Genomic DNA, 57,671 nt, shown 5'->3' with positions numbered 1-57,671 from the left:
CATACCGGATTGATCTGGCACAATTTGCACATGCACAAATTCCTTCTGACATCACAGATATCACTCCCGATCTTTTAGAGGAATATGTTGCAGGTCTTCACGAACAATATAAACCAAGAACGGTAAAACGGAAAATTGCTTCATTAAAAGCCTTTTTTCATTACCTGTTATATAAGGATTTTCTGCCTCAAAATCCATTCGATAAGCTTCAACTGCGTTTTCGCGAACCTATTATTTTACCAAAAACAATCCCATTAGCTACTGTCGAAACGCTTCTGTCTGTAGCACACAGACAGCAAACACTGGCTCCAACAGAATATCAACGAAAAAATGCATTAAGAGATACTGCCGTACTGGAACTACTCTTTGCAACGGGTATTCGAATCTCCGAGCTTTGCTCTCTTCACAATGATTCCATTGATCTGCAAGACGGAACAATTCTAATCTATGGAAAGGGATCAAAGGAACGCCGCATCCAGATTGGAAATGAATCTGTGCTTTGTATTTTGAAAAAATATAAGATAACTTTTCAAAAAGAAATACTCGCCTGCGATTCTTTCTTTGTTAATCAGGCTGCAAACCCCTTATCCGATCAGGCTGTGCGGCGTATGATAAATAAATACACAGAACTTGCATCTATTGATATGCATATTACACCACATATGTTTCGGCATACATTTGCAACCAGCCTTTTGGATGCAGATGTGGATATTCGATATATACAAGAAATGCTTGGTCACAGTTCGATCACAATAACCGAAATATATACTCATGTAGCTGTCGCCAAACAACGTAATATTCTGGCAACCAGACATCCTAGAAATCAGTTCATACTATAAGCCATATAGTATATATCAAAAAAATGATGCAGAATATATCAAACTTCAATATTAGATTTTCAAATCTAACTTTTGAAGCTGGTATATTCCACACCATCTTTTTACCTTTCTTCCAGATTATCTCTACAAGATAAATTTTTAACTTAAAATCCTATATAATTTGACCATCTGAAATTTCAATTATTCTATGACATTTTTCCGCTAATTCTTTATCATGCGTAACAATAATAATTGTTTTACCTTGTTTATTTAGAGAAAAGAAAAGATCCATTATCGCTTCAGTATTGGCTGAATCCAACGAACCAGTAGGTTCATCTGCCAGAATTAAGCTAGGATTATTAATAATAGCACGCGCAATTGCAATTCGCTGTTTTTCCCCGCCTGATAGATTTCTAACTTTTTCTTTTGCAAAGTTTTCCATATTTACTTGCTTTAATACTTCTTTTGCTAACTCTTTTGCGTTTGGACGCTTATTTTTTGCAAAGTCAAGCGGAATCATTATATTTTCCAAAACTGTGAAATCCTCAACCAATGAAAAATCCTGCATTACAATTCCGATTTTCTCATTTCTTATATTCGCTAATTTTTTTTCACTCATATTTTTAATAAGAAGATCATCAATATAATATTCACCACTGTCATAGCTATCTATACAGGCTATTATGTGTAACAGCGTAGATTTACCTGCCCCTGACTTTCCCACAATAGCAACAAGTTCTCCATCCTTTACTTCTGTTGATATTCCCTTTAAAACATGAAGTTCATTTGACTTACCCGGGTTAAAGCTTTTCTCAATACCAATTAATTTAATCACTTTCTTACATCCTTTCAAATGAATTATTCATTATTCCTTAATATTTCCTTTATACTTGTTCCATTAATGATAAGTGATGGCAACAAAGCTGATATAATACAATAAATTAAAGCAACACCTACACATACCGCCAATTGTACGATTCCCAAATTTATTGTTGTCACTTTATTAATAGTTGTTATTATAAAAATACACACTATACTTATAATAAATGAAATTATTGCCAAAATACTGGTAGCAATAACGGATATACTGGCAGATCGCTGCCAAGGCATTCCACATATACTGTATATTGCATAATTTTTCATTTGTTTTTTAACTGAAACAGCGCCTGAACACAAGGAACTAATAATTGTAAGAACAAAAACTCCAATAAAAATAGGAAATATAGCAATCAGTTTTTCTCGAAGTCTGACCTGACTTTTTATAGCAATCTCCTCTAAATCTTCTTTAGTTATAATTTGTGCATAATTTCCTAATATTTTTTCATTTTGTATTATTTGAGTTTCTGTTATATTATCTGAAAATGTTACAAAGACCCAACCTTTTACAAACGCTTCTACCTCATATTGCTCATGGTAACATTTTATACTTTCTTCACTCATTATCAACATTGGAATTTCTTCATTATCCAAACTATAATCACAATATATATCACTATAATCCCGACTATTTCTATATGTATTTTTTGTATATCCTACAATTCTTGCATTATCCTCTAAAACACCAACAATCTTTATTTTTATTAGTTTTTCAGGATATTCATAAAAAATATTATTCATAAAGATTGTATCTCCAACCTTTATATTATAGTTATTTTGCGAAATAACAGCCTCAATGTAGTCAGCATCTTCAGAAATTGAATTCAACCATATTCCTTCCGATAACTCAGGCGTATGACGGTCAATTATTTCCCTATCATACGCCATAGATACAAATTCAAGTCTGTCCCCGTTATTATCATAATAATTAACCACGGGTTCATAACTTGCAACTACATCAGCATTGGATAACAATTTCTCTATATCTTTCGAATCTGTGGCTATAAGATTATTGTCATTCAGATAAAAAGAATCCAGATTATACAAATATCCATCTGATTCAAAATAATCCCTGAAATTATTATAATATTTGTAATGGTAAACAATAATTGAAGAAGTTGCTATGGCAAGAACAAAAACGATAACCAATTGTATACATATCAATATATTAATCCATATATTATTTTTTAGTTCATAAAAACCGATTTTTAACATTTGCCCCTACCCCCTGTCCTTTATTAATTCAAGAATTCTTTTTCTGCTCATTACCAATAGCATGATACCAATAACAATAAGCGAAACACTAATAAATATTACAAACAAAAGGAAATAAACAAACGGGGTATATGCATCCTGCATATATACAAAATAGGTATGTAAACGTGGCAAAAATACTGTCTGGTACAACACCATACCTAAAATAAAAAACGGAACAATTAGAATTATACACTCGCTCATATTCATAAAATTCAATTTAGCAGGGGTCAATCCCAAAATTCTAAAAATTGCAGTTGTCCTTTTTCTTGTTGACATAATATATCTATATAAAATCATAAAGTTTATTGCGGCTATTAATGCGATAAATACCGATATCAAAATAACTGTTTTATAAGTATAATATGTATCTTTATCAATAGTTCTAATTTCTTCAAAAACTGCTTTATCCCCCATATAATTATTGAAAACATCTCTTATTTGATTATAGGTCTTTACTGAAACCGCAGAATTAAAAGAAATTAATGTACTTGTCAGAAGCTGTTCATCTGCTACCGTTGAGAAAGGAAACATAGCCCCTTTTTCATTCCAAGCCTGTTTACCAATTATGTCATATATTTTTCCACCAATTTTAAGCTGGTTGACATACTTAATCGAATCCAATGCTGAAATCTCTCCAAATACAGCCGGATCAGAAATAAGAGCAACGCATATGCCATTTGCTTCCTCATAATCAGACCAGTAAGTTCCTTCTGTCAAATTATCATATTTTTTAAGATTTTCCTTAAATTCCTCTGCTACTTTAAATTTTCCATCACAGTATAAAAACTTAAATTCATAGGAATTATTATCAATTATTCCTTCTACATCATATTGTATAATCTGTTCCCGCAATTCATTACTTATATCATCAATTTCAGACAGGCAGTTTAATAAGTCCCTTTTTGTAACATATTCAGAACCGGTATTTACATAGTTAATCCCTATATAATCATCAGACAAGTCATCTTCCTTATAACTTAATATAGTATTATAATTCTGATATACGCCATACGAGAAAAAAATGACAATAGCTGATGTAATTGTACTGATTACAAGCAATATAAAAATTATAAAATTGTTTATAAAAAAGGATTTTATATTTTTCAGTGTATACTTAAAATACATTAAACCACCTACCCATTTTTTAATTCTGTACAATTTTAATTAATAGTTATAGTCACTGATTCCAACTGCCCAGATGATACACTAGGGCCTCTATATACAGATCCTGTCGCTTTAACCTTATAAGAACGATTTGTCTGAATAAGATCGGTTTGTAACTGTCCTTTACTTGATAATACACGGCTATAGTATTTGCTATCCTGTAGTTTTCCTTTTGTATCATACATTCTTACACTTAAAGTTGTATATACCTTACCTGCATATAAATTTTTGACACTTGCTAGCCCAGATATCTTTGAACTATTTGAACTGCTCTGGGAAAAAGCTCCTGCAACCTGACAATAAGTTCCTGATTTAGCTGCAGAACCAGCTCCACTTGCATAAGATATACTACTAAATAAACAAGTAAATACTAATGCCAGCACTAAAATTGAAATATTTCTTCTTCGTTTTAAACTACTCTTTTTCATAAAAACACCTCCCAATAATACAATTTCTGATCTGCTACATCTTCTTAGGTCTTTTCGGCTGGTGGAAAAATCCAAAACACCAGGCTGTAGTATCATTATTCTTTTTTACCTCAGCATTTACGATTTTTTCTGCAACTTTCAGAATGTTTTTCTTTACATCATGCTTCATCCTTCTTCACCTCCTGTTTCAATAATTTTGCCAGTATCATGAGAAAGCCGCACAGTATGACTGCAAGCATCATACAATATACATAAGAATCATCTATACGGAGATACCATGCTATACATAAAATTCCACATTCTATCAGCAATACATATCGGGCTGATTTCTGCGATATCTGCATTTCTTCTGCATCCAGATCAAGATTTGGATGATTTACTGTGCCTATAACGCTGATAACCACAACTGATATTCCGAGCAGAATCCATATCAAACAGGACACTTCCTGCACATGATGACACAAATACATAACTGTCATGTACACAATTATTGTCATAATATAACATTGCCAATAATGCTTTGCATGATATCCTCCAGTTCTTTTTCGTAAGGAAAAAAAGAAGATCATAAAGAGAACTGTTAAATCCACATTTTTATGAATAAATCCCAGACATATTATGGATCCCACCGTCAAAAAACGTTCAATTATTGAGACCACTGCATAAATGTAATGTTCTCTCATCGTATGATCCATTAATTTCTCTTTTTCAAACTGATCTACCAGATGCTCTGCAAACCTTGCAACCACACTCTACACCTCCTCCACCCTCAATATATAATTTTCCCATACTGCCCACAACCCATATTGCAGAAAACGACCAAATATTGCAGAAAACGGAAAAATCCGATATAGTTACCACTCTATATGCGATAACCATATCGGATTATATTCATTCATTACAGTATGATCGATATGTAAAATTCACCAGTATCATGTTGAATAACATAGGAACCGTTGTACTTCTCAACAACCTTAATTATATTCTTCACACCTACACCATGTTCCTCCGGCTGATCCTTTTTACTGGTTTTCAATTCATCCTGTTGAAATACAAGAGGTCTGCTATATGTATTTCTTACAGATAGAATAGTAGTGCCATCCTTTTCTCTGGTGAAACGGAATTTAATCTGTCGTTTCTCTTTACAGCTTTCACACGCCTCAATTGCATTATTCAGCAAATTTGCCAGCAAAACAACCAGATCATCATTTTGAATCTGAAGCTTTGACAGGTCATTTACCCGCAAAATAAAAAGAATATTCTTCTTTATTGCCTCATTATATTTTGCATTCAATATCGCATTTACAATGATATGATTTGTATCGATCTGTCTGTCACCATCTACAATCTGTTCACTTATCTGATTCAAATACTTTACCAGTTCATCATATTGTTTCTCTCTCGCAAGCGTCTCCATGCACAAGATATGATTTTTGAACTCGTGTGACCTTCGTTTTTGTTGTTCATAATGCTCCAGCATAGAATGATACAACTCAACTTGATTTTTTTCCTGCATTTCAAGTATTTCTTTTTCATGCAGCTTTGCTTCATGCTCCATAATATCACTGATCAGATAATACACAAATATATTCATAACGACCATTCCGAACGCAATCAGATACATCACCCTTTCCTGCATCTGATTCTTAACTCCAGAAGATACTGCAATCATTCCAGATACAGTTAAAATTGTAAATATTGGGAACGCTAGAAATTTGACCCATTCTGCATCATTTAATATATCAGATGATTTATTCTGAAACCGTCTGCGAATCAGTATAATAAATACAAACAATATAAGTTTTGCGCATATAACCAATAGGTTTCCTTTAAGTGCATATCCAGACTGTACCTCCCCATCCCGTGAAAACATAATGCTATTTCCGGCGTATACCAGATAATCTGCTCCCCAGACCAAACTTGTGTATAATACAGATAATATACCGGACTTCGGTATGCTGATTCCAAAATAGACACACATATTTATGACTATCATAAGCACACCTACAATCTGTTTTATAATGATCCACTGTGATAAAAACATTCCACATGCAAAAAACTCCGCTGTCTGTATTCCTATCAGTACATATTTATGCCATTTTTTCCAATTCCCCTGTTCTTTACAAAAGCTTTCAAAAAACATCACGCAGCAGATCACTTCAAATATAACAAGAGCCAGACTACTTATCCATTCAAACATATTATATTTCTCCTTTATATGCTACAAATACTGCCTGAACCTCTTTATATCGGACTTTTGGTATTGAAAGTGTCTCATCATCATAAAGTGTAACTTTATATCTTGCCACCTGTCTGATATATTGTAAATTTACAAGATAGCTTTGATGAACTCGGACAAAATGATATAATTCCAGCTCTTCTTCCAGCTCATTCATTGTTCCATACATAGTATAAATCCGTATTTTTTCATTTTCCAGAATATGAAATTCCAATCTATGTAATTTGCTTTCAACATAAAGGATTTGAGCAAAAAGAACCTCTGTCTGTCCTTCCTTAAATGGGAACTTTTTTCTGGCATTGTTCTCTCTTTTTTTCTCCAGAATGGCATCCAGACACTCTTCCATTGCTGCCTGCAGATTATATCCGTTTTTTAAAAGGTAACGAACAGCACCAACCTTATATCCCTCCAGAGAATAATCTATATATGCCGTCACAAATACAATATAACTGTTAATTCCCCTCTCACGGATTTTCTTTGCTGTTGTAATACCATCCATGCCTTCCATATTTATATCAAGGAATATAATAGAATACTCAGAAGGGGATGTCTCACTCAGAAACTTCTCCCCGGAAATGAATGTATCGATTGTATATAGAATATCCTTTATATTCAGATAGTCTTCTATATATACCCGTATCAGATCACGGAATTCTTTTTCATCATCACATATGGCAATCTTCATCATATGCCCCCTCTTTTTCGCATAATGCATTATGTCTGTAAACAATATAATATAAGATTTTCACCCATAAATCAATCGTCTGGCCTTTTTATTCGACAAAAAACAACATCAACATGCCAGCCATAAGACTACCTTCTGATAATCTTATTTTTAACATATTGATGTTGCTTTTATATGTCCTCTATTCGATTATTTATTACTTATTCTTCACCCAGATATTTGTCGATGCTGACCAGCTTTACGCAAAGAACAAAGATCTTTGAAGCTGCTTCCATCTCCTCAACAGATGGGAAGGATGGTGCGATACGGATATTGCTGTCTTTTGGATCTTTACCATATGGATATGTTGCACCTGCGCCTGTCAGAACAACTCCTGCATCCTTACACATTGCTACGATCTTCTTTGCACAGCCCTCTAATGCATCAAATGAAATGAAATATCCACCAACCGGTCTAACCCATGAACCGATCTCAAGTCCTGCAAGCTCCTTATCGAATTCATTCAGAACTGCTTCAAACTTTGGTCTTAAGATATCTGCATGCTTCTCCATATGAGCCTTCATGCCATCGATATTCTTGAAGAATCTTGTATGACGAAGCTGGTTGATCTTATCATGTCCGATTGTCTGAACGGTAAGCTGCTTCTTGATAAATTCAACATTTCTTGGAGATGTTGCAATTGCTGCTACACCGGAGCCAGGGAATGTGATCTTGGAAGTAGAACCAAACATGTATACCATATCCGGATTTCCGGCTTTCTCACACTCATCTATAATATTTAAGATCTCTGCCTGCTTGTCCTTATATAAATGATGGATGCAGTATGCGTTATCCCAGAAGATTCTGAAGTCTTCTGCTGCAGGCTTCAATGCTGCAAAGCGTCTTACAACTTCATCTGAATAAACAATTCCGGTCGGATTTGAATACTTTGGTACACACCAGATTCCCTTTACCGCAGGATCGTTATTTACATATTTCTCTACGAGATCCATGTCCGGACCATCCTCTAATAAAGGAATATTGATCATTTCGATTCCGAAGAATTCTGTAATCTTGAAATGTCTGTCATATCCCGGTACAGGACAAAGGAACTTCACCTTGTCCAGCTTACACCATGGAGTAGAACCATTTACACCATGTGTCATGGAACGTGATACTGTATCATACATTACATTTAAGCTGGAGTTACCATATACGATGATATTCTCCTTCTTAACTTCCATCATATCTGCCATAAGCTGACGGCACTCACCGATACCATCCAGATCACCATAGTTTCTGGTATCGTTTCCTAACAAAGTTCTCATATCCGAAGAACTATTGATCTCATCCAACATTCCCATCGACAATGCAAGCTGTGAGAATCCAGGCTTACCTCTTGCCATGTTCAGACTCAGACCTTTTGCCTGTTCTTCCTTATACTCCTCCAAAAGAGCGGCTTTTAAAGTCAATAATTCATCTTTACTCATATCTTTGTATTTCTTCATTCTACATACCTGTGCCTTTCACTTATTCTATTCCGGTTAAATCAGTTATGTCCTGTAAAATTCCTATTAGCTATTTTAAAACATTTTTCAAAAAAGGCAAGCCTATAATTGAAAGTTCTTGTCTATTTCGTTTCAAATATCAACTATTTTATTGAATTTTCTTTATTTTATTCTGTTTTTTCTGCAAAAATCGTATTTTTCTCCATTATTTTCATGTATGACTTGTTTTCATTAAGTAATATGCAAACAAAATAACACCGGTCAGACTCTCTCTCCAACCGGTGCCATCTTATATGTATTTACGAATTGATACTTTTACAAGCTTTCATCTTAGTATATGGAACTAAAATCCAGATACCACTTTCCAGCTCGCTTATATACATACATTGTGATATCTTCTTCGACATCATCATCTTTGCCTTTTACCTTAATGGTAGCTTCTACACGTGCAACCTGGCTGACCTTGATATCGTATTCATCTTCATAATCTTCCTGTTTATCTTCCAGCTTGCTGCCCTTTAACTTCTTAATCTTCTTGAACTTAACCTTGATACTCTTTACTTTACCAACCTGATTCTCCAGAGCCTCGCCTGAATATTCCATAACGTCGTCTAACTGTTCGATCATATCTTCTTTGTCGATATCATTTTCATCCTTAATATATTTAATGATTTTCTTATCGATCAGCTTATACATCTTCTTACCGCTCTGCTTTTCTACTGCATTTACATAAGCCTTAATAACTGCCTTTGGACTCTGTTTGCCGTGGCTGGCAATTCCACCGATAATGTTAAAGATCAGAATCAATGCAACAACTGCTGCCGCCGCAATAATAACGATCTTCTTATTATTCACAATCGCATTCTTTACTTTATCAAATCCGCTGCCTGCCGGCTTATTACCCTGTGGCTGCTGTCCATACTGTCCACCATATGCCTGCTGGTTTGGATCATAATACTGCTGTCCGCCGTATGCCTGCTGGTTCGGATTATAATACTGCTGTCCGCCGTATGCCTGCTGGTTCGGATCATAATACTGCTGTCCGCCGTATGCCTGCTGGTTCGGATCATAATACTGCTGTCCGCCATATGCCTGCTGGTTCGGATCATAATACTGCTGTCCGCCGTATGCCTGCTGATTTGGATTCATATTCTGAGCTGCTCCATCCGGCTGTCCGGCATTCATGCCATTTTGCTGATTTCCATTCATATTCTCGTCCATGTTACTCTCCTTTATAATTCAGACTAAATTTCATCTGACAGCCTCATCTGCCAGATAGCCCATCGATAACACAATATATTCATTATCGACAAAATTTATTCTACCATCTAAAATCTCAACAGACAATATATTTCTAAAATTTTTGCTAAGGAAATGCCACACTTGTATATGCTCCAACCCCAAAATTCAGATACAACATTTCTGCTCTGTCTGGATTTCCACGAAAAAAAAGAGATAACATAACTGCTATCTCTCTTTTCTTCGGCAATCTCCTACCAGTCATTCAGGCTCTCCATCTTGTCGAGCTGGTTCTGGATCAGTGAAACTACCATATCTCTTATCTCATAGGTCTTCATATCTGCAAATGTCTCATATGGGATCGGTGGCAGAAAATGAAGCTGTGTAATAACCTTTCGGAAAGATTTTCCTTCGAATGGTTTAAATGAATCATATAATACAACCGGCACGATCGGGCATTTTGCCTTCTGTGCGATCTTGAAGCTTCCCGGCAGGAAACCTCTCAGAGAATTATGGTTATGGTCATATCCGCCTTCCGGGAAAAGAATATATCGTCTTCCCGCTTTGATCTCTGTCGCAACGTCATTAATTACCTGAACCTGCTGCCTGAGATCGGTTTTATCCAGACGCTTTGCCTTTAACAGCTCACACAACTGCGTGACGATAAACAAATGTGATCGCTTCGCATCCATTACATATGTGCATGGCTTTTCATGTACGCTTATAACACCAAGTGCATCGTACTTGCCCTGATGATTTGCAAACATGATATATCCGCCTTCCGTCGGCAGATTCTCCATGCCGGATGCAACCGTCTCGATACGCCCTCTTTTCTTTACATGCTCGATCATAACCTGTGCCATTCTGTAGCATGTCTCCTCATCATATTTCTCACCATGTCTGGCATAATATGACATCTTCGGAACATAATACAAAATCAGAAAAAAACAGGAAATGATCACTATAAAAAATCTAACCATCTACCTAAATCCCCTGAATTTACAACTCTCTGTCCAAAAGTACTGCAATATCCAACAACTGTTTTTTTGATCCGGTGCGATCCGCACCGGATCCGGCCATTTATAAATCTCTACCCGTTACCTTTAATCGCATTAACGCTCTGGAAAGAGATGCTTCTGTCTGTTTGTACTCTTTCAGACTTTCCTTCTGTCTCAAACGCTCTTTCGCACGTTCAAGTGCCTGTTCAGCACGGACTCTGTCGATATCCTCCGGATGCTCTGCAGAATCCACCAGCATCGTTACACGGTTATTTACGATCTGGGCAAACCCTTCCCCGACAACACCAAGGATCTTCTTTCCATCCGGTGTATCAATTCGGATCTCCCCGATACTGGTTGCAATGATCATATTCTCATGGTGAGGAAGGACTGCCATCTCACCATCTTCCAAAGGCAATACAAACTTCGTAACCTTATCATCAAAAAATACTTTATTACTTGATATGACTCTCAGGTAAAATGTATTCATGTCTGTCTGCCTCCTTTATCCTACTGTCCCTTTGCGGCTTTTTCTTTGACTTCTTCGATTCCGCCTACGTTAAAGAATGCCCACTCAGGATATTCATCCATCTCACCGTCTAAGATAGCCTTAAAGCCCTTTACTGTTTCTTTAAGAGGTACATATTTTCCCGGAACACCTGTAAAGTTCTCTGCTACATGGAATGGCTGTGATAAGAACTTCTGCACCTTACGTGCTCTTGTAACCGTAATCTTATCTTCCTCTGATAATTCTTCCATACCAAGAATTGCGATGATATCCTGTAATTCTCTGTATTTCTGAAGAATCTCCTGTACGCCTCTGGCTACATTATAATGTTCTTCACCGACAACGTCCACCTCCAGAATACGGGAATTGGATTCCAGAGGATCAACAGCAGGATAGATACCCTGTTCTACGATCTTTCTGGAAAGAACGGTTGTCGCATCCAGATGCGCAAATGTAGTTGCCGGAGCCGGGTCTGTTAAGTCATCGGCAGGCACATAAACTGCCTGTACGGATGTAACGGATCCTGACTTTGTAGAAGCGATTCGCTCCTGCAACTCACCAAGCTCATTTGCCAGAGTTGGCTGATAACCAACTGCGGATGGCATACGTCCAAGCAGGGAAGAAACCTCTGATCCTGCCTGTACAAAACGAAAGATATTATCTATAAATAATAACACATCCTGATGATTTACGTCACGGAAATATTCTGCCATCGTAAGTCCTGTTTCCGCAACACGCATTCTTGCTCCAGGTGGCTCGTTCATCTGTCCAAACACTAAGGCTGTCTTGGACAATACCCCTGACTCTTTCATCTCTGTCCAGAGGTCATTACCCTCTCTGGAACGCTCACCGACACCGGTGAAGATAGAATATCCGCCATGCTCTGTTGCTACATTCTGGATCAGCTCCTGGATCAGAACGGTCTTACCTACACCGGCACCACCGAACAGACCGATCTTACCACCTTTGGCATATGGGGCAAGAAGATCGATAACCTTGATACCTGTTTCGAGAATCTCAACAACAGGGCTCTGATCCTCAAATGACGGAGGATCTCTGTGGATGACCCAGTGCTCTGTATCTGCCAGATTCGGTCCACCGTCCAGAGTGTCACCGGTTACATTAAATAATCTGCCAAGGGTATCTGTACCAACCGGAACCTTGATTCCTGATCCTGTCGGAACAACCTCCATATCTCTGGATAAGCCCTCGCTTGCTGCCAGCATGATGCATCTGACGGTATTATTTCCGATGTGCTGTGCAGCTTCCATTATGCATTTCTTTCCATGATTATCAACTTCCAGAGCATCCTTGATGTTTGGTAAATCATTATCCGGAAATTCTACGTCTACAACAGGTCCCATGACCTGTACTATTTTACCGTTTTTCAAAACATCAGACCTCCTATTTCTTATTCTGCAGAGCCTTCGCACCACCAACTACCTCGGTGATCTCCTGCGTGATCGCAGCCTGTCTGGCTCTGTTGTATTTAATACTGAGATCAGCTAACATATCTTTCGCACTTCTGGTTGCAGAATCCATTGCCATCATTCGGGAATTCTGTTCACTACAGAAGGATTCAACCAGTGCTCCATATATGAAACCTGTAATATAATTCGGAACAATTCGATCCATGACCGCTCTCGGAGAAGGTTCAATGATGATCTCCTCATGATAGACATCCGCCTGCGAGATTTTGAAATCCATCTTTCTGAACGGAAGAAGCTGGATCATCTCCGGCTCTGCCGTTACACTGTTTATCATCTTCGTATAGATGATATAGACTTCATCGATCTTACCGCTTTCGTAATTCTCCAGCATCTTATCCGCAATAACCCTCGCTCTGTGAAGACTTGGGTTCTGGGCTGTATACTGGAAATGGATATCAACCGGCACATTCTTCCTTGCAAAATAATGTCTTCCCACCTGTCCGACAACGTATAATTCGCTGTCCGGGTGATTTGCCAGTTCTTCTTCTGCGATCTTAATGATATTATGGTTATATGCACCTGCCATGCCCTTATCGGCTGTAACTACAATATAACCTCTTTTCGGATTTTCCTTCTTTTCATCGTCTTCATTTTCGAAATAAAGATGATCCATATCAGGAAGATGTCGTAACAGTCGTGCCAGAGAAACCTGTAAAGTATAGAAATACGGTTCCGTATTCTCCAGATCCTTCTTCGCTTTTTTCAGTTTGGAAGAAGAGATCATGTACATGGCATTTGTGATCTTCATTGTATCCTTAATGCTTTTTATTCTGTTTTGGATTTCTTTGGTACTTGCCAATTACTCCACCCTCTTCATAAACTCTTTTCCTGCTTCAAGAATATGCTCTTTCAGATCATCTGTCAGAACCTTTCCTTCTTCAATCTCTTTGATAACATCCGGTTCTGCATCCTTGAAATATGCAAGCATATCCATCTGTGTCTGCTTTACTTTCTTGATATCTACATTTAAGAACAGCTTATTTGTTGCTGCAACCAGTGTAATAACCTGCTCTGCCATACTAAGCGGATGACATAACGGCTGCTTTAACAGCTCCATCAGTCCCTTACCATAAGTAAGCTGCTCCTTTGTATTCTCATCCAGATCGGAACTGAACTGGGTGAATACTTCCATCTCACGGAACTGTGCAAGATCGATACGGACGGTACCGGTTGCTTTCTTCATAGCCTTGGTCTGCGCTGCACCACCGACACGGGATACGGACAATCCTACATTTACCGCAGGACGCATACCTGAGAAGAACAGATCACTCTCAAGGAAGATCTGACCATCCGTGATGGAGATAACATTTGTTGGGATGTATGCAGATACATCACCTGCCTGTGTCTCTATAATAGGAAGGGCTGTGATCGAACCACCGCCTAATGAATCCTTTAACTTACTGGAACGCTCAAGCAGTCTGGAATGCAGATAGAATACATCACCGGGATATGCCTCACGTCCAGGGGAACGTCCAAGTAACAAGGACAGTGTTCTGTATGCTACTGCATGCTTTGACAGATCATCGTATACGATGAGCACGTCTTTTCCCTTATGCATAAAATATTCTGCCATCGATGTTCCTGCATATGGTGCTATATACTGAAGCGGTGCAGGATCACTGGCTGTTGATGCTACAATGATCGTATAGTCCATTGCATCATTCTTCTCAAGTGTGGAAACAATCTTTGCAACGGTGGATGCTTTCTGACCGATCGCTACATAGATGCAGACAACATCCTTTCCACGCTGGTTGATGATCGTATCAAGTGCGATCGAAGTCTTACCGGTCTGACGATCACCGATGATCAGCTCACGCTGTCCTTTACCGATTGGGAACATGGAATCGATCGACAGAATACCGGTCTGAAGTGGTTCATTGACCGACTGTCTGTCTGCGATACTTGGTGCTTCCTGCTCAACCGGCATATAATCTGCCTCTTTGATCGCTCCCTTACCATCAATTGGTGCACCCAATGCATTGATGATTCTTCCAAGGAATTCTTCACCTACCGGTACGCCGGCTCTCTTACCTGTTCTGGTAACCTTTGTACCTTCTTTTATTCCGGTATCTTTTCCGAACAGGATACATCCGATCTCGGTTCTTCTGATATCCTGTACCATACCCTTGATACCATTTTCAAATACTACAATCTCACCATACATGGCATTATCAATACCATATATCGTTACTATTCCATCTCCTACCCAGATGACAGTTCCTACTTCTTTGTCCCGGGTGTCGAAGTCAAAATTCTCTATCTCACTTTTCAGTATGGAGATAATATCTCCTGAACTTATTGAACTCAAATCTTATCACCTCGTAACCAATCTTTGTGTAAGCCGCTTACATCTGCCTGCCAGACTCCAGTCATATTCCTTATTTCCGACCTTAATAATAAAGCCGCCGATCAGACTGTCTTTCTTCTCCAATGTCAGTTCCACATCTGAGGTCTTATATTCCTTTTTCAGAAAATCTTCAATCCCCTTCTTCTGTGTCTCCGTTGGAGGTGTCACATAATAAAGGGTTGCAAGAAGGACATCTGCCTTCTTCTTTATAAGAACTCTGTATTCCCTGCATATCTCAAAGAACTGATCAAAATCAGAATTGTTGCAAAGTACCTTTAAGAATTTTACCGTAGTCTTTGAACCGTCGAATATCTTATCGATAACTTCTGACTTTTTTTCTCTGCTGACAACCGGACACGTAAGTGCCTCCTGTAATTCAGGATTCTCCCTGACAACTGCTTCCATATCTGAAAGCTCAGCCGCATCAATATTCAGCTCGCACAAAACTTCAGCATAATTAATTGCTTTCTGTGTCATGGGCCTCACCTGCTTTTTCTATAAACTCATCATATAGTGACTGATTTTTCGCGTCATTTGAGTCTTCACCCAGAATCTTAGCCGCTGCCGACATTGCAAGCTCTGCAACCTGAGATTCCATATCGCTCAAAGCCTTTTCACGCTGTACTTCTATAGTTTTTTCCGCATCCTTGATCATACGGTTTGATTTCTCGCCTGCATCTGCCACAATCCTGTTATATTCATTCTGTGCAGCCTGTCTGGATTTATCCCGCATGGTATCACATTCATCCTGAACACCTGCGAGAGTATCTTCATATTGCTGCTTCAGTTTCATGGCATCATCCTTCGTCTGATTGGCATTCGCGATCGAGGATTTGATCATCTCTTCACGTTCTGCCATGATCTTATTGATCGGACCGATCAGGAATTTCTTTAACAGAAGAAACAAAACTATAATATTAATTATGGTTATGGCTATGGACGAGACACTTAAATTTATCATTTAATGACCTCCTGCCTTTCTGTCTGTTTTCGTTATCCGACAATTACGATTCCTTCATATCTATTATGATATAGTGCCGCAATCATCATATTCTTATAAATATTATTTCAGAAGAAGAATGATCAAAAGACCAATTACCAGACCGTAAACGGCTGTTGCCTCTGCAAGTGCTCCACCGATGATCAGAAGCTTTGTGATCTTACTGTCTGCTTCCGGCTGTCTTGCTACTGCTTCTACTGCCTTTGATGTTGCGATTCCAAGTCCGATACCTGCACCAATACCTGTTAATACTGCTATAGCAGCTCCAATTGCGATTACTGTGTTCATAATTATTATCTCCTTTTCATTTTCCTTATGTTAATCTTAGTCTTCTCCCAATCCTTCCTGCATGTAGAGTGCAGTTAAGAATGTGAATACAAATGCCTGAAGTAAGCCATCAAAGATATCAAAATAAAGGCTTAACGGAATAGGCACAATGGCAGGCGCTACCGCCTCAATTAATTTCATTACAACAAATGCACCTAAAACATTGCCGAACAATCGCATACATAACGACAATGGTTTTATTACAAGCTCCATTACATTTATAGGTGCTACTATTGCTACCGGCTCTGCAAAGCTCTTAAGCCATCCTTTCGGTCCCCTGCTTCTAATACAGACAACCTGAACCATGACTATACTCATGATCGCCAGTGCTGCTGTTACGTTCAGATCCTTGGTTGGTGGTTTAAATCCAAATATACCTGCGATATTTGCCATTCCGATATACAAAATGACAGTGATCAGATACGGTATATATGCCTTACCTTTTTCTCCCAAAACGTCACTAAACAGATTATTAAATGTCGTAATGATCGACTCCAGAGCAAGCTGTTTCTTTCCCGGATTTTCAACTTTCAGATTCCGGACAAGTATAACGGACAACAGAACAAGTACCGCCATAATGATCCATGTTACCACGATTGATTCCGAGATCGGGATTCCACCAAAAATTGGAATGGTAAAGAGAGTCTCGCAATTCAGCTCCTCTGTTAACTTTTCTGCAAGGTCACCCGTAGGTCTTCACTTCCTCTCATGTAATTTTTTCAAAGGGCATACTAACTGTTAAGGATATTTATTACTTCTCTTGCATCACTCTCGGAAAATCCTTTTACTGTATTCTCCGTATTGATCCAGTAATCAGCAAGTCCAACTCTGTCCCAGTCTGAATCCATGTCATCTAAGATCACCAGCCTGTCCACATCGTGTTGGTCTACATAGTCCTTAACCTCAAAGCACCGTCCATAATCCTCATACTTGCCGGATATATGTTCCTGCGGCGGAGTTACATCGGATATAACGAGACCTTCCTCCTTAAGCTTCAGGATCAGCTCCTGTGCTCTCTCGTCACATACCGGATCTTTCATAACCTCTTTCCGCCAGTTAAAGATCGCTACCAGCTTCGCATCTGTTGCCTTTACAACATCTGCAAGGTTTTTTACATTTTTTCTGTCAACGGTTTCACCCGGATTGTTACAGATGAATTTGTTTGAATTTAACACACCGTCAATGTCGAAAAAAATGGCTTTCATTTGAATTTCCTCCTGCATTCTTCCATGTGCTTCCAGTTGTCCTTTAAACAACAACGTATTATAGCACACCATTTTTTATTTTTCACCTTTTATTAATTTATTAATAAAAAATATATTTCTAAACTTTTTATAAAAAAATCATAACTAATTCTACTCTGTAAAGTAAAATAGCCCCATCCTTTTCAGGCTTTCTTCTGTTTTTTACGTTGTCTATAAAACAGAAGAAAACTCTTACCGGAGAATGGGGCTTTATTTCTGAATATCTATGTTCTATTCAGCCCCACCTGTAATGATCCATGGTGCCGGCTGAGCAACAAATACATTTTCTTTATTTGTTTTGGATACGTTGATCTGTAACGCTTCCATATTCTGAATACCGAATTTGTCAAAAATCAGCTTGGTCTCTGCAAGGATACCAAGATCTAATGTGTAGATAACAAACTGCATCTGCGGATTGATCGCAAGCAGACGTTCAATATCAGATTCCAGATAATGATTCGCAACGATAAATGCAAGTCTTGGTACCGGAATCTTACTTAAGGATTCTTCGCTCATATCCGGAATGATCTGCACGTTATGAACTCCAAACTTCTCAACATTTTCCTCCATAGATCTTCTGGAACCACTGTCCGGCTCTACTGCAATGATCTGACCTTCGCTCGCTGTGATCGCAGCTTCGATAACGATACTCTCTGCCATCAGAGCAAGAATCGTGTCATGAGTATCTACACCGAGAATACTCATGATAACCGCGCGGATCTCATTGCATACATAATGAACCGATCCCTTTGTAAACAAATCATTCTTCATACCGTACCGTACGGATTCTCTGGTCTTCTCGTTTACGATAAATATAACCGTCGGTTCGGATATCTTCTTATTAATAACATTCTTGAGCTTTGCATTTGTAAGTTCACTTCCCGGCTCTGTTCCTTCGCCGATCCAGATATCATATTCGCCAAATCCCGCTTCCCATAATGTATAGAAGAGATCTTCATGACTGGCATCAGTATAGATCAGAACCCGCTTATGTGTATCAATCGTTGGCACGACATTTTTCTGTCTGCCGCAGATATTAAGCATCTTTATCTTCTCCGGGCTGACATCCATCTTATTTGCAAAGAAGCCAAGCCAGTTCAACATGCCTGAATTACTGAACGTATTTTTCATTGTTTTCTACCCCACTTTTCTATCGTATTTTCCAATCAGATAACCTTCTCCAATCGGATTGTCGTTTTCTAAAACAGTCTTTATAATTATACAATTTTTCTCGTTAACTGTAAATTCTTTTGTGCGTTTTTCACACATCTATCCACGAAGTGTTTCATCAATTCCGAGTGCGATCGCATTCACGATATCTTCAAACCGGTAATCAAACAGATAATTATCCTTATCACTGTCAATAAATCCGGTCTCGATCAGAATTGCCGGCATCGTTGTCCGGCGCAGAACAGCCAGATTCTTCCGTTCCTCAACTCCCAGATTCTCAAATCCGATCTTTGCAAGCTCTGCATCCACATTTTCTGCCATTTCATATGCAATCCCTGATGTATTATAAACCAAGGTTTCCACTCCGTTATATTTGTTCGGATACGGTGCAGCATTCCTGTGCAGGGAAATAAAATAATCCGCACCGCTCTCATTTCCGATCTGTGCTTTTCTTGTCGGCGAATCATAGACATCTGTCGTTCTCGTAAATTCCACGTCATAACCAAGCTCTGACAACGCATCACCGAGTGCCAAAGCCAAATTCAGGTTGTCATTCTTCTCCGTTCTTCCATTATAAGATGCCCCATTGTCAAATCCACCATGTCCGGCATCGATCATTATTTTTATAGCCATAAAAAACCTGCATACTCTGTTTGCTACAGTATATGCAGGTTCTCTGTTATATGTACTTAATTTTCACGACTTCAGTATGCCTGTCTCACATACTGCATACATTTTTATATGAAAGGATTGATCTTAAGCCAGCACTTTCTTGATGGCTGCAAGCAGCTCATCATATGTCTCATAAGCCGGAAGATCAGGATTGTCTGCTTTGATCTGATCGGTACTCTTAAAGAGGAATCCGGCCTTGCTTGCACGGATCATTCCAAGATCGTTGTGGCTGTCACCACTTGCGATTGTATCATAACCGATAGACTGAAGTGCTTTTACGGTTGTGTATTTGGATTTCTCACAACGCATCTTAAAGCCTGTGATCTCTCCACTTTCTGCTACCTCTAATGAATTACAGAAAATTGTCGGCCAGCCAAGCTTCTTCATAAGCGGGCTTGCAAACTGTGTAAATGTATCACTGATAATGATAACCTGTGTCATAGAACGAAGCTCATCTAAGAATTCCTTTGCACCGGGAATCGGATCGATCTTTGCGATCGTTTCCTGAATCTCTTTTAAGCCAAGTCCATGTTCTTTTAATATACCAAGACGCCAGTTCATTAATTTATCGTAATCCGGCTCATCTCTTGTTGTTCTCTTTAACTCCGGGATACCGCTTGCCTCTGCAAATGCGATCCAAATCTCCGGTACTAATACACCTTCCAAATCCAAACATACAATGTCCATTTCGGGTTCCTCCTGTTATCTACATTCTCGCTTCATTATAATATACCACCTGCCATTCTGCAATACCCTTGGGCTAACAGAATAGCTGGGGTGGGTTATGAATGGGCTATCCGTATTTATATAAAAGATCCGTTTCGTTCCCTGTGAACTACATATGCCTAATTCGCTCATGCTTCTGTGCAAACTCGCCCTACGGGCTCAGACATGCACCCGCATTCGCTGGCAATATGTAGCTCCCTACGGAAACTCCACTATATATCTTTTATATAAATACGGATAGCCCATCTACAACCCACCCCAGCTATTCTTTCCACTTATGTACATTTCTCTCCCTCTGCCTTGTATCTGCTACAGATACAAGGTGATGTCTATATATCAGAAATGTTGCACAGAGAATCCTTCCTATATCAAAAGCTTTGCTCCGTTATCGTTATAAGATACATATGGCTGACGTCAGGGCTGCGCCGGGCATTGCAATAACATTGTGAGGATTTCGTTATGAGGTTTGCACTAGCTGTCAGCACAAAGCCCTTGTCTGAGTCCGTAAGGACGAGTTTGGGCGACTGCTGACAAATAAGCGTGCGAACCGAATAGAAACCCGGAACTCGTTATTGCAATGCCCGGTGTAGCCCTGACGTCAGCCATATGTATCGAAGATGGATCAGAAGAATAAAATCTTGTGGCCCTGGTCGATCTGGTAGTAGGAGATTTTGTGCTGTCTGGCAAATTCCTTCTCTGTTTCCATCTCGCCATGGAGATTGGAGCGAAGCATCCACGACAGCAACAGACCTGCCGCAAACAGTCCGCCACAGACAATGCCCTGTATGATCGGTAACAATTTAAATCCTGTAAGTAAAATATTTATCGAATCCATGTCTTATCCTGCCTTTCTTTTACATAATCAGTCGTTGTTGAAGATGCAAGTCGTTCTTTGTCGTGCTTATACCTGTTGTATTTACTGAGATTTCTGGTAAAAAGTCCCGCCGCCAGCATAAAAAGGAATACAATGATCGACCCTCCATATTCATGGAAAAAGCCATACCCTTTTGCAATGCCCTGATTGATTTCATAAAATACAACCGCTCCGATCGTGCAGCATACAACTCCGGTCATCACCGCATCCGAAATAAAACTCCTTTTATTCACCGGAATATTGCCAACAACCTTTCCGGTCTGTCCATTGACCAATATCGTATAAAGCTCATGCCTATACCAGAAGGTCATGAACCATGCGGGCAGGAGCGCATACTCAATCTTATCCACACTGTACTGTTCAATGCTCTTCTCAATGTAAGTCGTTCCTGTATCTTCTATCATTGCTTTATCCATAGCATCACTTATCCTCTGATGGATGTCCGGCGCAGCCTCTCTGGACGGCACATCATACCGATCTGCATAGAATCCGGACAGATACGATGGATCAAATGGCTTTAATGCTTCCATATGATATGGTTCCAGACGACTGGATAGCCGATCATCTAATTTTCTGGATGCATCAAAGGTAACCTGTTCAAAATTTCCATATGCATCTGCAAACATATCTGTCTTCTCATTTATACCTACAGAGACACTTCTCGTTTCCGCATCATATTTCTGATTCTGAAATGATCCCGGATACAATCCCATCTTCTTCGATGACTGCAGCATCGTATAAAAGGATTGGTTTCTGTTCATTCCGGCATTAAAGATATTTTCCGGTTCTTTCTTCTCAGCTTCATTACTCGTTACCAGATGCAGATTTGCTTTTTTCCGCATATATACTGTATACAGCCAATATGGAATATAGATTCCACGGATCTTGTCAACCTTCGGATGCTTGATCTCTCTTGGCACATATCTGCCTGTACCGAATTTCTCTTTGATCGCATCCACTGCCTGCTGTTCCGTTATGGAAAATGGAATGATATAATCCGGCCATACTTCCTTCGATTCACGGTCAAATATAACCGTCGGCTGTCCACAAAACGAACAAAAAGTTGCCCGCTCATTTCCATGGATCATAATCTGTGCTCCGCAGGAAGTACAGCGGAATATCTGAACCGACATCAGTCGTTCTCCCTGCATCTCTCTCCGGTCACCTGTATAAGCAGTGTCTTGTGCCTGCTGTTCTGATTTTTCTGATATATCTTCTGCTTCCGTCTGTTTTGATGCAGCCGATATATCTTCCGGTCTGTTATTCCGCATCTCAAATGCCAACAGATCCGCATTCCAGTCAGGATTGATCTGGATTTCCTTCTCTCCATGCCACTTCTGATCTTTATCAAGACCAAACCACAGATTATCAAATGATCGTTTTCCGTCTTCTTTTTCCTCTGTATCCGGATCTACTTCCTTTAACTTCATATGGAATCTGCGTTCACTTGTTTGACCACATTGTGTACATTTCATTTTTCCGAGATCCGGATCATATACCAGCGCACCCCCACATGCCTCACACTTATAGATCATATGTTTCTCCCCTTGAAATTCATCAAATTATATTATGATATTTTTTCGATACTGGACTCGTTGCCTGCTCCAGCCATATGCGTTCTTCCTCCGTCAGATGTGGAGCGATCTTCTCATACACATTCTTGTGATATTCATTCAATCGTTGGAGCTCACGATCTGTCATCAGTTCCGGTATCAAAGCTTCTGTATCAAACGGAACCCAAGTCAGAGTTTCAAATTCCAGAAATGTTCCATTTGCTTCCGTTTCTTTCAAGAATACCTCCGGAAGCTTGCCTGCCGGTTTTCCTGCTTTCTTACAAAGAACCAGATTCTCATGACGGATGCCAAACCTTCCTTCTATATATAAACCCGGTTCATCTGATGTGATCATTCCTTCTTCGAATACTGCTGTCGGTCTGCGTTCTTCCATGATTCGGAAGTGGATCCTGTTTGGTCCTTCGTGTACATTTAACAGATATCCGACTCCATGACCGGTACCATGATTGAAATCCAGGTCATACCGCCACAGTGGTTCACGCGCCAGATAATCGAGATTCTCACCACGCGTTCCATGTTTAAATCTCGCTGCTGCCAGATTCAAATGTCCGATCAGCACCAGTGTATATGCCCATTTCTCTTCCTCTGTCAGAGTTCCGAGCGTAATCGTTCTGGTGATATCAGTCGTTCCCTCCATGTAATGGCCACCACTATCTACTAATAAAAAGCTCTCCGGTTTTAATTCGACATTTGTCTCCTCTGTCGGTTCATAATGTACGATCGCGCCATGTGGACCATATGCAGATATCGTATCAAAGCTCGGCTCGATATACCCCTTTTGCTCTTTTCGAAAAGACTCCAGCTTCTCTGCTGCCGAAAGCTCTGTGATCGTTTCTGTTCCGATATGATGCTTAAGCCAGTAGATAAATTTCGTTACAGCAACTCCATCCTTGATATGCGCATTCCGTTCATTTTCGCACTCTACAGAATTCTTCTGTGCCTTCATCAACTGAATAGCAGACGGTTCATCGACTACGGATACAGTCTCCGGTATACAGCTTCTCAATCTGTAATTGGCCTGACAACCATCCAGCAATATCGTTACCTGCTCTGCCTTTTTATGTGTTTGAATGACCTCCGGCAACCTCCTGAGATCCGTATAGATCTCATTATACGGATGAAGTGTGATCCCATCAACGGCAAGTCCTCTGGTGATTTCATCGTTTAAGATCGCATCATTGATATATAAACGACAGTCTTCATCTGCGATCAGCATATATGACAGGAATACCGGATTACAGTCTATATCATTTCCTCGCAGATTCAGAAGCCATGCGATCTCGTCCAGCGCAGAGATCACCCGGGCATCCGCACCTGCGGATCTTATTGACGCTCTGACACGCGCAAGCTTATCCGCACGGGTTTCGCCTGTGTATGAAAATGGTAATTCAAATACCGGCTCATGTGACAGCTCCGGTCTGTCCGCCCAGAGTTCATCGACCAAATCCAGTTCACCATTTAAAGTGACCTTTTTATCGCCCAGTTTGCCAAGCATCCTATCAGCAAAATCCAAGCTGACGGTTCTTCCATCAAAGCCTACAACCTTTTCCGGTTCCAGATGGTCATACAAATATTCTTCGATCGTTGGAACGCCCGGCTGTCCACTCTTCATCAGTTCGATCGTACTGCCTGCAAGCTGTGCTTCCGCCTGAATGAAATACCGCCCATCTGTAAACAATGCCGCCGTATCAGGGAGCACAACCAGTGTTCCGGCAGATCCTGTAAACCCGGACATATATTCTCTTTCCCTGAAATATGCTCCAACATATTCGGATGCATGAAAGTCATCCGTAGTAATTACATAAGCATCTACACCTGTTTCCTTCATTTTCTCACGCAGCTCTGCCAGCTTCTCTATTGTCGTCATCATATTCACCTTCTCATGTTCTAATCGACCGGTTTCAGGTAAATTCCGGAAAATGCCGGAAGGTCAAATCCAAAATCTCCATTTACACCCTTAATCGTTTTCTCTGTATCTTTTGTGCTTCCGCCAAATTTATTCCAGTCGCTGTTGATCAGTACCTTCATTGTATCACCATTTCCATAATTAAAGTGATAATTTTTATATACAAGTCCCGACAGGTTTAATACAACGATCACCTTATCTTCATTTACTTCACGCTGAAAGATATAGACAACATCCTTTTCCTTACCGCAAAGGATCCATGCAAATCCATTCGGATCATCATCCCATGCAGATAATGCCGGCTCTTTCATATAAATCTTATTCAGTGCTTTCATATACTGGTGGAAAGAATCATGGTTCGGATATTTCAAAAGATCCCAGTCCTGCTCGCGCTTCTCATCCCACTCGCGGAACTGTCCGATCTCATTTCCCATAAAGTTCAGCTTCTTGCCCGGATGCGCATACATATAAGCATATAATGCCTTTGCCTGCGGGAACTTTTCTTCATACATACCCGCCATCTTCTGAATGATCGTTGCCTTTCCATGTACAACCTCATCGTGTGACAAAGGAAGCAGATACCGTTCATTATAGTTATACATCATCGAGAATGTCAGGTCATGATAATGCTCGCCGCGGACAAATGGAAGTGTACGGAAGAAATTCAGTGTATCATTCATCCAGCCCATATCCCATTTGTAATCAAAGCCCAGTCCACCATATTTTGTTTCCTTCGTTGTACCCTTAAAGTCTGTCGAGTCTTCGGCACACAGGATGATCGAAGGATGACGATCCTTTAACCCCTGATTCATATTCCGGATAAAATCAACCGCCCGGTCATTTACACCACGGCTCTCATCGCCCATCCAGTAGATGATACGGCTGATCGCATCCATACGAAGTCCGTCAAAATGATACTCTGACAGCCAGTAATTCGCCGCAGACTGTAAGAAGCTCCGCACTTCTCCTTTGGAATGAATGAAGTTCATGCTTCCCCACTCACTGTATCCCACATCATTGCTTGGATATTCATACAATGCCGTGCCATCATATCTGGCAAGTCCATAGCCATCAAGTGCGAAATGAACCGGAACAAAATCAAGAATTGTGCCAATATTATGCTGATGCAGAATATCAATCATTTCCTTCAGGTCATCTGCTGTTCCATATCTGGATGTCGGACTGAAAAATCCGGTATTCTGATAGCCCCAGGACTGATCGGACGGATGCTCGGAGAGCGGCATGAACTCTACATAATTATATCCCTGCTCTTTCACATATTCCGCAAGCATCGGAGCGATCTCCTTATAGGTATACCAGCTCTCCGCTACCCGGTTGCTCTCTGCGATCTCCTCCGGTGTCAGCGGATTTCCCTGTTCATCAAAGACCGGTTTTGTGCGCCAGGAACCCAGATGAACTTCATAGATGTTAAGTGGACTTCCCTGACATACACTACGGTTCTTCATCCATTTGGCATCATGGAAACGATAAGTATCCATATCCCGGATAATGGATGCAAATGCCGGACGCAGCTCCATGCCGAAGCCATACGGATCACAATGCTCCATGCTGCTGCCGTCTCTGTGATAGATCTTATATTTGTACATCATGCCCGGTCTTGCTTCCGGCACAAATACCTTGAAAAAGCTGCCGTCATAACAGCGTTCCATGACCGTCTCGTTCCAGTCGTTGAATTCACCGATCACATTTACCCCCAGAGCATTCGGTGCATATGTGACAAATTCCACACCACTGACAACCGTCTTCTTTCCTGTGACCTCTTTCTTCACATGCGCCCCCAGTTCTCTATATGCATCAAAGCTTCTTCCGGAATAAAATTCGTAAATATCCATGTCATTCTCCTTTGTATTTGTACAGATGATTCTTTATTGACTATAGTAAATTTATAGATTAAAATAGACATGTTTATTATATGAGATTACAAAAACTGACACCATAGCCAATAATTGAATAACGTCAATTTATTGACCATAGTCAACAAATAGTAAATCAGGAGATTGCAATGGATTTAAGAATACAGAAAACCAAGAACAGCATTTTCAGTGCTTTTATAGAATTACGTGCGGCAAAACCGCTCGAAAAGATTACGATCCGGGAGCTGACCCAGAAAGCAAATATCAGCAAACAGACATTTTATCTTCATTTTAAAGATATCTACGATCTGTCGGAATATCTGGAAAATGACGCGATCACGTCACTGGTTGCAGACATTCCAAATCCGGATCTTATCATCACAGATCCGGCTGCCGCAGCCAGACTGCTCTGTACCGCATTTATCACACAGGGACATCTGTTCAACATTCTTTTCCCGGATGATGACAGAAGCTGCGGCGTGCTCACCAACAAACTGGAAGCCCGCATTAAGGAACTGATCTTTATCACGCATCCGGAATTCAAAGACAATCTGGAGAAAAATATCACAATTTCTCTGCTGATTCAAGGAAGCGTACATACCTTCTTAAAATATAAGGAAGAAGATACCGAGCAGGTGATCGAGATTCTTGCCGATACCATCGGAAGGATTGCCGACCATTCCTAATCATTCCTCGAACATTTCTCTGCATCAATGGCCAGAACAAACATAAGTGCAATAAGTGGATTTTGTGGATCATATACATCGATCACATATTGATCTGTCATATGAAACAGTTCCTTTGATATGGATGCAACCATACCACCTGCAGCATCTGTGATCTTGTAATCCCATTCCATAAAGCTTCCATCAATATGCCATCCATTATAATCAATATCATATCGGGGCTTAAGAAAGGAAAACTCTTTCTTAATGCATCCCAGATATTGATTTCCCTGATAGATCTCAAATTTTGGAAGAAATGTGAATATCTGCTCCTTTACTGTACCGGCTTCATTCCCATATGGATCGAAAATCTTCAGACAATGTCCCCAGGATATCTGTCCCTTTACCACATATATCGGATTTCCCTGTTCATTATAAATATCATAACTGTCAAACCACGAAAACAATCTCTGTTTAAAATACATTCTCATACTGCCACCTCCGTTCATTTCGCCATATTTACTTATATTATCATTATCATCGCTTCATTGCCTTGAGTGCAGCTTTTTCCTCCGGTGTGATACGGAAGGATTCCTGCATCTTCTGGATTGCTTTGTTAAATGTGAAATCATCCAGATGGTTATTTTTTAAAAATGCCTTCGTCGGCTCCGGACATTTTACATAGGCTTCTGCAAGTCCCCATGCAACACCCATTTTCAGATAATAGCCATCATTCTTCATATGATCGTATGCATATAACACCTTATCAATATAGGCATCATTCAGATAATAATTTAACATCATAACCGCTACAAACCGCAGTTCAAACTCACGATTTCTCTCGTTAGCAGGCTTGCCATCGATTACTCCCTGCTCGTCCAGATATGGCATCAGGAAATCCCACACTTCCTGCTGATACTGGTTTGCGATCTTAAAGGTATTACAGCAGGTATCGCAGATCGACCAGTCATCGATCTTTGGTATGAACCGTCCCATGTATGTGAGAATGTCGTTGATCTTTCCTCTGGCATAGCCAAGCACGATGCCCTGTAGCATGACTTCTTCAAAGGTATCATCCCTTGCGCCATCCAGATACTCCTTCCAGTTTACAGACGCGATCTCTTTCGCCATTTTGCGCAGTACCGGAATCCGAACGCCGATGATATTTCCTGCTCCCGGTGACAGACTCGCTGTAAATTTTCCATATTCAACATCCATATTTTTATACAACTCATCCCGTACCAGATCGTGAACTGTATATTCATTCGTATCTCCCATTTTTCCTCCTGCACCTATATCGTTTAAAATTTAAACACCTTGCCAACCTCCGGTGTATAGCCATCCAGATAAGAAAGGATCTCATCTGTATCTGTCATCACCTGATAGATCTCGTTTGTTACATGATTCATAAAACCCTTCTCGACACATTCATCCATCATCTGAAACAGGGAATTAAAGAATCCATCCTGGTTATAGACAATGATCGCCTTGCCATGTCGTCCAAGCTGCTTTAAAGTCAGCACCTCAAAAAATTCCTCAAATGTTCCGATTCCACCCGGCACCATGATAAACGCATCACTCCGATCCTCCATGATCTGTTTCCGCTCACGCATCGTCTCTGTCCGGATCAGCTCTGTACATTTGTCATAGATGATACCATCCACATTAAAAAATGTCGGTGCAACGCCAACGATCTCACCGTTTCCGGCACTTGCTCCTCTGGCGGCAGCCCCCATAAGTCCTCTTGCACCCGCACCAAATACTAATGTGTGTCCTCTCTCTGCCAGCTTCTTTCCAAGATTAAAAACCGCATCCATGTATGCCTGATCAATGTCATTGCTGGATGCACCAAATATACATATATTCATACTGCTACTCCATTTTCCTTTTATCACTGTTCATCGTTCTGCGAGCGACCTTATCCTATAGTATGCTATAGAGTTCACTGAAATTCAAATTATATTCTTATAAACCAGTCCAGTTCTTCCACCCGGTCGAGATTCTCATCCGAATGTTCGATCTCTCTGGAATACCGGTACACCAGTTCGATCAGATCAGCCATCTCTAACTTCTCACTGCACTTTATCCATCTGGCGAGAAGCAGCAGGAAGATTACTGTCACATGTCCCACCGCGGAATCTATTTTACCAAGAATATTCCCATCATAGACCGCACCTAACAAATAGATCGAGATAAAATAAACAACGATCTGCTCCAGCACGATCTCAAGTGAAGGCAAGCTGCTGTTTCCCCACCATGACAGAAATCGTTTCTTATTCGCTGTGAAACCGGCTTCCCCCAGATCAAACAAAAGCACTTCGGATTCCACCAGCATATCATCCCAGTCCTGATATAACAGCTCCAGCTCCTCTGACAGGAATCTCATATGCTTCCGGAACAGTTCATATTCATCTTTCACGCAGACTTTATCTGTATCCTCACATTCATCCCAGTCGATCAGATCCCCTTCTTCATAATGTCTCTGTGCGGAAGCACCGATCTGCAATACCTTTCTGATCCTTGCTTTCAGACTTTCTTCCCGGTTCTGGGTAATCTTCAAAATCTCCTCCCGGATATCCTCAAGATTGGAAAACAGGAAATAATCATAATCCTCAAATACTTCTTCCTCATCGTCTTCTTCACAGACAAATGTTACCGGTTCTGTCTTCTGCATCAATATCCTTGCCACCTCCGGGCAGGAAAGCGATAATGAAATCTCTCTTATATTTTCAAATTCTTCCGTATGTCTTGGATATTCCCGACAGGTCGTGCATAGGCTGTCTTTTCCCATATGCTTATACATGTCGCACAGTCCATCATCCCGCAAAAATGCACATTTGCCCTTCCGGTTATGTCCGAATACGCCTTCTTCCCACTGTATATTCCGGTGAAGTGTCTGCCTGTATTCTCCTGCGTAATTCCGATATTTTTCCAATGATTCATCATCGATCACGATCTGCCAGTCAGAACAGCAGGTGTCCGGGCATTTGTCCGCTATACATCTAAACTTTTTATAATAATCCGGATAAGAATAAATCATATCTCTGCCTCACAAACATTTATATATCGTCACTGAGAATATTGCTCTCCCATGTTCCCTTATGCCGGTACCGAAATGCCAACGATCATTTTATCCTTCAATCAAATGATACGAAATCTGAACACGGCAATTTCTATTATATTAGACCTGCATAAATGAATCAAGCTCGCAATCCATAGAAATTATTGACAAACGATAATTTTAATGATATTTTGAAACTGTAATTATTGTTTTTCGATAATTTTTAGATAAAATCAGCTATCAGAAAGGATATAACCATGAATCAGATTTTTACAACTCCGTTTGAATGGATCGCAGTATGGCTTCGAAAGCTTTCATTATCCGGAAACTCCGGTAACTGTATCGCGATCATACTTTATATCATTATCTGCTGTCTCCCGGCAATCGCATTTCTGCTTCTTTGTCTGAGGAAAAAGAAGATCCGTGCAGACTATCTGTTACTCGTATGCTCTGCTGCCCTCTTTATCGGCATTTACCTGATGATAAATCCGGGGCTTATGACCCCCTATTTTCGTTATTCGATACCTATGATCAATCTGGCAATATCGACAACCCTGTGGTCCATCTTTATCTGTTACATCATTCTCCGGGTTCTTGCCATAATCCGGTATGCAAATGAGATCAATCTGGCAAAGATCGCACAGGTTTTCATCATTCTTGTAATGATCATATCAATCATTAATATCTGTTTCATAAAGCTTCCAAAACTATGGGCTTCTGCAAATCAAACAGGTCCTGACCTGTATTCCCGGATCATATCATCAGAAGATGGTGCTGTTATGCTTGATAATGGCAGCATGAGATCATTTCAGTCTGACCGCATTCCGTTACTCCTCTGCGACCTGGTGCCATCCCTGTTATTCATCTGGGTATTGATCGCATCCTTCCGGCTGTGTCGTTCTCTGAAAGACAATCATTTCACCGATCAGACGATCCAGGATGCAGGGGCACTCTCCCATCTGTGTATAAGAGTTCTCTGCATTACGGCAGTACTTGAAGTTGTTCGAAACATCCTGCAGCTTCTTATGCTTCCGTCACTTTCAGATACGACCTTTACCGTATCTCTTCCTATTATAGAGATACTTCTGACCGTAACGGCATTTATCCTTGCAAAGAAATTCGAGACAGCACACACGCTGGAAGAAGAAAATGAAGCATTCATTTAACACGGAGGTTTCATATGGCAATTAAGATCAATCTGGAAAAAGTCTTAAAAGAAAATAATATGACTTCTAAAGAATTATGCAAAAAGATCGGCATAACCGAAGCAAATCTTTCCATTTTGCGAAGCGGAAAAGCAAAAGGTGTCCGATTTACAACCATCAATAAAATATGTTACTACCTGCACTGTGATGTAGGCGATATTCTGTCATTTGACGGAAATCTTGATGAGGAGGAAGAAGCATGAAGAAATTTTTATCTATAAGTATACTGACCATTTTAGGTCTGACTGTCCTTTCCGGCTGTCAGCTTGCAAAGAAAGAAAATACCCCATCTGCAGTTACCAAGCATCTGGTTGGCATCTATTGTACAGCAACACCTCTGGATGATCAGGAAGAACCGATTTCCTGCACATATGATCAGAAAACAGATACTTTCAAACCGGATAATCCCGATATCTCCGGCTGCTATCTTGCCGCAATTAAAGTTGATGTATCCGAAGAAGAAGGAGATTTCTATTATTCGTTCCGTTCCGATATGATGGCTGAACCATCTATAAACATTTCCGGTTCCGATGGAACGGGCACTACCTCCTATGAGTCTTCATCCCATACACTAATCGGTCAAAGCAATTATATATATCCGCCTGATGGTACCACAGAAGCTTCCTTATCCCTTTCCGGCACTCTCTATGTTGATCCGGACAAAACAGATTATTCCACAGATTCAGATCTTTATTATATCTATCTGAATCTAATCTATCAGAAAGAAAATGGTGATCTCTTTATAACACCCGGCTCTCCTGTTTCAATCATGAACGAAGGCGAATCAACGACTCAAACCTTCTCTGAAAGCTACACAGAATCAGGCATCGATTCCAATGCCACTACAACGAATACGATCTCCCTTACGGTACGATCCATTTCAGATCCTGTAGACAGCTACACCTTCTATGGTATGTCCGATGACAATACCATACTTTGGAGCGACACACAAAAAGCAGCCACCCTCACCGATGAACCGATATCCTTAAAAGGTGCTTACTATCTGCTCATAAAAGAAGTGTCCACCAAAGGCATTGTTTCCTACGACGTCCTTACCCATACAGATGATGACGCAGAAACCACAGATCCTGACTACCGCAACCGCTATATCGCAACTGACAGCTTTTACTATCAGCCTTCAGAGATCCATATTGTAAAGTAACCGGACGAAAAATATAGTCGGCTGTCCGGCACAGATACTTTTCATTCCGCAAGACGCTCTCGCTCTATTCTCATGTAGCGGTACTAAGCTCCCACTTCCGTGGATCGCTAAGAACCGACATTCGAACAGGCTTGCTTCATGAAAATATCTGTTGCCGGACAGCCGACTATATTTTTCTGGCTTTGGTTCTTCCACAAACAGAAAACACCACGGTATATACATTTCAAGAAACAGAACTCGGACCGGGCTTATACCTGTTATCATGTAAAACTAACATGATATTAGAACTTTGAACTAAAAGGAAGAGTAACATTACTATTATGAAGCAAGCCTGTTCCAACGCCGGTTCTTAGTGAGTCGCCGTAGGCGAGGAACTTAGTACCGCTGCGTTGGAATAGAGTGCAAACGACTTGCGTAATAATAGGTAATGTCACTCTTTCTTTTTTAGTTCAAAGACCTTCGTATATGTTTTGCGTAATAATAGATATAAGCCCGGCCCGAATTCGTCACTTGACCATACACCGTGGTGTTTTCGTCTGCTACTTTAGAGTCTCTCGACAACCTTGTTGAGGACTTCAATCTCTTTGGTCTTTGCGGTCATGATATACTTCTCAAAACGATCAAGGCAGTTCACATTTCCTGTGATGGATGTCTTGATCAGAAGGTTTCTTGCTGTCAGCATATTGTTGACAACCTCCATGTACTCGTCAAGAATCTCATTATCATAAGCCAGCACACCTTTTGCCATCATATACTTCAGACGTTCATTCATCAGAACTTTATGATCGTATAACAGGTGAAGCGCACGGATATCAAAATCAGGCTCATCTCCTGAAAGCTGCTTTTCGATCTGCTTATATACTGCATCGTATACATCTACACCGAATACTGTATCTGAGAAACGATTTCTCATCATACGGAAATGATTCTTGGAATCCTTTGCGTCCAGATATTCAACCAATGTATCCTTGATATATGCCACATCCAGATCATAATACATCTCAGCGGTATTCTTCTGGATCACATATAAACCACGTCTGCCTTTATAATCATCCTTAAACATATGATCTTCTGATGCTGTTATGATATCGTAACCCCGCTTAACATCCTCAAAAGATACAGTTGAATAAGAATAATGCTCACCAAATGTGAAATCACCAACATGGAATTCTTCCTTATCCTTATCATAGCCAAAAATAAATAACTCATGTGGGAATTTGTAATCTGCACCGGAATCGCACAGGATCTTTGCCTCGTCAAATACACCATAGACATATCCGTTCAGGTCGATCGTTTTAATAATAAAGTTAATGATATCTCCACAGTAGCTCTCTACCTGCTCTTTTGTCATCAGTGAGAACAGAAGATATGGACACTCCTTCAAAGAACTGCTTCCCGGCATCATATCTGCCAGAAGCATCTCATCTCCTGTGAAAATCTCCTCAATATTATAACATCTAAGCTGGATGTAATTGCTGAAGATCCAGTTCTTAGCCTTTTCGTCATCCCCCAGAATTGAGAATAATGTTGCATGCCACTGCCATGATGTAATCATCGGGTAGCTGACTGGCAATATCTTTTTATTGCTCATGATTATACCTCCCTTATCTTCTCTAGTTCAACTTGGCTGCAACAGCGGCAACCACATCATTCATATCATAATACAAGCCCAATGCAAGTTCTGAATCCTGAAATTCAATATTGAAATCATTTTCAAGCTCTACGATCAACTGAATAATTGATACAGAATTAACCCCATATTCTTTTGTCAACTCGGCTGTCATGTCAAGCTTGCTGATGTCGATCTCCGGCATAACACAAGCTACAGCCTGTAAAACCTTTGCTTCCAAATCCTTTCTGTCCATTACTGACCTCCTATCTGATATTTTAGAACCCGACATATTATATCGTCAGGTTCTTTTTGTTAATATTTACCAAATACTGTTATTAACATTGTATATGTTTTAACACTTTTTTTCAATAACTTCTTACTATATTAATAGCTTTTATTCTTTCCTTGCATCCAGAATCATCTGCCGGGCTGCCTCAACTGCGGTCTTTACTGCCATGTCCGTATCGTATGCCAGTGGATTTTCAAGCCCTGCTGCCTTCCGCTCCTGATTTCCAACCACCAGATAACAGGCTCCGACCTTCACACCCAGATAAGCACCTACGATAAATAACGCCGCTGACTCCATCTCGGATGCCAGACAGCCCATCCGCTTCCATGCCTCCCATTTGGCTTCTAGTTCATAGGACACCGGCTTGGTTCCCGGCTCATGCTGTCCATAGAAGGAATCCTTGCTCTGAACAATTCCGGTATGGTATCGAACTCCCGTCGTCTCGCAGGCTTTTGTCAGTGCCTGAATAACCGGATAGCTTGCAACCGCCGGATATTCAATCGGAGCATATTCCTTTGATGTACCCTCCATCCGGACAGCACCGGTTGCCACCACGATATCCCCTCCCATGATATCTAACTGCATCGCGCCACAGGTTCCAACCCTTATAAATGTATCTGCGCCACAATGCACCAGTTCCTCCAATGCAATCGCTGCTGATGGTCCGCCGATACCGGTCGATGTTACACTGACCTTCTCGCCCTCCAGATATCCGGTATATGTCACGAATTCCCGGTTGTCCGCAACCAGCTTTGCATCATCCAGATAAGCTGCGATCTTCGCTGACCGCTTCGGATCCCCCGGCAGGATTACATATTTTCCGATTTCGTTCTTCCCTGTCTTTATGTGATATTCCCGTCCTGATTCTTCCTGATAGATCATACTGCCACCTCCGTTTCTGTCTGCTTTTGTTCCGGTCAATCCCTGTTTTTTTACAGCTATTTGTACAAAAGCAGATACATATCAACTGCTATTTACCTGTATTATACCGAAAATATACACCAAAATCACCAATTTCTCCTATTTTGTACAAATTTTTCATAGCAATTTGTAACACCATTACAGTTTTACTACATATAAATGAATATCCTTAACTTAAAAATGCCGATTTTTGAATTTCTTTAGGATAAAATTTCTATTCGCTTTAAAAAATTTTATAAATTGGTAATAATTTTGCTTTTTGTTCACACTTTCATAATTTGACTTTAGCAAAAAAAAGGATTATAAATTGTTCAACAAATCAAGGAGGCGAGTTTTATGGCTAAATCAACTGACATTAAAGTAAAATTAAGCAGCGTTGATGAAGTAAAGCAGTTTGTAGATGTAATGAGAGGATATCATGGTGATGTCGATATATCAGCTACAAACAAAAACTATATGGTAGATGCAAAATCTATTCTTGGTGTTATCAGTCTCGATCTGAGAGATGAATTAACCGTAAAATTCTATGATGGTATTTCCGATTCATACATGTCAACACTGAAGCCTTTCATTGCTGAACCAGCAGTCGCATAAGGCAACTTACATTTAATAAAAGAAATATACGACAAACAGAAGCTATAAGAGCAGTCGTAAAAAAGGATATCCGGTCATGATTACCGGGTATCCTTTTTTCATTGTAAGGAAAAGGGTTATTGACGTAGCTGGAAAACCATCATAAAATGGATAAGTAAATTTGAATAATGATTTGAGGAACACAAATGAACTTATTAACAATGAAAAATATTCATAAAGCCTATACAGACAAGGTTCTCTTTAAGGGAGCCGATTTTTCTGTCAACACCGGTGATAAGATTGGTGTGATTGGTATAAATGGTACGGGAAAATCCTCCTTGTTAAAAATGATTGCCGGTATCGATACCTGCGATGCCGGATTGATCGTAAAAGGCAATAATGTTGTTGTCAATTATCTTCCACAGAGTCCGACTTTCCATGATGATGAAACAATCTACGAACATGTTATCACGGCAAACAGCACAGAAGAAAATAAGTGGAGCATTGAAGGAGATGCACGGGCACTTCTGGATAAGCTTGGATTCACTGATACCAGCATCTCGGTTTCCAGTCTGTCCGGCGGTCAGAAGAAAAAGGTAGCCCTTGCCGCTGCCCTTCTTTCAAGCTGTGATATTCTGGTTCTTGATGAACCAACTAACCATCTGGATAATGATATGACCGAATATCTAGAGGACTATCTGAACAACTACAGGGGTGCACTGGTCATGGTCACACATGACCGTTATTTTCTCGATCGTGTAACAAACCGGATCGTTGAGATCGACAAAGGATACATCTACAGCTATAATGCCAATTATGAAGGCTATCTCATGCTGAAAGCCGAACGTGAAAATATTGCGCTTGCCACCGAACGCAAGAACCAGAATATTCTCCGGAAAGAGATTGCATGGATCCGCCGTGGTGCACGCGCAAGAAGCACCAAACAAAAGGCTCATATCAAGCGCTATGAAGCCCTTGCAGCCGAAGAAATGATTGAAGCTGATAAGACAGTAAATCTCAGCTCAATTGCCAGCAGACTTGGAAATAAAACGATAGAGCTTCATAATATTTCAAAAAGCTTTCCAGGACTTACCCACCCACTCATCGAGAATTTCTCTTATAATTTTCTGCGTAATGACAGAATCGGTATTACCGGACCAAATGGCTGTGGTAAATCAACCCTTATGAAGCTGATCACCGGCAATCTGAAACCCGACTCCGGTATCATAGAGATCGGTGAAACCGTAAATATAGGATATTTCTCACAGGAAAATGAAATGCTAGACGATAACAAGATCGTACTGGACTATGTGAAGGAAACCGCAGAATATATCCGGACCGTCGATGGATATATGTCTGCATCCACCCTTTGTGAGGAATTTCTGTTTGATTCCACCCTGCAGCACCAACGGATCGGCAAGCTGTCCGGCGGGGAAAAGCGCCGCCTGTATCTGCTTAAGATCCTTGCCGGCTCGCCGAATGTCCTGATCCTGGATGAACCAACCAATGATCTGGATATATCAACACTCTGTATTCTGGAAGATTATCTGGATACCTTTCAGGGCATCCTGATCGTAGTTTCCCACGACCGGTATTTCCTTGACCGTGTTGTAAAACGGCTGTTTGTCTATGACGGCTATGGACAGATCAGGCAGTTTGAAGGAAGCTATACCGACTATTATCTGGAATATGGAACATTTGCAAATTCTGTAAAGTCCGGTTCCGGTTCTGTAAAGCCTGCTCCGGCTTCCAAGGGAAAACCTGCAGCAGATTCTTCAAAATCAGGAGCAGCAGAAAAGGACACCGCACCGAAACGTGCAAAAAACAAATTTACTTTTAATGAACAGCGTGAATACGATACCATTGAAGACGACATTGCTGCCTGTGAAGAAACCATTGATGGACTGGACAGGGAAATCGCAGCTTCCACAACAGATTTTACAAAGCTGAATCATCTGATGGCAGAAAAGGAAAATGCCGAACTGAAGCTGGAACATCTGATGGAACGGTATGTTTACCTTACAGATCTTCTGGAATCCTTTAAAAAATAAGTATAGTATAATAAATAAGAAAATGAGGAGACAGGCTTACATCTGTTTCCTCACTACTTTATACTCATCATCTAACTGAAAATATGGACAGCTTTCATATGAGCTCGTTATAAATCTGGCATAATCATCTTCATCCATATTCACCATGCATTCCGAAAAATCATCTTCTTCATCATACACATAGTGTGCACACAAATCACAACTCGCTGCTCCCATAAGCAACCTCCTTCTTGTCATTTTTGCAAATTAATTGCCTGTTTTCAGTAAATATTACACATATTATTTCCAATTTGCAAGTCCTATCCCATAATATATTGTTCATGACTACAGAAAAGAGTTTTTGACTGGCAATACTTTCCATATTGTGGTATTATAAAAAAGTATAATTTATAACTTTTCTGATACAGAAAAGAAACCGGGGTGCGTAATTATGAGAAAAAAACTACTATTATTTATAATAGCTGCTATTTTTACTTTTTCAAGTATGACAGTCCTCGCCGCAGAGGATACCGCAGACAAAGATGCAAAAGATAAAAAGTCTGCCGCAGCTACCATCGATACTTCTTTATACTATTATAACAATTTCGATAACGATGCTTACCGGGATGCTTATAACCAGTTAAAAGAAGCAGCAGATGCATTTCACAATTCAAACCAGAATGCGGAATACGAAAATGCGAATACCGAAAACAGCTACTATAAAGCATTTTCGATCAATGTTACAAGCAAAACATGGGAAGTTATCGGTCCGACAGGTATGCAGGCAGTTATCAATGCCTTTCTGGCAGATAATCCTACATACTTCTGGATGTCTCCTTCCTTTAATTACAGTACCAAGTCTTTAGATGGCGGTGCTGTATGCTATAATGTCGAGATTGTCTGTTATAATGATTATGCAAATGGAAGTTCCAGACAGGTCATTAAGAATAACATTGATATCTCCGTATCAAATCTTGCTGGCAATCTGGAAAAAGATCTTCCTGATTACCAGAAGGAATATCTGATCCATAATGCGATCATTGAAGATACTTACTTCCAGGTCAGCAATGAAAACTCACATTCCGGATTAAGCTGGTCCTATACAGTAGATGGTATTTTCAACGCAAAGCATAAGACAGCAACTTCATTTGGATATGCCAAAGCATTCAAGGCAGTTATGGATGCCACCGGTGTAAAATGTATCTATGTAGAAGGAAATACCAAAGAAAACGATGATTCTACCTATAATTCACATGCATGGAATATGGTTTATCTGGATGATGGCTGGTATATTGTAGATCTTGCGTATGATCATCCGGAAACAACCTCCGGCAAAAATGTTCTGATCTATGATTATTTTAACATTACCAGTGATGAAGCATCCGATCTGAATCCTGCATCTGACTGGCTGCCTGGTATTCCAACCTGTACCGGTACGGCTCACAGTATCGACAGCATCCAGTCTACACTGGAAGCTGAAAACATCTGGCAGGAAGACAATTACAATTTTTTCGATAAAATACTGGATAAATACGGTGTGTCCGTTGTCCTGATCAGCCTTGGTGTTATCATAATCCTAATCGTCACTTTGGTTAAACGGATTCACAAAAGACGGAAAGCAAGACGTGTCGAAAAGATTAAGAATACAAAGACCGTAACGATCGATCATTCCGAACTGGATGAGGAACTTCGTCGTCCACCACTGTCATAATAAAAAAGTGGAACTATACCTATGATAACAAAGGTACAGTTCCACTTTTTTACTTATTAATTTCCTATGATCAACCAGGAGGTCAGAATTCCCAACAGGCGTTCATCCGGGTGTCCTGTCTCTGTTAAAAAGATCAGGCCAATCCTTTCATGATCTCTTCTGCTTTCTTCATAGTATTTCTTAACATTCATAACTTTTTCATCATATGCAACAAAGCGGAAACGTTCAGACGGATGTTTCTCCAGCTCAATATATTCCTGAAGATCCCGAAACCGGGTTTTCTCATCAATATGACAATTTGTGTCTCCCAATAAATACGGAAAAATACAGTTGTCACTGAAATCTCCCACTACCCTTTTATCTTTCAGGATTGGCACATGAGAAATATTTCTGTCATTCATGATCCGGATAACCGGCATAACCGGATCATCCAGCGAACGCCATACCAGATTATTAAAGGGTACTGCAATATCCATACACCGCACCGGATTCTTAATACGATCCAGCACCATTTCCAGAAGCTCGATCATCTTCTTGCCCGGCTGTACAGCAAATTCCTCATCCAGCCGTTGATTATGCTGCAGCAGATTTCTCACTTCTCTGCAATAATTCAGTTCAAACCGGATATCCTTGAATTCACTCCGTTTTTCCAGCTTGGCAACCGCCGAACCATCCGGCGGAAGTTTGAATTCATTGATCGCTGCATTTTCCAGCTCCTTGTATTTATCAAGGAAAATTTCCGTATTATCCATAATGACATCCTCCCAATTTCTGATCTGATATCAGCCAGCAAGCTACACCCGAAAGTGTTTATTTTAAATAATTAAAATCACCCAGATTATCAATGGATATCCAGGTTCCTTCGTTTATGATCGTCTGAACCAGTTCATCATTTTCATCCATTTCCTTACTGCTGCAATCATCAGAAACTTCATATAGTATACTGTTATTGATCAATACATTTGCTGTTTTCTTATCTTTATCCGGATAGTATACATATACTCCATTATCCGATACCGCATATCCCTTATCCCGGTTATATGCACGGATTGCCAGCGCCGAATTCTTCATATCCCCTTCAAAGCCGTATACGGTAACTGTAATATCCTTTGATGATGAATTATTGCTCCAGTCTGTAACACGAAGTGTACAGTCCAGATCTCCGGTCTTTGTTGTATCGATCTGACGGTTGATCGTAAGTTCATTGGTCAGATCCGGCTGTGAATCCTCTACTGAATAGTAATCCAGCAGATTGACCTGCTCATTTACGAAAACGCCCAGATTATCCGGTCCGATAATTTCCGGGAAATCTCTGTCAACTACTTCAAGCGTAAGTTTTTTCTTCTTTTTCAGCTTTCCGCATTTTACTATATAGCTCACTTTATAGGAACCAATCTTCTCCGGTGCAAAATCCGCTGTATCGCAGGTAACAACCGCCTTACTGTTCACCGGCTCTACATATGCCGTGATATCAAATTTCGAACCCAATACATATTCGCTTGAAATCTGCTTTACCTTGAGATAGCGGCCACGCATAATGCCATTTACCATAAAAAGCAGAATAATGCCTACAACAACTGCAAGCAGCAATGTAAACTGATTTGCCGTTATTCTCCTGCGTCTTCTTTTTTGTGGCTGTGTCTTTCTTCCTGATGTATTGTTTGAACGTACGCTGCCAGTGTTGGCACTCTTTGTTCCGTTACCTGAATGTGCGCTGGTGTTTCTTGCGCTGCCTCCATTGCTTCTGGCTGCGGTATTTTTTACACCACTGCCTGTTCTATTTGAATGCGCACTACCAGCACTTGTGCCACTACCCGGACGTGTACTGCCAGTGCTTTTTGTCCCGTTACCCGGACGTGTGCCGCCAGTGCTTTTTGTTCCGGTTCCCGCCGTTTTTTTCTTCACTACTGCATTTGATACTGCGGGCTTTTTTACATTTTTATTTTCCTCACCCATTTTATTACCTGCTCCTTTTCTTTTATATATCAATATCCCTTTGTTTTTAAATCATGAACCAGCTTCACATAAAATTCCCGGACATCAAATCCCGGAATATTTTCCCGGTTTAGATCGATCACATCTCCATGCGAGATTCCGCGCTTCCCCTCCACTGTCAGGTATTTGAAATCTGCTCCCCATGGGAATGATTTTTCGCCTACCAGTCCATCATTTGCTCCATCAAAATATTTTACCAATCGATATGTATAATTCAGCGGAAATCTGCCATTTCCTGCCACATTCTGCCTCGAACCAACGCTCTGATATAACACGCCCTGTGCATCATGTAATTTATCATTTAGGGCTTTACATGCCGAAGCTGTCAGATCTTTTACTCCCAACAGAAAATCCGGCGAATCATCGCCCAATTTTTTAAATACTGCATTATACGCTTTTGCCACGCTCTGCTGCTCTTTTTCCGGAACAATATTTAACAGATAATCTGCAAATTCACATCCCCGGTGCGGTGTATTTATCGTTGTTAGTGATGCAACATACCGATCTGTACCAAGTTCTGATAAGGCATAGCGCATATCCAGACCACCTTTTGAATGTGCGATCACATTTACTTTTTCACAGCCCGTTTCAGCTACGATCTCCCGGATTCTTGCATCCAGCTCCTGCGCACATGCCGGAACCGATGCTGCCGACTGGTGATTGCCATAAAAAAGAACTGCACCATTTGTCTCCAGTTCCTTTGGAATTCTTCCCCAGTAATTTAACAATTTGAAATCCCGGAAGAAGATACCATGCACCAGCAGAATCGGGTATTTTGTTTTGCAGATCTGCTCTTTATTCCGTTCCCGATTCAATCGAACCTTATCATTTTCAAATGAAACCTCTCCTATCGTCAAGCGAAGTATCTTCCCAAGTACGACCAGATTTACAACCGGTATCATGCCACATACAGCTCCGATCCCTCTCCATTTGATACCAAGCTGTTCTGACGTCAGATATATCCGGATCATTCCATTCCAGAACACAACTGCTTCCACAAGAATCGCTGTCAATATATGAAATACCCACATTTTCCCATTTGTCGGTATATATTCAGCCGGAAGAACTTTTGCCATACATAAAACGGTATATATAATTGTAAGCACTGTGGATACACAGAATACAAATAGCTGCATACAGCCGTTTCTGCATTTGCTAAGTCTTGGTGTTTCCAGTTTTCCGCACAATACCGTCGGTATTACACAGACCATCCCCGTAACAAGCCATGGAACAATATCGTACAACACGCTATTATAAACTCTGCCTGACAATACCGTACAGGCAGCAAGCCCGACTGCAAGGCTTCCAAAGACTGTAACAACCGCCAATCTCCCTTTTCTCATGTATATCCTCCGTTTTATACACTCTCCTTTTTTGTAACCATACTAATTATACCAAAGCATGTGCTGCCTTGCTACAATTATTTCATTGCATTCTCTATAAAAAAATGCGATAATGACCTTTAGTATTATCCTATTCACAGGAGGAAATTGAAATGTCAATTAATAATATTGGCCCTTTCACAAAGAGCCATCTGGATATGTGTATCAAAAACAACAGCATTGATGATGCCTTATATGAAAAATATGGTGTAAAACGTAGTCTCCGTGATTTAAATGGTATCGGTATCAATGCCGGAATCACGAATGTCTCTCTCAGTAAATCATTTACAACAGATGAAAACGGCAACCGTATTCCATGTGCCGGAGAGCTCTACTATCGTGGCTACGAAATCCACGATCTGATCAAAGGATTTTTCCTGGATAATCGTTTTGGTTTTGAGGAATGTACATATCTCCTGTTATTCGGTATTTTGCCGGATGAAAAGGAGCTTCAGAACTTCAAGCAGGTTTTAAATATCAGTTATGATCTGCCGCATCATTTCATTCAGGATGTGATCATGAAGAGTCCGACTGCCGATATTATTGCAAATATGACAAAGAGTACACTGGCTCTTGGTTCATACGATAAAAAGATGGGTGACAACTCTCTGGAAAATGTATTACAGCAGTGTATCCAGTTGATCAGTATGTTCCCTCGTCTGGCTGTTTATTCCTATCAGGGATACCGCCATTACGAGCTTGGCAAGAGTTGTTATATCCATAAGCCGCTTCCTGAATTGTCATTTGCCGAAAATATATTAAGTACCCTACGTTCCAATCGGAAATACACCCGTCTGGAAGCCCGTGTACTGGATCTGGCACTGGTACTTCATATGGAACACGGTGGCGGAAGCAACTCAACCTTTACAACGCGTGTTGTAACCTCTTCCGGTTCCGATACATATGCAACAATGGCTGCTGCCCTCTGTTCCTTAAAGGGACCTTTAAACGGTGGCGGTGATTATCAGGTTATGGGTATGATGAAAAATATCCGTGACAATGTATCCGATATCACAGATGAGGAAGAAGTTGGCGAGTATATCCGTAAGATTGTCAACCGGGAAGCATATGACAAGACCGGTATCGTATATGGTATGGGACATCCATTCTATTCTATATCCGATCCCCGTGCTCTGGAATTCAAAAAATATGTAAAGCTTCTGGCAGCCGAAAAGGGTATGGACGAAGAATATGCCCTTTATGAGATGATCGAGCGCATTGCACCTAAGATCATTGCCGAAGAACGTAAGATTTACAAAGGTGTTTGTATCAATATTGACTATTACAGCGGACTTCTCTACAAAATGTTAAAGATTCCTGCTGAGATGTTTACCCCGTTATTTGCAATTGCACGAGTAGTCGGCTGGAGCGCACACCGTATGGAAGAGCTTGTAAATTCCTACAAGATCATCCGTCCTGCCTACACCAGCATTGCAGAGATCAAAGAGTACGTTCCTATTAATGAGCGATAAAACAACTACAGCTACAGCCTTTTCTCCCTGTCTCCAGCCATCTCGACCCTATACTTATTATTCCGCAAAACGCTTTCGCTCTATTCCTCAACGCAGCGGTACATAAGGTTGCAGAAAACGCAACCTAAGTACCGGTGCTCGGAAAGGTTTGCTTCATAACAAGTATAGAACCGAGATAACTGAATGACAGGAAGAAAAGGCTGTAGCTGTTTATAACTTACAAAACTAACACCCTTGTCTCAAGACATCAGCAAGGATTCCGTTATGAATTGCATATACCAGCAAATGTGGGTGCATGTTTGAGCCATCAGGCGAGTTCACACAGGAATATTTGCGAATCGGGTATATGCAGTTTATAGGAACCGCAGGGAGTCTTGGCACAAGGTCGAATCTGGTATCGCACAGGTGACCGTCGTTTAGACATTTTCTACCACTCAAGTACGATCGCGCCATAGGTTAAGCCAGCGCCAAATGCTGACATTGCAACCTTGTCACCACGTTTTAAGCCGCCATCACGCACCAGACTGTCGAGCATGACAGGTACACTGGCAGCACTCATATTTCCGGTATATCCAAGTGTCATCGGAAACTTCTCGATCGGCGCTTTTAACCGCTTTGCTACTGATTCGATGATACGGACATTTGCCTGATGAAGAACGAAATAATCAATATCATCGGCTGTCATATCTGCCTTTTCCAGTGCTTCGAGCAGGCACTTCGGGCACTGTCTGACTGCGAATTTGTATACTTCCTGTCCATCCATATGCAGATAATCATGTTCGATCCCGGCTTCCGTAAATATATTGTGAGTACGTCTGCTCTCGCAGTTCAGAACCATTCCCTTCTTACCGATTGATCCCTGTACTACACTGATAATTCCCTTGTCAGATTCTTCCAGATACGCTGCACCTGCTCCATCTCCAAACAACACGCAGGTTCCACGATCGTTCCAGTCGAGGATCTTGGATAATGTCTCCGCGCCAATTACCAGTGCATTCTTAACAAAGCCTGTCTCGATGTACATTTTTGCCACATTGAGTGCAAATACAAATCCTGAACATGCAGCATTTACGTCAAATGCAATGGCATTGTCTGCACCAAGTTCCGCCTGAACCTGACATGCAGCACTCGGTGTATAATAATCCGGTGTTACTGTTGCAAGCACGATCAGTTCTACATCAATTGCTTCTTTTCCTGCCATCTCCAAGGCTTTCTTTGCAGCCTCTGCTGCCATTCCTGCAGTCGTTTCATGTACTGCGATTCTTCTATTCTTAATTCCGGTTCGGCTGGAGATCCACTCGTCCGAAGTATCTACATATTTCTCAAGATCTGTATTCGACACATTTTTTTCCGGTAAAAAGCTTCCGGTTCCCATTATTCTTATTGGCATAGGTTTTCCCCTTTGTATTTTTTAGTTGCATACATTATAGCATACATTATTACTTCCAGCAATTTCCTTGTGAGCCTTCCATTTTATAAGCCACCGGCACGAAGGTTTTGAGCAAACACATTTTCAGGCATGCCACCCACTACAAGATAACTATAAAAGAGCTTGCTTAATGTTTCATGAACCGTATCCGAAACCCTTGAAGCATTATCATAACATTCTTTTAAATAATCAAATGTTGACTGCTGTTTTCCATTTGCCCACATATATTCCTCAAAATCAAGCGGATACACTGCCACGAAAAAAAGGGCTGCTGCCCTACGAATGATTCTTCGTAAAGCAACAGCCCCATTTATGATTATTCATATCTGACATTTCTATCAGAAGGAGACAAAATGATTTACTTTAATAATTTTCATACAGGAAGTGAAAGAATTATCCTTCAATTGAGATATATTTGCTTTCCTCAACCTTTGGCTTCTCTTCTTTCTTTGGTACGCTGATCTTTAAAACACCATCTTCAAATTTTGCCTTGATGTCTTCCTTTTCAACTGCCTTACCAACATAGAAGCTACGGCTGCAAGAACCACAATATCTTTCACGGCGGACATATTTGCCTTTCTTGTCCTGATCGCCTGTTTCTTTCTTCGTTGTACCTGTGATGGTCAGATAACCATCCTTCAATTCTGCCTTTACATCTTCTTTCTTGTAACCAGGCATATCAATATCCAGTTCAAATGAACCTTCGGTCTCCTTTACATCTGTCTTCATAATATTAGCAGGCTGTGTATAACCTGTTGTCACTTTATAAGGACGTGCAAAATCATCAAAAAAATCATCAAATAAATTTTCTCCAAAAATACTAGGCATCAACATAAGTCATTCCTCCATTCAAATACATACATTTTATTCTTTGGTGTGCTGACCATTGTCAGAACACGTAATTGTTATTTTTCCGGAACTCCGGAACCTCCATCAGTCTCTATCTGATGTCCTCTCCTTCGTTCTGATTATGTTATACCACTTGTATTAGCACTCGTCAATAGAGAGTGCTAATAATTTTTGTGAAAAATCTGTGATGTCTTGTAGATTATTCTCCTGCACACATTCTCCGCTCTGCCTTAAGCTTTTCATTTGCCGCTTCCACATTCATTCTGGAAAGTATAAGCAGGATCAGGATATCAAATATCAATGGCAGCCACAGATACATGAACTGCATCATATCAAGAGCCGACTGTGGCTGAACCGCCATCGTTCCTTTATAACCGGACAGTTCAAGGAGCCAGCCGACAACCGCCGTTCCGATTCCTCCTCCGATCTTTACACCAAGCGAAGTACAGGAGTACATAGTTCCGTCAACCCGCTTTCCCTGTGTCAGGTAGGTATATTCGGAACAGGAAGCAATAACCGCATTCATATCTCCCTGCCAAGGTCCCTGGCCTAGCGCTGCAAGAGCTGTAAATGCCAGCATAAGCGGGATGCTTCCAATATAGCCGGCAACAACAACCAAGGCTCTGCCAATAACCGCTATGATATATCCTCTAAGGTTCAGCTTATACATGCCCTTCCATTTGCCAACCAGCGTCGGTGTAAATATCAGTGCTATAATGAGGGGAATATTTACTGCCCAGGCAAACTGCCCGAACAGATTCTTATTCTTAAGAACCCATGTCATATAGAACAGACCCGCACCGATCATGGCACTGTAAAGCTGCTGCAAGATGTAAGTTCCACAGATCATAATATAATATTTGTTCTTAATAAGGAGCTTAAATGCCTGAACCAGACTATACTTCTCCTCGGTTTTCTTCGGCTCTCCATCGTTTAATTCTTCCTCCGGAAGCTCCTTCACAGACAGACCGGAGATCGTATTTACCACAAGACCAACTATCGCATAGATGATTGCTACTAATCTCCATGCCGCCGCATCTCCACCGCACCAGTCCACGAATCCGACCGTGATCGTCTGGATCAAAAGGCTGGTTGAAAATGCAAATATAAACCGATAAGAACCCATCTGAACCCGTTCTTTGCTGTTCTTTGTGATCAGTGAGGTAAGTGCCGAATACGCAATATTATTTGCCGTGTAAAACACACCATTTAACAATGTGTATGCAATGAAAAACCATGTATACTGTGCAGCCTTACCCATACCGGCTGGAACTGCAAAACATGCAACCAGCGTGATTGCACAGCCAATATATCCATAAATCATCCATGGTCTTGCCTTTCCCAGTCTGCTGTGTGTCTTATCAATCAGGGATCCGAAAAATACATCCGTAAATCCATCGAATAATTTGGATACCGCGATCAGTGTGCCGACAATGCCTGAAGCAAGTCCGACCGTATCCGTCAGGTATACCATGACAAAGGATGTCAGAAACGCATATACCACATTTCCCGCGATATCTCCCGAACCATAACCTACTTTATTATACCATTTTAAATATTTCTTCTCTTCCATCCGTATCTCCTCCTAATTAACCCCTCACAAACGGTACCAGCGTGAAATCAAACCGGAACTCATTTTCACTGAATCTGTATTCATCCGAAACAACCGGGCCACAGCTGTTCGAACCGATTCCATTCTGTGCATGATCAATACAGAGCACCGTACTGTCGGCTTCCGTAAGCTCATAATTGTGTTTCGTCTGCGTAAGCACTTCCTGAGTGTAATAAGAGGCATTAAATGAAAATGTATGTTCTGCTGCAACAGCCATTCCATATCGTTGATTTGTCAGTTCCACATAATCACAGTCATAGTGGCTTCCATTCTCCTGCGGCATGATATAGTCCTCATGAAGCTCCTGCACAGAACTTCTGAACAAGCCGTGGCTGGCAGCTCTGTGCTTGTCGCGGTAGCTTTCCTGTGGTCCCATGCCATAATAGGCAGCCTCAGAAAGCTTCTTATCCAGAAACATTCTTATACCAAATCTTGGAAGATCCGGGAGTTCTTCATCTTTTACTGCTGTTATTCCCGCAGCAATTCTGCCTGCGCCATCTATTTTCCACATAATCTCTACATCGATCAGCTTTTGAACGGTTGGAGCTACCACACCTGCATGGCACATGATCATTACTCCGAATTTGTTCTGAAGGATCTGTTCACTATATGCTCTTGTGTATGCCTCATCATAATGAGCCTTCTCCCATTCTGCCCGGATATACATATCGTTATCTGTAGGCGCACGCCAGATGTTAAGCTCCATTGGATGATTCAGATATTCCCTGCCTGCATACTGAAGTCCGCTGAACAAGCCGGTACGCTTATCCAGCCGATATGTGAAGCCATCCCCATTTAACACGATCCATGCATCGTCTTCCTCTACCCTGATATCGGATACTTCCACATCCGAAGCCGTCCATTTGGCAGCTGTCTGGTTTCTTCCATCTTTATTCTCAAGCAAAAGTTCATCAAAGCCCAATACATGACCCGCAGAAACTAACGGAAGCTCTTTCTTTAACTGATAAGAAAGCTTCAGATATGCTCTGCCTGCCGCAGGAACATCGATATCAAGCCCCACGGTGCAATCACTGTGCGGAGCAGCCGAAGCACCCACTACCTTGCCCTTCTGAACACTTAAGCCATCCTGAGTTACCTCATAACAGATATCCACAAAATCCTGAATATCATCAAAATCCATATAGTTATGAAGGGTAAGCGTTCCTCTCTCCTGATCAAATGACCGAACTCTGACCGGGCGGTAGACATTTTTGTATTCGAGCAGTCCGGTATGCGGGGTTCTGTCCGGATACACAAGACCATCCATACAGAAATTACCATCATGTATCGCCTCTCCATGATCTCCGCCATAGTAATACTTCGTCTTTCCGTTTTCCGCTTGATCATGCGCAACTGCATGGTCGCACCATTCCCATACAAATCCACCGCACATGCGGTCATCACTGTGGATCATTCGGAAATAATCTTCAAAATCTCCGGGACCATTTCCCATGCTGTGGCAGTATTCAACCAGCAGAAATGGTTTGCTTCCGTCCTTTTCCAGATATTCCTCGATCTCTGACAGCGCTGGGTACATACGGCTGTACAGATCCAGATTCTCATAATTATAGGTCACATCATAATTTCTGTATCTTGCACTTTCATACTGGGTAATACGGGATGGATCATACTGCTTCGTCCATGCAAGTGCCTTTTCAAAATTGCAGCCATATGCACTTTCATTTCCCATCGACCACATCACGATACAGAAACGGTTCTTATCTCTCTCGACCATCCGCTTCACCCGGTCAAGAATAGCCGCCTCCCATTCCGGATTGTCTGCAATCTTCTCATTCCACTTTTTGAACCGGTTGTAGTCAGTATCCTCTTTGCGATATAACATATATGGGCCATGTGCTTCTATATCCGCCTCGTCGCATACCATGAAGCCATATTTGTCACACATCTGATAAAAATACGGTGCATTTGGATAATGACTGGAACGGATCGCATTGAAGTTGTGTTGTTTCATAAGGGTAAGATCCTTTTTTATCTTCTCCACATCCACTGTAAAGCCGGTTACCGGATCAGAATCGTGCCGGTTGACACCGCGGAATTTGATCTTCTGTCCATTGAAGTAAATAACTTTATCCTTTATCTCTATCGTTCTGACAGCGATATGATCAACGATCGTCTCATTTTCACTCTGCAAAATAAGTGTATACAGATATGGATTCTCGGTGTTCCAAAGTGTCGGCTGTATAATCTCAAATGTGAAAGCTCCGTCATGCTCTGCCTGTCCTTCCGCTACAACCACACCATTCCTGTCTTCGATCGTAACCTTAACCGCTGTCTCCTGATAAAAGCTCAGATCGAGCTTCACCTCAGCCTTTTCCTTTAAAACAGAGGTCGTGATGCGGTAGTCGCGAATGGCGCACTCCGGTCTTTTCAGAATATATACATCACGGAAAATTCCACTCATCCGAAATTTATCCTGATCCTCCAGATAAGAACCGTCACACCATTTCATAACAAGGACAGCGATCGTATTTTCTCCCTCTTTTAAAATGTCTGTCACATCATACTCACTGGTCATATGGGATACCTGACTGTATCCGACATATTCCCCATTTATCCACACATAGAAGCAGCTATCCACACCTTCAAAATTCAGAAATGCCTTTGCCGCATCCACATCCTTTGCATAAGAAAAGGTATGCACATAAGCTCCACACGGTATATCCTGTGGGACATATGGTGGGTCAAATGGAAATGGATAGCGGATATTTGTATACTGGTGTGTATCATATCCTGCCATCTGCCATACGCCCGGAACCTCGATCTCGTCAAATGCTCCGGTGTCATATCCCATCTCATAAAAAGCATCCTTCACATCATAAATACTTTTAAAATATTGGAATTTCCATTTTCCATTTAATAACTGTAACCGATCTGATCCTTCTCTGTGCTCGACCAGATCATCCATCCTACAGGAAGCCGGTACATAGTATGCCCTTGCAGGCTGTGTATTTTCATGTAATACATTCAAATTCTCATAATAACGTGGCACTATCATAAGTAATCCTCCCTTATATGTACTTTTTTGTTTTCAACTATTCTTATGTTTTTGATATTATTTGCAAATATTATCTTGTTATTTCGTTTTGTCTGTATTTATCATACACTTTAACAGCATTTCTGTCTATGAACCGGAATAGACAGAATATGGACAAAATGATACAATATCAATAAATCTTTTTATATTACAATCCTACAAATAAAGGAGAGCTTCATCATGTATATAAATACCGGATACCTGAATCATTCCTATCTTGATTTCAAGGACAAGCGCAGACCGCTTATTGTCGGAAGCTGCGGAACATACCGCTTAAGTGGCGACCCGAAGATGCCTACCTATCGTCCTAAGGGCAGACAGGACTACCAGATCATCTATATCGCATCCGGGCTTGGACATTTTCATTTTGATAAAACTGAGAATGAGACGATCGTTCCTGCCGGCAATATGGTACTCTACCGCCCGAAGGAACTACAGAAATATGAATATTACGGTGCAGATAAAACAGAGGTTTACTGGATTCATTTCACCGGCTCCGATGTGAAGAATCTTCTGAGGAAATATGGATTTAAAGATAACTGGAGAGTATTTCCTGTCGGTTCCTCTCTGGAATATGAACATATATTTAAACAGATCATCCTGGAGCTGCAGCGTTGTCAGGATGATTATGAAGAAATGCTGGCTTTACTGCTAACACGCCTTTTAATCGTATTCAAACGGGAGCTGTCACGCGAGCATATCCTGAAAAATGAATATCTGGATCGTGAAATGGACTATGCAGTTTCCTACTTTAATGAAAACTATAATAAAGACATCAGCATAGAAGAATATGCCGAATCAAGAGGAATGAGCGTGAGCTGGTTCATACGGAATTTCAAGAAATACACAGGCATGACCCCGATGCAGTTCATCGTATCCCGTCGGATCAACAACGCCCAGCTTCTCTTAGAACAGACGAACTATTCTATAAATGAAATAGCCAAGGTCGTAGGATACGATAACCAGTTATATTTCAGCCGGCTGTTCCGGAAACAGAAGGGCTTCTCCCCCTCTCAATATCGGAAAAGAGGGATAGAAGCTATTAAATAAAAAACAAATATTTCTCTACTTCGGTCAGGGAATCCAGAATGACATCCGACAGCTCCTGCATTTCTTCCGTGACCGGTGCAAGATCCGGCACCATGATCGGATGCAGTCCCGCTGCATGTGCAGAACGGATACCATTATAAGAATCCTCTATGGCGTATGCCTGCTCCGGCATCACATGGATCTGTCTGCATGCTTCCAGATAGATATCCGGCTCCGGTTTGCTCCGCTTTACCATATCTCCGCAAATAACTCGATCGAAATACGGAAGGATACCTGCATCCCGAAGCTCCTGTTCGACAACTGCTTTCCTGGTAGAAGATGCCAGTGCAACCTTTCTTCCATTCTTTTTTAATGTCTGCAACAGACCGGTAACTCCCGGTTTCATCGGAAGCTTTCCTCCCGCCGCCTGTTCATGGAACAGTGCCGACATCTCCGCCTTATACTCATCATAAGGGAAATCTGCTCCATACACCCCAAGCATCAGTTCTTTTGTCGCATCCTTATTCAGTCCCAGACATTTGTGACAGGTGTCTTCTATGTTCTTGATTCCATATTTATCTGCAACGACCTGCCAGCACTTTATAACCAGCAGCTCCGAGTCGAATATAACCCCATCCATATCAAATATAACCGCTTCAAATCGTTTCATTGTTTCAATCATGCACCTCCTTTGCTTCAACATATCACAGCTTTTATCATCCGTCAATGCATTGTCATTACGTATTAAATTTAATGATACACGATGTAAATTTTCCTGTAACACAACGAAAAAACAGACAAATATGTAAATCCTACATACTTGTCTGTTTTTCATTCGATCGGCGACAGATAATTACTGCGCCTTTGCTGTTTTCTTCTTCTCTACTGCTTTCTTATTGTTCTTGCCATTCGCAGCATCCTTCTTCTTACCAAATCCGGTCTTGAAGTAGTACCACAATGGACCAGTTACACAGATAGAAGAATAAGCACCGATTACGACACCGGCCATCAGAGTAAATGCGAACTCTTTGATCGCTGCTACACCCATTACATATAATACGAAGATCGTAACAAATGTTGTTAAGGATGTATAAATATTTCTGGTGATCGTCTGGTTAATACTTAAATTAACGATCTGCTTGTAATCTTTCTTTGTTCCTGCATTTGCGATATTCTCACGGATACGGTCGAATACGATGATCGTTGCATTGATCGAGTAACCGAAGATTGTCAGCATACATGCGATACAGGTATTACCAACGGATAACCGAAGTAAGATATACAGAACAAATACCATAGCTACATCGTGGCAAAGAGCTAATACCGCACTTACACCAAACTTCACATCCTTGAAACGGATTACAATGTAGATGAGCATCAGAACGGCTGCAAGTGCTACAGAAAGGAATGCATCCCTTGTCATATCGCTGCTGGCTGAACCACTGATATTATCGGAATTTGTTACTGTCGCACCGAGCTTCTCGCTGAGTGCAGCTGTTACCTTTGTCAACTGAGAATCATCACCCTGAGTCGTAAGCTCTGTGGTCTTGAATACAATCTCATTTGTACCGGAAACAGTCTGAACAGAGATATCTGCTTCACTGATGCCTGCTGCCTCAGCGATAACAGGAACAATGTCCTTCTCTGCCTCAGATAATGAATATGCTTTGTCAAATTCTGCTGTGATTGATGTACCACCTGCAAAATCAATACTTAAATTCAATGCACTTCCCTTTGTCTTTGCAAAGATCGGCATAAAACAGAAGCCGATCACGATGACAAGAACAGAAGCGATAATACAATATTTACCACCCTTTACGAAGTTGACCTTGCCTGGCTCTTTTGCCTTGCCAAAGAACTTCACATCGTTTACGCCAAGTGTAACAAGTGCATTTAACACAAGCTGTGAAACAACAAGTGCTGTGAATACGGATAATACGATACCGATTGCCAGCGTGATCGCAAATCCCTTGATTGTACCGGTTCCGAAAATACCAAGCACAAGTGCTGCGATCAGGGTTGTCACATTACCATCGATGATCGCTGATAACGCATTATGGAATCCGGCTTTTACAGACTGCTTAACAGAAGCACCTGTTGCCAGTTCTTCTTTAATACGTGTAAAGATAACGACGTTCGCATCGACCGCCATACCTACAGAAAGGATGATACCTGCAAGACCCGGAAGTGTCAATGTAACATTGAACAGGTTCATAACAAGTAAGATCATAAATGTATAAAGTGTCAATGATAATGATGCGATCAGACCCGGAATTCTGAATACGCAGATCATGATAATGAAGATACAGATAATACCAATGATACCTGCTTTGATCGTTGTTGATACTGCTTCTGAACCAAGAGTTGCTCCGACGATATTAGAACGTACCTGCTTCAGTGTCAGTGGCAATGCACCGATACGGATCGTAGTAGCAAGGCTGTCTGCCTCTTCATATGTTGAAATGCTGTTGATAACAGCATTTCCGTCTGTAATTGCCTGCTGTACAGTTGGTGCACTTACAACTTCACCATCATATACGATATAAACGATCTTTCCTACATTTGCTGTTGTTACATCTGCAAACTTCTGAGCACCTGCTGTTGTGAATGACAACTGTACTACATTGTCATCACCGGTCTCTGTAGAATCGATCTTGGCATCTGCACCCTTAATATCATCACCGGTAAGAGCTGGAGTATAATCCTTGCCCTGTGACCATAATTCATAATTCTCAGGATCTAAGAACTCTAACTTACCTTCGATACTCAGGTCTTCCAGAATTGCATCTGCATCTGTTACACCCGGAATTTCGGCAGTGATCTTACCATTTCCCTCTGAATATACGTTATGCTCTGTTGTATGGGAATCAATACGTTTCTGCAGCTTATAGATCGTATCCTGAACATCTGCATCACTGTAATCCTCATCCTGAATCTCATAGGTTACACTTAAGCCACCCTTCAGATCAAGTCCAAGGCTGATATACTTTGCTTTTCCTCTGTCGCCTACACCAAACAATGCAACGTAGATGGAACCCGCAAGCACAAGCAGGAACAGGATCAATACCCATATGGCTTTTTTTCTTGCTTTCTTCATCTTATTTACCTTTGTCCTCCTTATTGATTTTCTTCTTCATCTGCTAATGCGGCTTTGATCATGATCGCACATTCGATACGCTTTTTCTGAAGTTCACATCCGATATCATACGCATCTAATATATTCCCATGGAATTTATATGAGTTCGCCGCACAGCCACCGCTACAATAGAATCTTGCAAAACAGTCCTTACACTTGTCCTTTGCATAGACATTGCAGAGCTTAAACTCATCAACAAGTTCCGGTTTCGTAATACCTTCATTTACATTTCCGATGCAGAACCCATCCTCACCGACAAACTGATGGCACGGATAAAGGTCGCCCCATGGTGTAACTGACAGATATTCTGTACCTGAACCACACCCCGACAGACGTTTGGCCACGCATGGTCCCCCTGTCAAATCTATCATAAAGTGGAAGAAATTGAAGCCCCTTCCTTCTTTATGTCTTTTGATCATCTCTTTTGCAAGGATATCATACTGATCTAACAGATATGGGATATCCTCTTCCTTTATCGCATAAGGCTCGTCCGGCAGAGATACAACCGGCTCAATGGAGATCTGGTCAAATCCAAGATCTGCCATGTGTAATACATCCTTTGAAAAATCCAGATTGTTATGCGTATAAGTGCCTCTTACATAATAACTCTTTCCGGCACGCTTCTTTGCAAATTCCTGGAACTTTGGAAGTAACAGATCATAGCTTCCCTTTCCATTTCTGGTCGGACGCATGTAATCATGAATCTCTTTTCTTCCGTCGATGGATAATACGACATTTGCCATCTCTTTATTGGCAAATTCCATTACCTCATCATTTAACAACACACCGTTTGTTGTCAATGTGAAACGGAATTTCTTATTATGCTTCTCCTCCAGGCTTCTTCCATATCGAACGGTCTCTTTTACGACATCCCAGTTCATAAGTGGCTCACCGCCGAAGAAATCGACCTCAAGATTTACACGGTTACCGGAATTGGCAACGAGGAAATCCAGAGATTTCTTTGCTATGTCAAGTGGCATCAGACCTCTGTCACCCTTGTACTCACCTTCTCCTGCAAAACAATATCTGCATGCAAGATTACAGTCATGTGCAATATTAATACACAGAGCCTTTACCACTGTTTTTCTCTTTTTAAAATCAATGATATAATCTTTGAATATGTCTTCTGTAAATAGTGTTCCGTCTTCTACCAGGCCGGTTACCTCGTCATAGGCTTCCGATACTTCATCCTTATCATAGGATGGCAGTAATTCCATTACCTGTTCTTTTGTATGATTTTCGTAATTTGCAATAATATCATACACAAGGTCATCCACTACGTGAACAGACCCACTACATACATCGAGTACGATATTATATCCATTACTTTTGTACTGATGTACCATACAAATTCTCCCATCTTGTGAATTAATTTTTCTGACACGCAACGAAAGAGGACTGTCATTTGTTTGACGGTCCCCTTTGTGGTTGTCTGTCTACAATGATCTCTTACTTGTTCTCAGCATTCTCACAGCTCTGATTTCCGACTGTGCATGATGTCTTACAAGCTGACTGACATGATGTCTGGCATTCGCCGCATCCGCCCTTAACCATTGTGTTCTTCATTGTTCTGTTTGTGA

Annotated in this window: 56 protein-coding genes and 1 pseudogene (2 of these 57 running past the window's edge); 10 read left to right on the top strand and 47 right to left on the bottom strand. The window is 40.9% G+C overall.

Features of this window, described 5'->3' with window-relative positions; translation table 11 throughout:
- On the top strand, window positions 1-839 hold the 3' portion of the coding sequence (locus tag WKT03_RS01955; protein ID WP_021944128.1) for a tyrosine-type recombinase/integrase. It extends 88 nt beyond the left edge of the window; only the last 839 of its 927 coding nucleotides appear in the window; its start codon lies beyond the left edge, outside the window; it ends in the stop codon at window positions 837-839.
- Window positions 840-990: 151 nt separating this feature from the next.
- Here the strand turns inward: WKT03_RS01955 and WKT03_RS01950 are convergent, their stop codons facing one another.
- The 27 genes and pseudogenes from WKT03_RS01950 to glgB form a co-directional block, all read right to left on the bottom strand.
- Window positions 991-1,653 (bottom strand): ABC transporter ATP-binding protein, encoded by a 663-nt coding sequence (locus WKT03_RS01950; RefSeq protein WP_340390837.1) that lies wholly within the window; start codon window positions 1,651-1,653, stop codon window positions 991-993.
- A 23-nt stretch (window positions 1,654-1,676) separates the two neighbouring features.
- On the bottom strand, window positions 1,677-2,909 hold the full coding sequence (locus WKT03_RS01945; protein ID WP_117784664.1) for an ABC transporter permease: 1,233 nt from the start codon (window positions 2,907-2,909) through the stop codon (window positions 1,677-1,679).
- 6 nt (window positions 2,910-2,915) lie between these two features.
- Window positions 2,916-3,911, bottom strand: coding sequence for an ABC transporter permease (locus WKT03_RS01940; protein WP_181985681.1), 996 nt, complete (start codon window positions 3,909-3,911; stop codon window positions 2,916-2,918).
- 200 nt (window positions 3,912-4,111) lie between these two features.
- Window positions 4,112-4,543, bottom strand: a complete 432-nt coding sequence (locus WKT03_RS01935; protein WP_117784662.1) for a hypothetical protein — start codon at window positions 4,541-4,543, stop codon at window positions 4,112-4,114.
- A gap of 34 nt (window positions 4,544-4,577) precedes the next feature.
- The gene (locus WKT03_RS01930; protein WP_021944434.1) at window positions 4,578-4,712 is read right to left on the bottom strand and encodes a cyclic lactone autoinducer peptide; all 135 of its coding nucleotides are present in this window, start codon (window positions 4,710-4,712) and stop codon (window positions 4,578-4,580) included.
- Window positions 4,702-5,292: an accessory gene regulator B family protein gene (locus WKT03_RS01925; protein WP_340390836.1), complete on the bottom strand. Its 591-nt coding sequence runs from the start codon at window positions 5,290-5,292 to the stop codon at window positions 4,702-4,704. Before WKT03_RS01925 ends, WKT03_RS01930 begins: the two co-directional genes overlap by 11 nt.
- A 149-nt stretch (window positions 5,293-5,441) precedes the next feature.
- Window positions 5,442-6,743 (bottom strand): GHKL domain-containing protein, encoded by a 1,302-nt coding sequence (locus WKT03_RS01920; RefSeq protein ID WP_340390835.1) that lies wholly within the window; start codon window positions 6,741-6,743, stop codon window positions 5,442-5,444.
- A 1-nt stretch (window position 6,744) separates the two neighbouring features.
- Window positions 6,745-7,467, bottom strand: coding sequence for a LytR/AlgR family response regulator transcription factor (locus WKT03_RS01915; RefSeq protein WP_340390834.1), 723 nt, complete (start codon window positions 7,465-7,467; stop codon window positions 6,745-6,747).
- Between the two features lie 200 nt (window positions 7,468-7,667).
- Window positions 7,668-8,954 (bottom strand): aminotransferase class I/II-fold pyridoxal phosphate-dependent enzyme, encoded by a 1,287-nt coding sequence (locus WKT03_RS01910; RefSeq protein ID WP_117808522.1) that lies wholly within the window; start codon window positions 8,952-8,954, stop codon window positions 7,668-7,670.
- A gap of 330 nt (window positions 8,955-9,284) precedes the next feature.
- On the bottom strand, window positions 9,285-10,175 hold the full coding sequence (locus WKT03_RS01905; protein WP_340390833.1) for a hypothetical protein: 891 nt from the start codon (window positions 10,173-10,175) through the stop codon (window positions 9,285-9,287).
- Between the two features lie 272 nt (window positions 10,176-10,447).
- Complete coding sequence (locus tag WKT03_RS01900) at window positions 10,448-11,173, bottom strand: lysophospholipid acyltransferase family protein (protein WP_118675556.1); 726 nt, start codon at window positions 11,171-11,173, stop codon at window positions 10,448-10,450.
- Window positions 11,174-11,273: 100 nt separating this feature from the next.
- The gene (atpC, locus tag WKT03_RS01895; RefSeq protein ID WP_117784657.1) at window positions 11,274-11,681 is read right to left on the bottom strand and encodes an ATP synthase F1 subunit epsilon; all 408 of its coding nucleotides are present in this window, start codon (window positions 11,679-11,681) and stop codon (window positions 11,274-11,276) included.
- A gap of 20 nt (window positions 11,682-11,701) precedes the next feature.
- Entirely contained in the window at window positions 11,702-13,090 is a 1,389-nt protein-coding gene (gene atpD / locus WKT03_RS01890; protein ID WP_044944676.1) for a F0F1 ATP synthase subunit beta, read from the bottom strand.
- 13 nt (window positions 13,091-13,103) lie between these two features.
- Window positions 13,104-13,988: an ATP synthase F1 subunit gamma gene (atpG, locus tag WKT03_RS01885; protein ID WP_021944440.1), complete on the bottom strand. Its 885-nt coding sequence runs from the start codon at window positions 13,986-13,988 to the stop codon at window positions 13,104-13,106.
- Window positions 13,989-15,497 (bottom strand): F0F1 ATP synthase subunit alpha, encoded by a 1,509-nt coding sequence (gene atpA / locus WKT03_RS01880; RefSeq protein WP_008400508.1) that lies wholly within the window; start codon window positions 15,495-15,497, stop codon window positions 13,989-13,991.
- Window positions 15,498-15,503: 6 nt separating this feature from the next.
- Window positions 15,504-16,013 carry an ATP synthase F1 subunit delta gene (gene atpH, locus WKT03_RS01875; protein WP_021944441.1) on the bottom strand — a complete coding sequence of 170 codons (510 nt, stop codon included), beginning with the start codon at window positions 16,011-16,013 and terminating at the stop codon, window positions 15,504-15,506.
- Window positions 15,994-16,497: a F0F1 ATP synthase subunit B gene (gene atpF / locus WKT03_RS01870; RefSeq protein ID WP_008400510.1), complete on the bottom strand. Its 504-nt coding sequence runs from the start codon at window positions 16,495-16,497 to the stop codon at window positions 15,994-15,996. The genes atpH and atpF overlap by 20 nt, the downstream gene beginning before the upstream one ends.
- Window positions 16,498-16,599: 102 nt before the next feature.
- The gene (gene atpE, locus WKT03_RS01865; protein ID WP_008400511.1) at window positions 16,600-16,824 is read right to left on the bottom strand and encodes an ATP synthase F0 subunit C; all 225 of its coding nucleotides are present in this window, start codon (window positions 16,822-16,824) and stop codon (window positions 16,600-16,602) included.
- Window positions 16,825-16,860: 36 nt separating this feature from the next.
- Window positions 16,861-17,544 (bottom strand): annotated as a pseudogene (locus tag WKT03_RS01860) (F0F1 ATP synthase subunit A); the annotation flags it as partial.
- A 50-nt stretch (window positions 17,545-17,594) separates the two neighbouring features.
- On the bottom strand, window positions 17,595-18,068 hold the full coding sequence (locus WKT03_RS01855) for an HAD domain-containing protein (protein ID WP_044944682.1): 474 nt from the start codon (window positions 18,066-18,068) through the stop codon (window positions 17,595-17,597).
- Between the two features lie 270 nt (window positions 18,069-18,338).
- A complete protein-coding gene (locus WKT03_RS01850) occupies window positions 18,339-19,238 on the bottom strand; it encodes a hypothetical protein (RefSeq protein WP_008400514.1) in 900 nt (299 codons plus the stop codon).
- A gap of 138 nt (window positions 19,239-19,376) precedes the next feature.
- Entirely contained in the window at window positions 19,377-19,910 is a 534-nt protein-coding gene (locus WKT03_RS01845) for an N-acetylmuramoyl-L-alanine amidase family protein (RefSeq protein WP_021944445.1), read from the bottom strand.
- Window positions 19,911-20,033: 123 nt separating this feature from the next.
- Window positions 20,034-20,636 (bottom strand): bifunctional phosphoserine phosphatase/homoserine phosphotransferase ThrH, encoded by a 603-nt coding sequence (gene thrH / locus WKT03_RS01840; RefSeq protein WP_021944446.1) that lies wholly within the window; start codon window positions 20,634-20,636, stop codon window positions 20,034-20,036.
- A 661-nt stretch (window positions 20,637-21,297) separates the two neighbouring features.
- Window positions 21,298-21,510: a hypothetical protein gene (locus tag WKT03_RS01835; protein WP_021944447.1), complete on the bottom strand. Its 213-nt coding sequence runs from the start codon at window positions 21,508-21,510 to the stop codon at window positions 21,298-21,300.
- Window positions 21,498-23,084 (bottom strand): hypothetical protein, encoded by a 1,587-nt coding sequence (locus WKT03_RS01830; protein WP_340390832.1) that lies wholly within the window; start codon window positions 23,082-23,084, stop codon window positions 21,498-21,500. Before WKT03_RS01830 ends, WKT03_RS01835 begins: the two co-directional genes overlap by 13 nt.
- Window positions 23,085-23,106: 22 nt before the next feature.
- The gene (locus tag WKT03_RS01825) at window positions 23,107-24,993 is read right to left on the bottom strand and encodes an aminopeptidase P family protein (RefSeq protein WP_340390831.1); all 1,887 of its coding nucleotides are present in this window, start codon (window positions 24,991-24,993) and stop codon (window positions 23,107-23,109) included.
- A gap of 17 nt (window positions 24,994-25,010) precedes the next feature.
- Window positions 25,011-26,909 (bottom strand): 1,4-alpha-glucan branching protein GlgB, encoded by a 1,899-nt coding sequence (glgB, locus tag WKT03_RS01820; RefSeq protein ID WP_278286955.1) that lies wholly within the window; start codon window positions 26,907-26,909, stop codon window positions 25,011-25,013.
- A 143-nt stretch (window positions 26,910-27,052) separates the two neighbouring features.
- On the opposite strand from glgB, the gene WKT03_RS01815 reads away from it, so the two are divergent.
- Window positions 27,053-27,589 carry a TetR/AcrR family transcriptional regulator gene (locus WKT03_RS01815; RefSeq protein ID WP_008400525.1) on the top strand — a complete coding sequence of 179 codons (537 nt, stop codon included), beginning with the start codon at window positions 27,053-27,055 and terminating at the stop codon, window positions 27,587-27,589.
- Here the strand turns inward: WKT03_RS01815 and WKT03_RS01810 are convergent.
- The 4 genes from WKT03_RS01810 to fliB form a co-directional block, all read right to left on the bottom strand.
- Window positions 27,586-28,059 carry an LURP-one-related/scramblase family protein gene (locus WKT03_RS01810; RefSeq protein ID WP_118675551.1) on the bottom strand — a complete coding sequence of 158 codons (474 nt, stop codon included), beginning with the start codon at window positions 28,057-28,059 and terminating at the stop codon, window positions 27,586-27,588. The two genes, WKT03_RS01815 and WKT03_RS01810, sit on opposite strands and share 4 nt — an antisense overlap.
- A 46-nt stretch (window positions 28,060-28,105) precedes the next feature.
- On the bottom strand, window positions 28,106-28,846 hold the full coding sequence (locus WKT03_RS01805; protein WP_118675550.1) for a DNA alkylation repair protein: 741 nt from the start codon (window positions 28,844-28,846) through the stop codon (window positions 28,106-28,108).
- Window positions 28,847-28,869: 23 nt separating this feature from the next.
- Window positions 28,870-29,436 (bottom strand): LOG family protein, encoded by a 567-nt coding sequence (locus WKT03_RS01800; protein ID WP_021944453.1) that lies wholly within the window; start codon window positions 29,434-29,436, stop codon window positions 28,870-28,872.
- Window positions 29,437-29,525: 89 nt separating this feature from the next.
- Window positions 29,526-30,608: a flagellin lysine-N-methylase gene (gene fliB, locus WKT03_RS01795; protein ID WP_340390830.1), complete on the bottom strand. Its 1,083-nt coding sequence runs from the start codon at window positions 30,606-30,608 to the stop codon at window positions 29,526-29,528.
- Window positions 30,609-30,886: 278 nt separating this feature from the next.
- On the opposite strand from fliB, the gene WKT03_RS01790 reads away from it, so the two are divergent.
- Genes WKT03_RS01790 through WKT03_RS01780 form a run of 3 tightly spaced genes read left to right on the top strand, consistent with a single transcriptional unit; the run spans window position 30,887 to window position 32,996 of the window.
- Window positions 30,887-31,795, top strand: coding sequence for a DUF2975 domain-containing protein (locus WKT03_RS01790; protein WP_117784649.1), 909 nt, complete (start codon window positions 30,887-30,889; stop codon window positions 31,793-31,795).
- 14 nt (window positions 31,796-31,809) lie between these two features.
- The gene (locus WKT03_RS01785; RefSeq protein WP_008400533.1) at window positions 31,810-32,037 is read left to right on the top strand and encodes a helix-turn-helix domain-containing protein; all 228 of its coding nucleotides are present in this window, start codon (window positions 31,810-31,812) and stop codon (window positions 32,035-32,037) included.
- Window positions 32,034-32,996, top strand: a complete 963-nt coding sequence (locus WKT03_RS01780; RefSeq protein WP_117784648.1) for a hypothetical protein — start codon at window positions 32,034-32,036, stop codon at window positions 32,994-32,996. Before WKT03_RS01785 ends, WKT03_RS01780 begins: the two co-directional genes overlap by 4 nt.
- Before the next feature lie 544 nt (window positions 32,997-33,540).
- Here the strand turns inward: WKT03_RS01780 and WKT03_RS01775 are convergent.
- From WKT03_RS01775 to udp, 3 genes are all read right to left on the bottom strand, one after another.
- A complete protein-coding gene (locus WKT03_RS01775) occupies window positions 33,541-34,587 on the bottom strand; it encodes a hypothetical protein (protein WP_117784647.1) in 1,047 nt (348 codons plus the stop codon).
- Between the two features lie 22 nt (window positions 34,588-34,609).
- Window positions 34,610-34,861 carry an acyl carrier protein gene (locus WKT03_RS01770; RefSeq protein WP_008400537.1) on the bottom strand — a complete coding sequence of 84 codons (252 nt, stop codon included), beginning with the start codon at window positions 34,859-34,861 and terminating at the stop codon, window positions 34,610-34,612.
- A gap of 141 nt (window positions 34,862-35,002) precedes the next feature.
- Window positions 35,003-35,779, bottom strand: a complete 777-nt coding sequence (udp, locus tag WKT03_RS01765; protein ID WP_117784744.1) for a uridine phosphorylase — start codon at window positions 35,777-35,779, stop codon at window positions 35,003-35,005.
- A gap of 375 nt (window positions 35,780-36,154) precedes the next feature.
- Between udp and WKT03_RS01760 the strand changes: the two genes are divergently transcribed.
- Entirely contained in the window at window positions 36,155-36,412 is a 258-nt protein-coding gene (locus WKT03_RS01760; RefSeq protein WP_008400539.1) for an HPr family phosphocarrier protein, read from the top strand.
- A gap of 185 nt (window positions 36,413-36,597) precedes the next feature.
- Complete coding sequence (locus tag WKT03_RS01755; RefSeq protein WP_021944460.1) at window positions 36,598-38,442, top strand: ABC-F family ATP-binding cassette domain-containing protein; 1,845 nt, start codon at window positions 36,598-36,600, stop codon at window positions 38,440-38,442.
- A 36-nt stretch (window positions 38,443-38,478) separates the two neighbouring features.
- On the opposite strand, the gene WKT03_RS01750 is transcribed toward WKT03_RS01755, so the two are convergent.
- Window positions 38,479-38,658: a DUF6472 family protein gene (locus tag WKT03_RS01750; protein WP_021944461.1), complete on the bottom strand. Its 180-nt coding sequence runs from the start codon at window positions 38,656-38,658 to the stop codon at window positions 38,479-38,481.
- Between the two features lie 214 nt (window positions 38,659-38,872).
- On the opposite strand from WKT03_RS01750, the gene WKT03_RS01745 reads away from it, so the two are divergent.
- Window positions 38,873-40,132 (top strand): transglutaminase domain-containing protein, encoded by a 1,260-nt coding sequence (locus WKT03_RS01745; RefSeq protein ID WP_021944462.1) that lies wholly within the window; start codon window positions 38,873-38,875, stop codon window positions 40,130-40,132.
- A 56-nt stretch (window positions 40,133-40,188) separates the two neighbouring features.
- Here the strand turns inward: WKT03_RS01745 and WKT03_RS01740 are convergent, their stop codons facing one another.
- Genes WKT03_RS01740 through WKT03_RS01730 form a run of 3 tightly spaced genes read right to left on the bottom strand, consistent with a single transcriptional unit; the run spans window position 40,189 to window position 43,470 of the window.
- Window positions 40,189-40,884, bottom strand: a complete 696-nt coding sequence (locus WKT03_RS01740) for a hypothetical protein (RefSeq protein ID WP_021944463.1) — start codon at window positions 40,882-40,884, stop codon at window positions 40,189-40,191.
- A gap of 58 nt (window positions 40,885-40,942) precedes the next feature.
- Complete coding sequence (locus WKT03_RS01735; RefSeq protein WP_021944464.1) at window positions 40,943-42,088, bottom strand: hypothetical protein; 1,146 nt, start codon at window positions 42,086-42,088, stop codon at window positions 40,943-40,945.
- A 29-nt stretch (window positions 42,089-42,117) separates the two neighbouring features.
- Window positions 42,118-43,470 (bottom strand): esterase/lipase family protein, encoded by a 1,353-nt coding sequence (locus WKT03_RS01730; protein ID WP_117808510.1) that lies wholly within the window; start codon window positions 43,468-43,470, stop codon window positions 42,118-42,120.
- Between the two features lie 152 nt (window positions 43,471-43,622).
- Between WKT03_RS01730 and WKT03_RS01725 the strand changes: the two genes are divergently transcribed.
- Window positions 43,623-44,981, top strand: a complete 1,359-nt coding sequence (locus WKT03_RS01725) for a citrate synthase (RefSeq protein ID WP_021944466.1) — start codon at window positions 43,623-43,625, stop codon at window positions 44,979-44,981.
- A gap of 427 nt (window positions 44,982-45,408) precedes the next feature.
- Here the strand turns inward: WKT03_RS01725 and WKT03_RS01720 are convergent, their stop codons facing one another.
- The 5 genes from WKT03_RS01720 to WKT03_RS01700 form a co-directional block, all read right to left on the bottom strand.
- Entirely contained in the window at window positions 45,409-46,371 is a 963-nt protein-coding gene (locus WKT03_RS01720) for a beta-ketoacyl-ACP synthase III (protein WP_008401620.1), read from the bottom strand.
- Window positions 46,372-46,454: 83 nt separating this feature from the next.
- Complete coding sequence (locus tag WKT03_RS01715) at window positions 46,455-46,667, bottom strand: hypothetical protein (RefSeq protein WP_340390829.1); 213 nt, start codon at window positions 46,665-46,667, stop codon at window positions 46,455-46,457.
- A gap of 136 nt (window positions 46,668-46,803) precedes the next feature.
- Entirely contained in the window at window positions 46,804-47,244 is a 441-nt protein-coding gene (locus tag WKT03_RS01710) for an Hsp20/alpha crystallin family protein (protein ID WP_118482811.1), read from the bottom strand.
- Between the two features lie 214 nt (window positions 47,245-47,458).
- A complete protein-coding gene (locus WKT03_RS01705; RefSeq protein WP_340390828.1) occupies window positions 47,459-48,832 on the bottom strand; it encodes an MFS transporter in 1,374 nt (457 codons plus the stop codon).
- 16 nt (window positions 48,833-48,848) lie between these two features.
- Complete coding sequence (locus WKT03_RS01700) at window positions 48,849-51,887, bottom strand: glycoside hydrolase family 2 TIM barrel-domain containing protein (RefSeq protein ID WP_340390827.1); 3,039 nt, start codon at window positions 51,885-51,887, stop codon at window positions 48,849-48,851.
- Between the two features lie 219 nt (window positions 51,888-52,106).
- Between WKT03_RS01700 and WKT03_RS01695 the strand changes: the two genes are divergently transcribed.
- Window positions 52,107-52,976 carry a helix-turn-helix domain-containing protein gene (locus WKT03_RS01695; RefSeq protein ID WP_340390826.1) on the top strand — a complete coding sequence of 290 codons (870 nt, stop codon included), beginning with the start codon at window positions 52,107-52,109 and terminating at the stop codon, window positions 52,974-52,976.
- Here the strand turns inward: WKT03_RS01695 and WKT03_RS01690 are convergent.
- The 4 genes from WKT03_RS01690 to scfA form a co-directional block, all read right to left on the bottom strand.
- Entirely contained in the window at window positions 52,969-53,637 is a 669-nt protein-coding gene (locus WKT03_RS01690) for an HAD family hydrolase (protein ID WP_340390825.1), read from the bottom strand. The genes WKT03_RS01695 and WKT03_RS01690 overlap by 8 nt on opposite strands.
- Before the next feature lie 171 nt (window positions 53,638-53,808).
- A complete protein-coding gene (locus WKT03_RS01685; protein ID WP_008401632.1) occupies window positions 53,809-56,052 on the bottom strand; it encodes a protein translocase subunit SecDF in 2,244 nt (747 codons plus the stop codon).
- A gap of 20 nt (window positions 56,053-56,072) precedes the next feature.
- Window positions 56,073-57,437 carry a thioether cross-link-forming SCIFF peptide maturase gene (gene scfB / locus WKT03_RS01680; RefSeq protein WP_008401633.1) on the bottom strand — a complete coding sequence of 455 codons (1,365 nt, stop codon included), beginning with the start codon at window positions 57,435-57,437 and terminating at the stop codon, window positions 56,073-56,075.
- A gap of 103 nt (window positions 57,438-57,540) precedes the next feature.
- Window positions 57,541-57,671 carry the 3' portion of a six-cysteine ranthipeptide SCIFF gene (gene scfA, locus WKT03_RS01675; RefSeq protein WP_008401634.1) on the bottom strand. The gene runs 19 nt beyond the window's last position, so 131 of the gene's 150 nt are visible here — the last part of the coding sequence; its start codon lies off the right edge, out of view; the stop codon is at window positions 57,541-57,543.

The sequence above is a fragment of the Coprococcus sp. HCN-4056 genome (genome assembly GCF_037892645.1).
GTDB classification, from domain to species: Bacteria; Bacillota; Clostridia; order Lachnospirales; family Lachnospiraceae; genus Coprococcus; species Coprococcus ammoniilyticus.
Note: the sequence above shows the minus strand (reverse complement) of the source record. Positions and strands in the feature narration are given on the sequence as shown.

Coding starts and splice junctions, on each gene's coding strand:
- WKT03_RS01705 (WP_340390828.1), bottom strand. CDS start 48,832: ATGGAAGAGAAGAAATATTTAAAATGGTATAATAAAGTAGGTTATGGT.
- WKT03_RS01780 (WP_117784648.1), top strand. CDS start 32,034: ATGAAGAAATTTTTATCTATAAGTATACTGACCATTTTAGGTCTGACT.
- WKT03_RS01700 (WP_340390827.1), bottom strand. CDS start 51,887: ATGATAGTGCCACGTTATTATGAGAATTTGAATGTATTACATGAAAAT.
- scfB (WP_008401633.1), bottom strand. CDS start 57,437: ATGGTACATCAGTACAAAAGTAATGGATATAATATCGTACTCGATGTA.
- WKT03_RS01920 (WP_340390835.1), bottom strand. CDS start 6,743: ATGTTTGAATGGATAAGTAGTCTGGCTCTTGTTATATTTGAAGTGATC.
- WKT03_RS01800 (WP_021944453.1), bottom strand. CDS start 29,436: ATGAATATATGTATATTTGGTGCATCCAGCAATGACATTGATCAGGCA.
- WKT03_RS01725 (WP_021944466.1), top strand. CDS start 43,623: ATGTCAATTAATAATATTGGCCCTTTCACAAAGAGCCATCTGGATATG.
- WKT03_RS01805 (WP_118675550.1), bottom strand. CDS start 28,846: ATGGGAGATACGAATGAATATACAGTTCACGATCTGGTACGGGATGAG.
- WKT03_RS01915 (WP_340390834.1), bottom strand. CDS start 7,467: ATGAAGATTGCCATATGTGATGATGAAAAAGAATTCCGTGATCTGATA.
- WKT03_RS01685 (WP_008401632.1), bottom strand. CDS start 56,052: ATGAAGAAAGCAAGAAAAAAAGCCATATGGGTATTGATCCTGTTCCTG.
- WKT03_RS01850 (WP_008400514.1), bottom strand. CDS start 19,238: ATGAAAAATACGTTCAGTAATTCAGGCATGTTGAACTGGCTTGGCTTC.
- WKT03_RS01690 (WP_340390825.1), bottom strand. CDS start 53,637: ATGATTGAAACAATGAAACGATTTGAAGCGGTTATATTTGATATGGAT.
- WKT03_RS01750 (WP_021944461.1), bottom strand. CDS start 38,658: ATGGGAGCAGCGAGTTGTGATTTGTGTGCACACTATGTGTATGATGAA.
- atpC (WP_117784657.1), bottom strand. CDS start 11,681: ATGAATACATTTTACCTGAGAGTCATATCAAGTAATAAAGTATTTTTT.
- WKT03_RS01760 (WP_008400539.1), top strand. CDS start 36,155: ATGGCTAAATCAACTGACATTAAAGTAAAATTAAGCAGCGTTGATGAA.
- atpF (WP_008400510.1), bottom strand. CDS start 16,497: ATGATAAATTTAAGTGTCTCGTCCATAGCCATAACCATAATTAATATT.
- WKT03_RS01735 (WP_021944464.1), bottom strand. CDS start 42,088: ATGGGTGAGGAAAATAAAAATGTAAAAAAGCCCGCAGTATCAAATGCA.
- WKT03_RS01900 (WP_118675556.1), bottom strand. CDS start 11,173: ATGGTTAGATTTTTTATAGTGATCATTTCCTGTTTTTTTCTGATTTTG.
- WKT03_RS01930 (WP_021944434.1), bottom strand. CDS start 4,712: ATGAAGCATGATGTAAAGAAAAACATTCTGAAAGTTGCAGAAAAAATC.
- WKT03_RS01825 (WP_340390831.1), bottom strand. CDS start 24,993: ATGATGACGACAATAGAGAAGCTGGCAGAGCTGCGTGAGAAAATGAAG.
- WKT03_RS01910 (WP_117808522.1), bottom strand. CDS start 8,954: ATGAAGAAATACAAAGATATGAGTAAAGATGAATTATTGACTTTAAAA.
- WKT03_RS01720 (WP_008401620.1), bottom strand. CDS start 46,371: ATGCCAATAAGAATAATGGGAACCGGAAGCTTTTTACCGGAAAAAAAT.
- WKT03_RS01945 (WP_117784664.1), bottom strand. CDS start 2,909: ATGTTAAAAATCGGTTTTTATGAACTAAAAAATAATATATGGATTAAT.
- WKT03_RS01835 (WP_021944447.1), bottom strand. CDS start 21,510: ATGGATTCGATAAATATTTTACTTACAGGATTTAAATTGTTACCGATC.
- WKT03_RS01710 (WP_118482811.1), bottom strand. CDS start 47,244: ATGTTGATGCCTAGTATTTTTGGAGAAAATTTATTTGATGATTTTTTT.
- WKT03_RS01845 (WP_021944445.1), bottom strand. CDS start 19,910: ATGGCTATAAAAATAATGATCGATGCCGGACATGGTGGATTTGACAAT.
- WKT03_RS01810 (WP_118675551.1), bottom strand. CDS start 28,059: ATGAGAATGTATTTTAAACAGAGATTGTTTTCGTGGTTTGACAGTTAT.
- WKT03_RS01830 (WP_340390832.1), bottom strand. CDS start 23,084: ATGATCTATAAGTGTGAGGCATGTGGGGGTGCGCTGGTATATGATCCG.
- WKT03_RS01740 (WP_021944463.1), bottom strand. CDS start 40,884: ATGGATAATACGGAAATTTTCCTTGATAAATACAAGGAGCTGGAAAAT.
- udp (WP_117784744.1), bottom strand. CDS start 35,779: ATGATCTATCAGGAAGAATCAGGACGGGAATATCACATAAAGACAGGG.
- WKT03_RS01745 (WP_021944462.1), top strand. CDS start 38,873: ATGAGAAAAAAACTACTATTATTTATAATAGCTGCTATTTTTACTTTT.
- thrH (WP_021944446.1), bottom strand. CDS start 20,636: ATGGACATTGTATGTTTGGATTTGGAAGGTGTATTAGTACCGGAGATT.
- fliB (WP_340390830.1), bottom strand. CDS start 30,608: ATGATTTATTCTTATCCGGATTATTATAAAAAGTTTAGATGTATAGCG.
- WKT03_RS01755 (WP_021944460.1), top strand. CDS start 36,598: ATGAACTTATTAACAATGAAAAATATTCATAAAGCCTATACAGACAAG.
- WKT03_RS01785 (WP_008400533.1), top strand. CDS start 31,810: ATGGCAATTAAGATCAATCTGGAAAAAGTCTTAAAAGAAAATAATATG.
- WKT03_RS01905 (WP_340390833.1), bottom strand. CDS start 10,175: ATGGACGAGAATATGAATGGAAATCAGCAAAATGGCATGAATGCCGGA.
- WKT03_RS01770 (WP_008400537.1), bottom strand. CDS start 34,861: ATGGACAGAAAGGATTTGGAAGCAAAGGTTTTACAGGCTGTAGCTTGT.
- WKT03_RS01790 (WP_117784649.1), top strand. CDS start 30,887: ATGAATCAGATTTTTACAACTCCGTTTGAATGGATCGCAGTATGGCTT.
- WKT03_RS01815 (WP_008400525.1), top strand. CDS start 27,053: ATGGATTTAAGAATACAGAAAACCAAGAACAGCATTTTCAGTGCTTTT.
- WKT03_RS01855 (WP_044944682.1), bottom strand. CDS start 18,068: ATGAAAGCCATTTTTTTCGACATTGACGGTGTGTTAAATTCAAACAAA.
- WKT03_RS01695 (WP_340390826.1), top strand. CDS start 52,107: ATGTATATAAATACCGGATACCTGAATCATTCCTATCTTGATTTCAAG.
- atpE (WP_008400511.1), bottom strand. CDS start 16,824: ATGAACACAGTAATCGCAATTGGAGCTGCTATAGCAGTATTAACAGGT.
- WKT03_RS01775 (WP_117784647.1), bottom strand. CDS start 34,587: ATGAGCAATAAAAAGATATTGCCAGTCAGCTACCCGATGATTACATCA.
- atpH (WP_021944441.1), bottom strand. CDS start 16,013: ATGACACAGAAAGCAATTAATTATGCTGAAGTTTTGTGCGAGCTGAAT.
- WKT03_RS01730 (WP_117808510.1), bottom strand. CDS start 43,470: ATGAGAAAAGGGAGATTGGCGGTTGTTACAGTCTTTGGAAGCCTTGCA.
- WKT03_RS01935 (WP_117784662.1), bottom strand. CDS start 4,543: ATGAAAAAGAGTAGTTTAAAACGAAGAAGAAATATTTCAATTTTAGTG.